Origin of the sequence: Lentzea waywayandensis (assembly GCF_900115955.1) — a bacterium.
In the GTDB taxonomy this organism is placed as follows: domain Bacteria; phylum Actinomycetota; class Actinomycetes; order Mycobacteriales; family Pseudonocardiaceae; genus Lentzea; species Lentzea waywayandensis.
In genome coordinates, this window is sequence record NZ_FOYL01000011.1 from 219,683 (window position 1) to 277,353 (window position 57,671).

At 70.0% G+C, this 57,671-nt stretch carries 48 protein-coding genes and 1 pseudogene (1 of these 49 cut by a window edge); 27 read left to right on the forward strand and 22 right to left on the reverse strand.

The window, feature by feature from the left end; all coding sequences use genetic code 11:
- Positions 1-32: 32 nt before the first annotated feature.
- A complete protein-coding gene (locus BM417_RS34590) occupies positions 33-905 on the reverse strand; it encodes a hypothetical protein (RefSeq protein WP_143138917.1) in 873 nt (290 codons plus the stop codon).
- Positions 902-1,249, reverse strand: a complete 348-nt coding sequence (locus BM417_RS34595) for a PadR family transcriptional regulator (RefSeq protein WP_322789008.1) — start codon at positions 1,247-1,249, stop codon at positions 902-904. The genes BM417_RS34590 and BM417_RS34595 overlap by 4 nt, the downstream gene beginning before the upstream one ends.
- Positions 1,250-1,768: 519 nt before the next feature.
- Here BM417_RS34595 and BM417_RS34600 point away from each other — a divergent pair.
- The gene (locus BM417_RS34600; protein ID WP_093603216.1) at positions 1,769-2,524 is read left to right on the forward strand and encodes a thymidine kinase; all 756 of its coding nucleotides are present in this window, start codon (positions 1,769-1,771) and stop codon (positions 2,522-2,524) included.
- Between the two features lie 238 nt (positions 2,525-2,762).
- Positions 2,763-3,107 (forward strand): RNA polymerase-binding protein RbpA, encoded by a 345-nt coding sequence (locus tag BM417_RS34605; protein ID WP_065919117.1) that lies wholly within the window; start codon positions 2,763-2,765, stop codon positions 3,105-3,107.
- Between the two features lie 81 nt (positions 3,108-3,188).
- Here BM417_RS34605 and BM417_RS34610 read toward each other — a convergent pair whose 3' ends face one another.
- Positions 3,189-3,830: a TVP38/TMEM64 family protein gene (locus tag BM417_RS34610; protein WP_143138918.1), complete on the reverse strand. Its 642-nt coding sequence runs from the start codon at positions 3,828-3,830 to the stop codon at positions 3,189-3,191.
- Positions 3,831-3,860: 30 nt separating this feature from the next.
- Here BM417_RS34610 and BM417_RS34615 point away from each other — a divergent pair, with 30 nt between their 5' ends.
- The 3 genes from BM417_RS34615 (at position 3,861) to BM417_RS34625 (ending at position 5,911) form a co-directional block, all read left to right on the forward strand.
- Entirely contained in the window at positions 3,861-4,685 is an 825-nt protein-coding gene (locus BM417_RS34615; protein WP_093603220.1) for an aldo/keto reductase, read from the forward strand.
- Positions 4,686-4,693: 8 nt separating this feature from the next.
- Positions 4,694-5,281, forward strand: a complete 588-nt coding sequence (locus BM417_RS34620) for an SMI1/KNR4 family protein (RefSeq protein WP_093603222.1) — start codon at positions 4,694-4,696, stop codon at positions 5,279-5,281.
- Positions 5,282-5,488: 207 nt separating this feature from the next.
- Positions 5,489-5,911, forward strand: a complete 423-nt coding sequence (locus tag BM417_RS34625) for an MgtC/SapB family protein (protein WP_093603224.1) — start codon at positions 5,489-5,491, stop codon at positions 5,909-5,911.
- Here BM417_RS34625 and BM417_RS34630 read toward each other — a convergent pair.
- From BM417_RS34630 to BM417_RS50385, 4 genes and pseudogenes are all read right to left on the reverse strand, one after another.
- Positions 5,908-6,216: a DUF1540 domain-containing protein gene (locus BM417_RS34630; protein ID WP_093603226.1), complete on the reverse strand. Its 309-nt coding sequence runs from the start codon at positions 6,214-6,216 to the stop codon at positions 5,908-5,910. The genes BM417_RS34625 and BM417_RS34630 overlap by 4 nt on opposite strands.
- Before the next feature lie 288 nt (positions 6,217-6,504).
- The gene (locus BM417_RS34635) at positions 6,505-7,272 is read right to left on the reverse strand and encodes an amino acid ABC transporter ATP-binding protein (RefSeq protein ID WP_093603228.1); all 768 of its coding nucleotides are present in this window, start codon (positions 7,270-7,272) and stop codon (positions 6,505-6,507) included.
- Positions 7,269-8,018, reverse strand: coding sequence for an amino acid ABC transporter permease (locus BM417_RS48150; protein ID WP_245822355.1), 750 nt, complete (start codon positions 8,016-8,018; stop codon positions 7,269-7,271). The genes BM417_RS34635 and BM417_RS48150 overlap by 4 nt, the downstream gene beginning before the upstream one ends.
- A 73-nt stretch (positions 8,019-8,091) precedes the next feature.
- Positions 8,092-8,808: pseudogene (locus BM417_RS50385) on the reverse strand (transporter substrate-binding domain-containing protein); the annotation flags it as partial.
- On the opposite strand from BM417_RS50385, the gene BM417_RS34645 reads away from it, so the two are divergent.
- Complete coding sequence (locus tag BM417_RS34645) at positions 8,807-9,586, forward strand: alpha/beta fold hydrolase (protein WP_177320750.1); 780 nt, start codon at positions 8,807-8,809, stop codon at positions 9,584-9,586. The pseudogene BM417_RS50385 and the gene BM417_RS34645 overlap by 2 nt on opposite strands.
- Here BM417_RS34645 and BM417_RS34650 read toward each other — a convergent pair.
- Positions 9,570-10,322 carry a class I SAM-dependent methyltransferase gene (locus BM417_RS34650; protein WP_245822359.1) on the reverse strand — a complete coding sequence of 251 codons (753 nt, stop codon included), beginning with the start codon at positions 10,320-10,322 and terminating at the stop codon, positions 9,570-9,572. The two genes, BM417_RS34645 and BM417_RS34650, sit on opposite strands and share 17 nt — an antisense overlap.
- 103 nt (positions 10,323-10,425) lie before the next feature.
- Between BM417_RS34650 and BM417_RS34655 the strand changes: the two genes are divergently transcribed.
- Both BM417_RS34655 and BM417_RS34660 read left to right on the forward strand, forming a co-directional pair.
- Positions 10,426-11,010 (forward strand): NADPH-dependent F420 reductase, encoded by a 585-nt coding sequence (locus tag BM417_RS34655; RefSeq protein ID WP_093603234.1) that lies wholly within the window; start codon positions 10,426-10,428, stop codon positions 11,008-11,010.
- Entirely contained in the window at positions 11,007-12,026 is a 1,020-nt protein-coding gene (locus tag BM417_RS34660; protein WP_093603236.1) for an LLM class flavin-dependent oxidoreductase, read from the forward strand. Before BM417_RS34655 ends, BM417_RS34660 begins: the two co-directional genes overlap by 4 nt.
- Before the next feature lie 31 nt (positions 12,027-12,057).
- Here the strand turns inward: BM417_RS34660 and BM417_RS34665 are convergent, their stop codons facing one another.
- Genes BM417_RS34665 through BM417_RS34680 form a run of 4 tightly spaced genes read right to left on the reverse strand, consistent with a single transcriptional unit; the run spans position 12,058 to position 15,593 of the window.
- Positions 12,058-12,594 (reverse strand): hypothetical protein, encoded by a 537-nt coding sequence (locus tag BM417_RS34665; protein WP_093603238.1) that lies wholly within the window; start codon positions 12,592-12,594, stop codon positions 12,058-12,060.
- A gap of 17 nt (positions 12,595-12,611) precedes the next feature.
- Entirely contained in the window at positions 12,612-13,781 is a 1,170-nt protein-coding gene (locus BM417_RS34670) for an ABC transporter permease (protein WP_093603242.1), read from the reverse strand.
- Positions 13,782-13,833: 52 nt separating this feature from the next.
- Positions 13,834-14,559: an ABC transporter ATP-binding protein gene (locus BM417_RS34675; protein ID WP_093603244.1), complete on the reverse strand. Its 726-nt coding sequence runs from the start codon at positions 14,557-14,559 to the stop codon at positions 13,834-13,836.
- Positions 14,556-15,593 (reverse strand): efflux RND transporter periplasmic adaptor subunit, encoded by a 1,038-nt coding sequence (locus BM417_RS34680; RefSeq protein ID WP_143138919.1) that lies wholly within the window; start codon positions 15,591-15,593, stop codon positions 14,556-14,558. The genes BM417_RS34675 and BM417_RS34680 overlap by 4 nt, the downstream gene beginning before the upstream one ends.
- 79 nt (positions 15,594-15,672) lie before the next feature.
- On the opposite strand from BM417_RS34680, the gene BM417_RS34685 reads away from it, so the two are divergent.
- From BM417_RS34685 to BM417_RS34705, 5 genes are all read left to right on the forward strand, one after another.
- Positions 15,673-16,368, forward strand: coding sequence for a response regulator transcription factor (locus BM417_RS34685; RefSeq protein WP_093603248.1), 696 nt, complete (start codon positions 15,673-15,675; stop codon positions 16,366-16,368).
- The gene (locus BM417_RS34690) at positions 16,358-18,055 is read left to right on the forward strand and encodes a sensor histidine kinase (RefSeq protein WP_093603250.1); all 1,698 of its coding nucleotides are present in this window, start codon (positions 16,358-16,360) and stop codon (positions 18,053-18,055) included. Before BM417_RS34685 ends, BM417_RS34690 begins: the two co-directional genes overlap by 11 nt.
- Before the next feature lie 34 nt (positions 18,056-18,089).
- Complete coding sequence (locus tag BM417_RS34695) at positions 18,090-18,881, forward strand: glycoside hydrolase family 20 zincin-like fold domain-containing protein (protein WP_281251387.1); 792 nt, start codon at positions 18,090-18,092, stop codon at positions 18,879-18,881.
- Positions 18,882-19,096: 215 nt separating this feature from the next.
- Positions 19,097-19,786 carry a response regulator transcription factor gene (locus BM417_RS34700; protein WP_245822365.1) on the forward strand — a complete coding sequence of 230 codons (690 nt, stop codon included), beginning with the start codon at positions 19,097-19,099 and terminating at the stop codon, positions 19,784-19,786.
- Entirely contained in the window at positions 19,783-21,027 is a 1,245-nt protein-coding gene (locus tag BM417_RS34705) for a sensor histidine kinase (RefSeq protein WP_218164653.1), read from the forward strand. Before BM417_RS34700 ends, BM417_RS34705 begins: the two co-directional genes overlap by 4 nt.
- 261 nt (positions 21,028-21,288) lie before the next feature.
- On the opposite strand, the gene BM417_RS34710 is transcribed toward BM417_RS34705, so the two are convergent.
- Positions 21,289-22,785: an aromatic amino acid ammonia-lyase gene (locus BM417_RS34710; protein WP_177320751.1), complete on the reverse strand. Its 1,497-nt coding sequence runs from the start codon at positions 22,783-22,785 to the stop codon at positions 21,289-21,291.
- Between the two features lie 63 nt (positions 22,786-22,848).
- On the opposite strand from BM417_RS34710, the gene BM417_RS34715 reads away from it, so the two are divergent.
- From BM417_RS34715 to BM417_RS34740, 6 genes are read left to right on the forward strand one after another with little or no spacing between them, the layout of a single operon-like run.
- The gene (locus BM417_RS34715) at positions 22,849-24,393 is read left to right on the forward strand and encodes an NAD(P)-binding domain-containing protein (RefSeq protein ID WP_093603254.1); all 1,545 of its coding nucleotides are present in this window, start codon (positions 22,849-22,851) and stop codon (positions 24,391-24,393) included.
- Positions 24,380-25,843 carry a class I adenylate-forming enzyme family protein gene (locus BM417_RS34720; protein WP_218164654.1) on the forward strand — a complete coding sequence of 488 codons (1,464 nt, stop codon included), beginning with the start codon at positions 24,380-24,382 and terminating at the stop codon, positions 25,841-25,843. The genes BM417_RS34715 and BM417_RS34720 overlap by 14 nt, the downstream gene beginning before the upstream one ends.
- A gap of 11 nt (positions 25,844-25,854) precedes the next feature.
- Positions 25,855-27,399, forward strand: a complete 1,545-nt coding sequence (locus BM417_RS34725) for an NAD(P)-binding domain-containing protein (protein WP_093603256.1) — start codon at positions 25,855-25,857, stop codon at positions 27,397-27,399.
- Positions 27,396-28,403: an alpha-hydroxy acid oxidase gene (locus BM417_RS34730; RefSeq protein ID WP_093603258.1), complete on the forward strand. Its 1,008-nt coding sequence runs from the start codon at positions 27,396-27,398 to the stop codon at positions 28,401-28,403. Before BM417_RS34725 ends, BM417_RS34730 begins: the two co-directional genes overlap by 4 nt.
- Positions 28,397-29,692 (forward strand): cytochrome P450, encoded by a 1,296-nt coding sequence (locus BM417_RS34735; RefSeq protein ID WP_093603260.1) that lies wholly within the window; start codon positions 28,397-28,399, stop codon positions 29,690-29,692. Before BM417_RS34730 ends, BM417_RS34735 begins: the two co-directional genes overlap by 7 nt.
- Before the next feature lie 16 nt (positions 29,693-29,708).
- Positions 29,709-30,983, forward strand: coding sequence for a cation:proton antiporter domain-containing protein (locus BM417_RS34740; protein WP_093603263.1), 1,275 nt, complete (start codon positions 29,709-29,711; stop codon positions 30,981-30,983).
- Here the strand turns inward: BM417_RS34740 and BM417_RS34745 are convergent.
- The gene (locus BM417_RS34745) at positions 30,958-32,073 is read right to left on the reverse strand and encodes a glycosyltransferase (protein WP_093603265.1); all 1,116 of its coding nucleotides are present in this window, start codon (positions 32,071-32,073) and stop codon (positions 30,958-30,960) included. The genes BM417_RS34740 and BM417_RS34745 overlap by 26 nt on opposite strands.
- A 262-nt stretch (positions 32,074-32,335) precedes the next feature.
- On the opposite strand from BM417_RS34745, the gene BM417_RS34750 reads away from it, so the two are divergent.
- From BM417_RS34750 to BM417_RS34765, 4 genes are all read left to right on the forward strand, one after another.
- Positions 32,336-39,388, forward strand: coding sequence for a type I polyketide synthase (locus BM417_RS34750; protein ID WP_093603267.1), 7,053 nt, complete (start codon positions 32,336-32,338; stop codon positions 39,386-39,388).
- Positions 39,388-40,833 (forward strand): phenylacetate--CoA ligase family protein, encoded by a 1,446-nt coding sequence (locus BM417_RS34755; RefSeq protein ID WP_245822366.1) that lies wholly within the window; start codon positions 39,388-39,390, stop codon positions 40,831-40,833. The genes BM417_RS34750 and BM417_RS34755 overlap by 1 nt, the downstream gene beginning before the upstream one ends.
- 131 nt (positions 40,834-40,964) lie before the next feature.
- On the forward strand, positions 40,965-41,390 hold the full coding sequence (locus tag BM417_RS34760) for a peptidase inhibitor family I36 protein (RefSeq protein ID WP_177320752.1): 426 nt from the start codon (positions 40,965-40,967) through the stop codon (positions 41,388-41,390).
- Positions 41,391-41,589: 199 nt separating this feature from the next.
- A complete protein-coding gene (locus BM417_RS34765) occupies positions 41,590-42,495 on the forward strand; it encodes an ArsR/SmtB family transcription factor (protein ID WP_245822368.1) in 906 nt (301 codons plus the stop codon).
- On the opposite strand, the gene lnt is transcribed toward BM417_RS34765, so the two are convergent.
- From lnt to BM417_RS34780, 3 genes are all read right to left on the reverse strand, one after another.
- Complete coding sequence (lnt, locus tag BM417_RS34770; protein WP_245822370.1) at positions 42,472-43,941, reverse strand: apolipoprotein N-acyltransferase; 1,470 nt, start codon at positions 43,939-43,941, stop codon at positions 42,472-42,474. The two genes, BM417_RS34765 and lnt, sit on opposite strands and share 24 nt — an antisense overlap.
- Positions 43,928-45,376 carry a polyprenol phosphomannose-dependent alpha 1,6 mannosyltransferase MptB gene (gene mptB / locus BM417_RS34775; RefSeq protein WP_245822373.1) on the reverse strand — a complete coding sequence of 483 codons (1,449 nt, stop codon included), beginning with the start codon at positions 45,374-45,376 and terminating at the stop codon, positions 43,928-43,930. The genes lnt and mptB overlap by 14 nt, the downstream gene beginning before the upstream one ends.
- 179 nt (positions 45,377-45,555) lie before the next feature.
- Positions 45,556-47,142, reverse strand: coding sequence for a sigma-70 family RNA polymerase sigma factor (locus tag BM417_RS34780; RefSeq protein WP_177320754.1), 1,587 nt, complete (start codon positions 47,140-47,142; stop codon positions 45,556-45,558).
- Positions 47,143-47,264: 122 nt separating this feature from the next.
- Between BM417_RS34780 and BM417_RS34785 the strand changes: the two genes are divergently transcribed.
- Complete coding sequence (locus tag BM417_RS34785) at positions 47,265-47,771, forward strand: IS5 family transposase (RefSeq protein ID WP_218164663.1); 507 nt, start codon at positions 47,265-47,267, stop codon at positions 47,769-47,771.
- Positions 47,772-47,914: 143 nt separating this feature from the next.
- On the opposite strand, the gene BM417_RS34790 is transcribed toward BM417_RS34785, so the two are convergent.
- Genes BM417_RS34790 through BM417_RS34805 form a run of 4 tightly spaced genes read right to left on the reverse strand, consistent with a single transcriptional unit; the run spans position 47,915 to position 52,136 of the window.
- Positions 47,915-48,598 carry a phosphatase PAP2 family protein gene (locus tag BM417_RS34790; RefSeq protein WP_093603281.1) on the reverse strand — a complete coding sequence of 228 codons (684 nt, stop codon included), beginning with the start codon at positions 48,596-48,598 and terminating at the stop codon, positions 47,915-47,917.
- A gap of 40 nt (positions 48,599-48,638) precedes the next feature.
- A complete protein-coding gene (locus BM417_RS34795; protein WP_093603283.1) occupies positions 48,639-49,967 on the reverse strand; it encodes a sensor histidine kinase in 1,329 nt (442 codons plus the stop codon).
- Positions 49,957-50,646, reverse strand: coding sequence for a response regulator transcription factor (locus BM417_RS34800; RefSeq protein WP_093603285.1), 690 nt, complete (start codon positions 50,644-50,646; stop codon positions 49,957-49,959). The genes BM417_RS34795 and BM417_RS34800 overlap by 11 nt, the downstream gene beginning before the upstream one ends.
- The gene (locus tag BM417_RS34805; protein WP_093603287.1) at positions 50,643-52,136 is read right to left on the reverse strand and encodes a BTAD domain-containing putative transcriptional regulator; all 1,494 of its coding nucleotides are present in this window, start codon (positions 52,134-52,136) and stop codon (positions 50,643-50,645) included. The genes BM417_RS34800 and BM417_RS34805 overlap by 4 nt, the downstream gene beginning before the upstream one ends.
- A gap of 207 nt (positions 52,137-52,343) precedes the next feature.
- Between BM417_RS34805 and BM417_RS34810 the strand changes: the two genes are divergently transcribed.
- Genes BM417_RS34810 through BM417_RS34820 form a run of 3 tightly spaced genes read left to right on the forward strand, consistent with a single transcriptional unit; the run spans position 52,344 to position 54,540 of the window.
- Positions 52,344-53,276 carry an ABC transporter ATP-binding protein gene (locus BM417_RS34810; RefSeq protein WP_093603289.1) on the forward strand — a complete coding sequence of 311 codons (933 nt, stop codon included), beginning with the start codon at positions 52,344-52,346 and terminating at the stop codon, positions 53,274-53,276.
- Positions 53,273-54,043, forward strand: a complete 771-nt coding sequence (locus BM417_RS34815) for an ABC transporter permease (protein WP_093603291.1) — start codon at positions 53,273-53,275, stop codon at positions 54,041-54,043. The genes BM417_RS34810 and BM417_RS34815 overlap by 4 nt, the downstream gene beginning before the upstream one ends.
- The gene (locus BM417_RS34820) at positions 54,040-54,540 is read left to right on the forward strand and encodes a hypothetical protein (RefSeq protein ID WP_093603293.1); all 501 of its coding nucleotides are present in this window, start codon (positions 54,040-54,042) and stop codon (positions 54,538-54,540) included. Before BM417_RS34815 ends, BM417_RS34820 begins: the two co-directional genes overlap by 4 nt.
- A gap of 48 nt (positions 54,541-54,588) precedes the next feature.
- Here the strand turns inward: BM417_RS34820 and BM417_RS34825 are convergent, their stop codons facing one another.
- Positions 54,589-57,671: the 3' portion of an efflux RND transporter permease subunit gene (locus BM417_RS34825; protein WP_093603295.1), read on the reverse strand. It continues 88 nt past the right edge of the window; only the last 3,083 of its 3,171 coding nucleotides appear in the window; its start codon lies beyond the right edge, outside the window — the gene reads right to left on this strand; its stop codon occupies positions 54,589-54,591.

A 57,671-nucleotide genomic window follows, 5' to 3' on the forward strand; every position in this document is an offset into this window, starting at 1 on the left:
CGGCGCCGCTTTCCCAGCAGCGCCGCCCTTTTTCACGCCCGGACCCGCTGCCGCACCGGCGCCACCGCGGCCAGGACGAGCAACAGCGCCAGCCCACCCGCGGGCACCAGGACCCCTCCCCCGGCGACGACCAGGAACAGCAACGGCACCAGCTGCAGCACCGCGAACAACGACAACGCCCGCCCCAGCACGAAGTCACCGCGCACGAACGCGACCACCCGCACGATCACGGTGATCAACCCGACGGACAGCAACCCCACCCCCGTGGCGAACCCGCCCACCACCCCGAGCAGCGCCGCTCCCCCACCCCACCAGAGCAACCTGCGCGCGGGCGGCGTAGGCGCCTCCCGATGAAAACCCAGACACAGGCACACGAACGTCACCAGCGACGGCAACTGGAACACACTCCACGTCAGCACGCTCCCCGGCTGCCCCAGCGTGATCATCGAGACCAGCACCGGCGCGGCCGCCGCCACCTTCGCGAGCGTCCGCCGCCCGTTCAGCAACGCGGCGAACGCCACGACCGGCCCCAGCTCCAGCACCCGCCACCACGGCTCGGGCGCCTGGTACGGACGACCGAACCCGACGACGACGCTCACGATCGCCGCCGTGGCGTAGAACAGCCCGAGCAACAACCCGAGCATCCCCAGCGCCCGCACGACCTCACCGCGCCACACGACCTTCGCCGGCACGCCCGTGAGTACCGCGCCCGCCGCGAGATGCGTGCGCACCGACAGCCCGAGGATCGCGCCCGTCTCCCCCCACCCCGGCCAGCTGTGCTCCAGGTCGAGATCGTCGTCCCGCTCGGCCAGGAAGATCCCGACCATCTCCTCCTCGCGGTCCTGCCGGTACCACCGGGGCAACACCTTCAGCAGCACCCGGTACCGCCGCTCCAGATTGCTCACGCCCGGCTCGCCCACGTCTGGACGCCCCTCCCCCTCAGCACCGCGCTCGCCGCCCGCACGTTCGCGCTCAGCCTCGCGACCTCCGCCTGCAACGCCCGCACACCGGAGTCGGTGAGCCTGTAGTAGCGCCGCAGCCGGCCCTGGTGCACCTCTTCACGGTCGCGCTCGGCGAGCCCGTCCGCCACCAACCGGTCCAGCACCCCGTACAGCGTGCCGACCCGCAACGTCATCCGCCCTTCGGACAGCTGCTCCACCGCCTGCACGATCGCGTAACCGTGCAGTGCCTCCTCCGCCAGCGCGGTGAGGACGAGGAACGTCTGCTCGGACATGACCCGACCACTCATGTCGCTGAATATATCGCGGCGCAAGCTATATCGGGAAGCGGAAGAACCAGTGAAAGCTGACTTCAGGCAACACTGAAGCAATAGAGCATGCCAAAGCGTGGCGTCGAGCCTTCGGCGGGTTGGGAGGTTCGCCGGCCGCGGGCACCGGCGCGCAGTTCCCGGCCACGAACACGGGCGCAGTACAGCGCCGTGACCGAAGCCCGGACACCCGCTCCCCTCCTCACCCGACGTCGCCAAGCCCCGCCGTCGGCTCCCGTCCCCCTCCCCCAGCGGAACCTCGCTTGCCCTCCCCTGCCGATGCGCTCTTGCTCGTTCGCCACGGCACGCCCTCCACCCCGGGCCTCACTTTGGTCAACACTGAAGCTATCGAGTGGTCCGAGTCGAGATGAGGTTTGGAACGCCCGCAAAGCGGCTATGCCGTCGCGAAATGGCTGGTCGCACTCGAATGACCCGACGCGGAAGAGGGGAGGACCGTGGGGATTCCTCATGATCGGGATCCAGGCACTAGGGTGACCCGCCGTGGACGCCCTTCCCGATCCGACAGACGCCCTCTCCGCTGTCCCTGTCGCTGGTTCCCGGCGCTCGACGCCGGTGGTCGGGCACCTCAAGTTCTTCTTCGGTCCCATGGACTGCGGCAAGTCGACGCTCGCGCTCCAGATCGACCACAACAACTCTCGTCAGGGCAGGCGCGGCCTGCTGCTGGTGCGGCACGACCGGTCGGGCAGGCCGCAGATCTCCAGTCGCATCGGCATCACGCGCGAGGCCGCGGAGATCCGCGACGACGACCTCCGCGCACTGGTGCGGGCGGAGTGGGCCGAGGGCCGGCGCGTGGACTACCTGATCGTGGACGAGGCGCAGTTCCTCTCCCCCGCTCAGGTCGGGCAGCTGGCGGAGCTCGCGGACGACGTCCAGGTCGACGTGTACTGCTTCGGGCTCGCCACGGACTTCCGCGGCGAGATGTTCCCCGGTTCGCAGCGGCTGTTCGAACTGGCCGACGAACTCAAGGCGATCCAGGTCGAGGTTCTGTGCTGGTGCGGGGTGCCTGGGCGGTTCAACGCACGGGTGCGGGCCGGCCGGGTGATTCGCGCCGGGGACACGGTTCTGGTCGCGGACACGGCTTCGGACACGGAACAGCACCGATCGGGTACAGAGAGCAACGGTGTAACCGATACCACGGAAACTACTATCCGTTACCAAGTGCTCTGTCGGCGTCACTTTAGGTTGGGCGACCTGGGCCCTGACGTCGCACAAAGTGGTCAACTTCGGTTGGCCTAGGCGACTACCCACAGGCCCTACTGGGCCATTAGAGTGATGCATGAGCGCAGGAGCTTGATAACGCGTCACGATCCTGTGGCGATCGCATCCATTAGTAGGAAGCCTTCGTTGACGAGTGAACGACGTCACTGTGGGCGACCATGAGAGCGAGCCGGAAACAAACGGAGCAATCCGGGCGTTGCACACGGTGAGCAAGAAGCCTGGGCCCCGGCCCTGAGCCGAGCGAAAGGACACCGCCATGGCCGACCGCGTTTTGCGTGGAAGCCGGCTCGGAGCAGTCAGCTACGAGACCGACCGCAACCACGATCTCGCTCCGCGCCGGGCAGCGCGGTACGCCTGCCCGAAGGGACACGACTTCGAGGTCCCGTTCTCCGACGACGCCGAGTTGCCGCCGACCTGGGAATGCCGTCTCCACGGCACCGAGTCGAAGATCATCGACGGCGTCGAGCCGGAGGTGAAGAAGATCAAGCCGCCGCGCACGCACTGGGACATGCTCCTGGAGCGCCGGTCGATCCCCGAGCTCGAGGAGTTGCTCGACGAGCGACTCGAAGAGCTGCGTGGACGCCGCACCCGCACGGCCTGATCCAGGCCAGCTAGGTCGCAGACGCTTCAAGCCGTCCCGGTCTCCCGCCGGGGCGGCTTTTTGCGTGCCTCTTCCGGGCGCCTAGGAGGCCCGTACGGCCGCAGTGATCAAGTTCCGGCCCCACCACACGCCCACGGCCGCCAGCACCGCCCAGATCGACAACGCGACGATCGAGCGCGGCGAGCCGAGATCGCTCAGCGCGTCCCCCAGCACGGCGGCGAGCACGGTCGAGGGCACCAGTCCCAGCGCCGTGCCGAGCGCGAAGTCCCGGCCCTTGACCGACGTGACGCCCGCGCCGTAGTTCGCCAGCGTGAACGGCAGGATCGGCAACAATCTGATCACGAGCGTCGCCTCGACTCCCCGGCGCGCGAAGACCCGTTCGAGCACCGCCAGCCGTTCCCCCAGCCAGCCCTTGACCGTGTCGCGGCCGAGCCCTCGGGCGATCGTGAACGCGATCATGGCGCCCGCCGTGAACCCCGCGACCGCGAGCGCGCTCCCCCACCCCACCCCGAACAGCAGTCCCGCCGCCGTCGCCAGAACCGGTTTCGGGAAGAACACCGCCGTGCCCAGCGCGCACACCGCCACGAACACGACCGGAGCCGCGCTCCCCGCGCCGTCCACCAGCGCACGAAGCCGCGTGCCGTCGGGCAGGTCCACGAGCTGCGCCGCGACCGCCAGCGCGACGACGAGCAGCACCAGGAGGATCAGGCCCGCACGTCGCATCAGCGCAACGTACCCGGCAAGCTGGAGCACATGACCGTGCTGCTCCCCTCCGGCGAGACCGTCCCCGCGCTCGGCATGGGCACCTGGATGATGGCCGAGGATCCCGGCAGGCGCGACGACGAGATCGCCGCGCTCCGCACCGGCCTCGACCTCGGCCTGAGCCTGATCGACACGGCCGAGATGTACGGCTCCGGCGCGTCCGAGACGCTCGTGGGCGAGGCGGTGGCCGGTCGGCGCGACGAGGTGTTCCTCGTGTCGAAGGTGCTGCCGTCCAACGCTTCGGCCGCGGGAACGGTGCGCGCCTGCGAAGCCAGCCTGCGCCGCCTGGGCACCGATCGGCTCGACCTGTACCTGCTGCACTGGCGCGGCAGCGTGCCGTTCGCCCAGACCCTGGACGGGTTCTCGGCGCTGATGGACGCGGGCAAGATCCGGTACTGGGGCGTCAGCAACCTCGACCTGGACGACATGCGCGAGCTGACGGCGTTGCCGGGCTTCTGCCAGACCAACCAGATCCTCTACAACCTCACCCGCCGCGGCCCCGAGCACGACCTGCTGCCGTGGCACGCCTCCACCGGCATCCCGATCATGGCCTACTCCCCCGTCGAACAGGGCAGGCTGCTCGACTCCCCCGCGCTCGCCTCAGTCGCCCGACGGCACGACGCCACTCCCGCCCAGGTCGCGCTGGCGTGGGTGCTGCGGCTGCCTCAGGTCTGCGCGATCCCCAAAGCCGGTTCGGCCTCGCACGTGCGGGAGAACGCGCGGGCGCTGGAACTCCGCCTGTCCCCCGAGGACCTCGCCGACCTCGACCGCGCCTTCCCTCCCCCTGCCGGGCCCGCGCCGCTCGCCATGCTTTAGTTCCGGCCGTGAGCTGGACCGACATCGAGACCTGGATCGGCGAGAACTCCCCGGCGCTGCATGCCGCGTTACTTCCGCCGTCGTCCGCTGTGGACATCGCGGACGCGGAGGAGACCATCGGCTACGCGCTGCCCGCCGAGCTCGTCGCGTGGTGGCGGCAGTTCGGTGGCATCGGCGAGACGTACACGCACTGGCCGCTCGTCCCTCCGATGTGGCAGCCGCACGGCCTCGACCACGCGCTGAACCTGCGGACGTTGATGACGCAGGCGATCAGCGGCATCGCGTTCCGCACGCTCGGCGAGGAGAAGGACTACGAGGCGGCCGCGTTGCGCGAACCGGCCGGCACGCCGTGCGTGGACATCTGGCTGCCCGCCTGGCTTCCCGTCGCCGCGGACGGTTCGGGGTACGAGCTGTTCGCAGACCTGCGCGGCGGGCCCCGGCACGGGTGTGTGATGGAGTGGGACAAGTACAGCGGCGCGGACCGCGATCCGTTGTGGCCCAACGTGACCGCGATGCTCGACGACGCGTTGGGTGCGCTGCGCGGCGAGACCGGCCATCGGCTGGCGTTCGAGCACAACGGCTTCCACTGGGAATGAGACGCGCGTCCCACTCTCACCCCGGGCTCACGTCCGGTTCGGTAACGTCACTCCTCGGTCTTACGAACCAGACACAGGAAGCGAGGTGAGCGACACATGCCAGGCGACAGTAGCCAGCGCGGGTCACTCCACCTCGCTGAACCCTTCTGGGCACGCTTCAGTTCTGGCGTGTGACGCACACCCCTGCACCACAAGGGGAGTCACACGATGCACGTCTTCGACATGACGCTGCGCATTGCCGAGAGCATGGGCCTCGGCGCGTTGATCGGTTTCGAGCGGCAGTACCGCTCGCGCATGGCGGGCCTGCGGACCAACGCCCTCGTGGCGGTGGGTGCCGCGTTGTTCGTTCTGCTGTCCGCACAAGGCTTTGACGGCCAGGGCGACCCCACGCGCGTCGCCGCACAGGTGGTGTCCGGCATCGGTTTCCTCGGCGCGGGCGTGATCCTGCGCGACGGGCTGTCGGTGCGGGGACTCAACACCGCGGCCACGCTGTGGTGCGCGGCCGCGGTGGGGTCACTGGCGGGCGCCGGGCTGCACGTCGTCGCGGCGGCCGGCACGGTGGCGATCATCGCGGTCAACGTCGGCCTGCGGGAACTGGGCCGCGCCGTCGACCGCAAAGAAGAGGACTAGCGCGGCTGGTAGGTCAGGCAGTTCGCGTGGTGGGAGCCTTCGCCCTGGCCCACCCGCACGCTCTGCGCCGTGCATTCGAGCGAGGCGTTGTGCGTGCAGTCGGTGCGGGAACAGGCACCCACCTGCGCGATGACCTTGTCCAGGCCGCCCTTCGTACCCAGCGGGATGAACGTGCCGCAGTCGGCGGCGCCGTTGTCCCCGCGCACGGTGATCGCGAAAGCGTGGCAGCCGTCGTGGTTGTAGGAGCAGTCGCTCACGGTGCAATCGTGGACGGCGGGCATCGCCGGGTTCTCGAGGGTGGTCATGTCCGCTCCTGCCGTGGTGGGAAAGGTTCGGTGATTCGGACGATGCCACCACGGCAGAAGGACCGCAATTCGAGAGGAATTAGGCGAGCCTATCCTTTCGGGATTCCGCCGCGCCTATTTCCGTCAGCCGCTCCAGCCCACGGATGTGCGGACCGGACACCGTCGTCGCGCAGCGCTGAGCTGGGGAAACGCTGCGTAGAGGTGGGCGTCGCAGCGAATTCGGCCGAGAGAACAACGGAACTCATCATTGTTCGACCCCAGTCGGGCCACACCAGTCCTCCGCCGTACTCACCCGTGGTCGAGGACGCGCCGCAGGAACCGTTGCGTGCGTTCCTCCCGCGGCTCCGCGATCACCTGCGCGGGCGGCCCGCTCTCCACGATCACGCCGCCGTCCAGGAACAGCACCTGGTCCGCGACCTTCTCGGCGAACCGGATCTCGTGCGTCACGATGACCGTCGTCCACCCCTGCGACGCCAGGTCCTTGATGACCGCCAGCACCTCCCCCACCAGCTCGGGGTCCAGCGCCGAAGTCGGCTCGTCGAACAGCACCACGCGCGGCTTCAACGCGAGTGCACGGGCGATGCCGACACGTTGCTGCTGGCCGCCGGAGAGCTGGTACGGGTAGGAGTCGGCCTTGTCCGCCAGTCCCACCTGGTCCAGCAAGACCCGCGCCTCCCCCATCACCTCGTCCACCGGGCGTTTCTGGGCGACGACTGGGCCTTCGGTGAGGTTCTCCAGGACCGTGCGGTGCGGGAAGAGGTTGTGCGACTGGAACACCATGCCGCTCTGCGCGCGCAGCCGTTGGCCCTCGGCGCGTCCTGCCTTGCCCGCGGGCAGTGCCGAGAAGTCGACCGACACGTCGTCGATGCGGACGATGCCGCTGTCCGGGGTGTCGAGGACGTTCAGTGAGCGCAGCAGGGTGGTCTTGCCGGAGCCGGACGGTCCCAGCAGGACGGTGGAGGTGCCGCGCGGGGTGGTGAAGTCGATGCCGCGCAGCACGTTCAGCTCGCCGAAGGACTTCCTGAGTCCGGTGACCTCGATGCGGATGTCGGTCATGCGATCACGTACCTGTTCAGCCTGGTCTCCAGTCGTTTCTGCCCGGCGGACAACGCCACGCAGATCACCCAGTAGTAGAGCCCCGCGAACGCGTAGAGGGCGAGGAACTCGTTGCTCTCGGCCGCGGCCAGCTGGGACTCGCGGAACAGCTCGGTCAGCAGCACGACCGAGCCGAGTGACGTGTCCTTCAGCAACGACAGCAGCGTGTTGGACAGTGGCGGTACAGCGGTGCGTGCGGCTTGCGGCAGCACGATGCGGCGCAACGTCTGCGCGTAGCCGAAGCCGATCGTGGCCGCCGCCTCGAACTGGCCGCGCGGCACGGACAGGATCGCCGAGCGGACCACTTCGGCCGCGTAGCCGGCGACGTTCAGCGAGAACGCCACCACGGCGGCGGTGAACGGCGGGAACTTCAGGCCTATCTGCGGCAGGCCGTAGAAGACGATGAACAGCTGGAGCAGCAGCGGGGTGCCGCGGATAACCGAGATGAACGCCCGCGCCAGGCCGGACAGCACGCGGTACGGCGAGATCCGGGCCAGAGCCACCAGCAAAGCGAGCGCGAGCCCGATGGCGAACGACAGCGCGGTCAGCGGGATGGTGACCTTGACCAGGCCCACGAACATCGGCCACGCCGTCGAGCGCAGGATGTCCCACGTGCCGCGCGGGCCTCGGCCCTGCGAGAGGTCCGCCGCGCCACCGTCCTCGACGGACACGTCGGCCTTGAAGTACTTCTGGGAGATGCCGCGCAACGTGCCGTCGGCCTTTCAGGGCGTCGATCGCGGAGTTCGCCTGGGTCAGCAACGCCGAGTCGGCCTGCCGCAGCGCCAGGACCTGTTCGCTGCCCGCCTGGCCGGCGTCGCCCGCGATCTCGACGTCCTTCGAGCCGGTGGTGGCGAGGTAGTCGAGGACGGCGATGTTGTCGTTGACGATCGCGTCGACCCGGCCCTGCTGGAGCAGCGCGGCAGCCTGGGCGAAGCCTTCGACGGCCTCCACGCGGGCGCCGGCGTCGCGGGCGACCTTGGCCCAGTTGCTGGTGCTGGACTGGGCGGTGGTCTTGCCGCTCAGGTCCGCGATCGACTTGATCCGGTCGTCGCCGGTGCGGCGGACGATCACGCCGCGCGAGTAGGTGTAGGTGCTGGAGAGACCGTATTTGGCGGCGCGTTCGGGGTTGCGCGACACCTGGTTCGCGATGAGGTCGATGCGGCCGGCGTCGAGCGCGGGGAAGATCGCGTCCCACTGCGTCTCGACGAACTCCAGCCGCCAGCCCGCCTTCGCGGCGATCGCCTTGACGACCTCGATGTCGTAGCCGGTCAGCTCCTGGGTCTGCGGATCGTGGAAGGAGAACGGCGGGTAGGTGCCCTCCGTGCCGACGCGGACCAGCGGTGGTTGCTCTTGTTGCGCGTACGCCGGTGCGGGGACGACGATCACCAGCAGCAGGAGCAGCACCGCGCCCCTGAACACTTGTCGCATTCGGGCAGGGTAGAGCGAACGGAGCAGTCGGTGCTGATGATCCACTATGCGGGACGAGGTGTACGGCATGGCTACGGTGACCACCGCCGACGGGCAGTTGGTGTCCTATGTGGACCACGGCGGTGACGGCCCCGCGGTCGTGCTGCTGCACAGCTTCCTGATGGACGCGACGATGTGGGCGCCGCAGGTCGAGGCCCTGGGCGAACGCTACCGGCTGATCGCGATCGACGAGCGCGGCCACGGTGACACGCCCGCCGCCGGGCCGTTCGACCACTGGGACGTCGCCCGCGACACCCTCGCCGTGCTCGACGAACTGGGCGTGAACGCCGCTGCCGTGGCCGGTACCAGTCAGGGCGGGTTCGTGGCGCTGCGGATGGCGTTGCTGGATCCGCGGCGGGTCACGGCGCTCGCGCTGCTGGGCACGTCCGGCGAGCCCGAGGACCAGCAGGTCTCCGACGCCTACCAGCAGCTCGCCGAGGTGTGGATCGCGCAGGGACCGGGGTCGGTGATCGAGGCCGTCGCGAAGATCTGCCTGGGCGACTACGACCCGTCCGAGTGGACGCCGAAGTGGAGCGAGGTCGAGCCCGAACGGCTGCGGCTGATCATGAACGCCCTGGTCGGCCGCGAAGGCGTGCTGGACCGGGCCGGGGAGATCGACGTGCCCGCGCTCGTGCTGCACGGCACCGCCGACCTCGCCTACCCGGTCGGGAAGGCCGAGGCCCTGGTCGCGGCACTGCCCAAGGCCGAGCCGCTGGTCCTCGTCGAGGGTGGCGCGCACTTCCTGAGCCTCACGCACGCCGCGGACGTGAACCCGCACCTGGAGCGGTTCCTCAGCGCGAACCTCTGACGGCCCAGGCCTTGGCGGTCAGCTCGATCGGGCCTTCCCCGGGCAGACGGGAGCGGAGCAGGTCGCGCACGGCGTCGAGCTGCTCCGGCGGCAGCGTCGCGGCGTAGGCGGGTGCCGCGCCCGTGCCGCCCAGGAACGGTTCCCAGAAGTCCGCGAAGTCGCGGAACACCGTGGGCACGACGATGCCGGTCACCTCGACGTCGCGCAGACCGGCCCCGGTCCACAACGCGCGCAACGGGTCTGCGCCGCTCACGTCGCTGAAGCGCAGTCCCTCGTCGTGCGAGGCGGCGGCGGGGTCGACGTCCTTCGCGGCGTCCCAGAACAGCCGCATCATCTGCATGCCGCTCGTGTAGTCCCACAGGTACGAGCCGACGTACGTCCCCGCGCGGGCGAACTCCGCCACGGCGTGTGCGGCGTCGGGCACGAACGTGAGCACGAGCCCGCTGACCACGACGTCGGCGGTGCGTCCGCCCAGGTCGGTGGCGTTGCCGACCTCGAACGTGGCGCCGGGAACGCGCTGCCGGGCGAGTTCGAGGAAGCCTTCCGACGGGTCGATGCCGGTGATCGCGGACGGACGGGCGTGTGCCAGCACGGTCTCGGTCAGCGCGCCCGTGCCGCAGCCGACGTCGAGCCACGTCCGGCCGGGCGGCACGTCCAGCCGGCGCAGGAACTCCACCGCGACAGGCCGGCTCCACCGGCCCACGTACCGCTCGTACGCGTCACCGAAACCCCACACGCGTCGAAAGTAGCCCAGCCGCCCCCGAACGCACCCCAGGGAATAACCGGGGGCTGGTCCGGTTAAGCTAGATGATACGTCAACTAGCGAGGTCGGGTGTGCTGTGAAGATCGCTGTTCTCGGTGCGGGCCACGTCGGTCCCGTCATCGCGCGCCTGGCCCTGGCGGCGGGCTACGAGGTGGGCATCGCGGGGTCCGGTGACCCCGCGCGGATCGAGATGATCACCGAGTTCCTCGCGCCGGGTGCCGTCGCGCAGTCCGCCTCCGACGCCGTCGCGGACGCCGGTCTCGTCGTGCTGGCGATCCCGTGGCACCGGTTCTCCACGCTCGATCCGCGGCTGTTCGCGGGCAAGGTCGTCATCGACTCGATGAACCACTGGCCGCCCGCCGCGGAGCCGTTGGGCACGAGCGAGGAGGTCGCGCGACGGCTGGTGGGCGCGCAGGTCGTCAAGACCCTCAACCACGTCGCCTACCAGGACATGGAACCCGCCGGTGGTCGCGCCGTCGGCCTGGCCGGTGACTCGCCGGCCGCGCTGGAGTCCGCAGCGGTGTTCCTGGAGCGCATCGGGTTCGACCCGGTGCCGGTGGGGTCCCTGGCCGCGGGACGGCTGCTGGAACCGGGCGGCCCGGTGTTCGGCGTCGCGGCAAGCAGGCAGGAATTCGAGAAGTTCACCAAGGAGCAGTCATGACCACGTTCGGACTCGACACGTTCGGCGACGTCACCCTCGACGCGTCCGGCACCCCGCTGTCGCACGCCCAGACCATTCGCAACCTGGTCGAGCAGGGCGTGCTGGCCGACCAGGTCGGCCTCGACTTCTTCGGCATCGGCGAGCACCACACCCCGGACATGCCGTTGTCGGCGGCCGACGTGGTGCTGGCCGCGATCGCCGCCCGCACCTCGAAGATCCACCTCGGTTCGGCCGTGACGGTGCTCAGCTCGGACGACCCGGTGCGCGTGTACCAGCGGTTCTCGACGTTGAACGCGCTGTCGGACGGCCGCGCGGAGGTCATCCTGGGCCGCGGGTCCAGTGTGGACTCGTTCCCGCTGTTCGGCTACGACCTCGCGGACTACGAGGACCTGTTCGAGGAGAAGACGCACCTGTTCGCCGAGCTGCTCAAGGGCGGCCCGATCACCTGGCAGGGCAAGACGCGGGCGGCGCTGCACGAGCAGGACGTCGTGCCGTTCACCGAGCCGTTCCCGACGTGGATCGGCGTCGGCGGCAGCCCGCAGTCCGTCGTGCGCGCGGCGTCGTACGGGTTCTCGCTGATGCTCGCGATCATCGGCGGCCACCCCGCCCGGTTCGCGCCGTTCTCGGAGCTCTACAAGCACGCGCTGGAGAAGTTCGGCCGCGACCCGTTGCCGATCGGGATCCACTCCCCCGGCCACGTGGCGCCGACCGACGAGCAGGCGCGGGAGGAGTTCTGGCCGCACTACCTCGACGTGATCAGCCGTCTTGGCAAGACGCGGGGGTTCTCCACGCCGACGCCGGAGTCGTACGCGCACGAGGTGGGGCCGCACGGCGCGCTGTTCGTCGGGTCGCCCGAGACGGTCGCCACGAAGATGGCGGCCACCATGAAGAAGCTGGACGCGAGCCGGTTCGACCTGAAGTACGGCATCGGCGGGCTGTCGCACGAGTCGCTGATGCGGACGATCGACCTGTACGGGACGAAGGTCGTGCCGCTGGTGCAGGACATGCTCGCGTGAGGTGAGGGGGCTGGGTTCCAGCCCCCTCGTGTCACTTCTTGGACGAGGCGATCTCGCACTCCTTGGCGTGCTCCAGGCCGAGCGAGATCGACGCGGCGTCGTTGTTGGGGCCGCCGAGCGCGTAGCTGACGATGGTCGAGCCCGGTTCGTTGAGCACCTCGACGTAGCGGACTCCCTTGCCGCGCAGGCATTGCACGACGCGGTTGGCGAAGTCGACGGCCTCGGGGTTGGTGACGTCCTTCTCCCACGGGGGCAGCGGCGACTTCGACTCGCACGCCTGGAGCGCCTTGTCGAGCTCTTCCTTGGTGGGTTCCGGGCGGCCGCTCCCCTCGGCGGAGCGTCCCTTCTTGTCCAGGCCGAACCCCGCCAGGCACTGGTCGTACGGCGCCTGGAGGGCTTCGAAGTCCTCCGGGGTCATGTCGAGGCGTTCGCGGGGCCGTTGTTCCTGGGCGGCCGACGTCGCGGCCGCGCTGCTCGGTGGCGTCGAGATCGAGGCGACCTGGGGCTGGGCCTCGGGCTTTCCGCACGCGGCCAGCAACAGCAGCAGGGCCAGGGTGGCCTTCTTCATCGGGGGATTTCCTTTCGTCACGCGGCGAGCGCCTGCGTCGGGGTGAGCCGGGCGGCGCGGATCGAGGGGTAGAGGCCTGCGGCGGCGCCCACGACGAACGCGGCGAGCACACCGGAGGCCAGGACTTCGAGGGGGATGACGAGCGGCCAGCGGTGCAGGGTCGCGTAGCCCGCGACCCCGAGCGCCCCCAAGGCGGTGCCCGCCAGTCCTCCGAGGCCGGAGAGCAGGACGGCTTCGGTGAGGAACTGCGCGCGGATGTGGCCGCGGGTGGCGCCGAGCGCGCGGCGCAGGCCGATCTCGCTGCGGCGTTCGAGCACGGAGATCACCATCGTGTTCGCCACGCCGACGCCGCCGACCAGCAGCGCGACGCCCGCGAGCCCCAGGAACAGCGCGCTGTAGGAGTTCTGGGTGGCGCGCTTGGCCGCCAGCGCGTCGGACGGGCGGCTCACCTGCACCAGGCCGGGAATCTCGCCGTAGAGCGTGGCGGGCAGGATCGCGCGAACGTCCTCAATGGACTCCTCACGTGCCTTCACGTACACGACCGTCGGATGGCCGTCGAACCCCAGCTGCGTGCGGGCGGCGTCCCAGCCGACCAGCACCGAGCGTTCGATGTCGGGTGCGAGCGGCATGGGGCCCAGGACTCCCGTCACCGTGAACCACTTCTCCCCCACGAACACCGCCGGGTGTTCGCCCACGGCCGGGATGCCCAGCCGGTGGGCGGCGACGTTGCCCAGGACGACGCTCGGGAAGTCCGGTCGTGGCAGGAAGTCTCCGCTCTGGACGTGGCCGTTCACGGTTTCCAGAAGATTGGGGGTGGCGGCCAGGACGGTGATGTCCGAGCTGTGGCCGGGGTCGAGCAGGTCGTTGCGGCGGACTCGGGTGTGGGTGTTGGCGACGGCCGCGGCGGCCGTGACCGGGCCGATGCGCTGGACCATCGCGACGGAGGACTCCGGCAGCAGCACCGGGTCGTCCTGGCGCTGGGACGGTTGGGCGCGCAGGAGGTTGGTGCCGAGGGCGGTCAGTTCGTCGAGCAGGGCCTGCTGGCTGGAGGCCGGGATGCCGGTGACGACCACGACGGTGGCTATGCCCAGGGCGATTCCCAGGGCGGAGAGGGCGGCTCGGAGGCGGCGGGTGCGCATGCCGAGCGAGCCGAGGGACAGGAGGTCGACGGGCGAGAGACGGGTCATCGCGCACGCTCCCCGAGCACGGACGGCGCGGTGAGCAGACGGCCCACGCGGCTCATCGGGCACTCCCGGTGTCGGGGCGCGGGAAGGTGACGGTGGCGGCGGTCTGGTCTGCGGTGTCCGCGATGATCCGCCCGTCCCGCAGTTCCACCCTGCGTGGCAACGAGGCGGCGATGTCCCGGTCGTGCGTGATCAGCGCGATGGTCGTGCCCTGCCGGTTCAGCTCGCGCAGCAGTTCCAGCACCGCGAGCCCGTTGGCGGTGTCGAGCGCGCCGGTCGGCTCGTCGGCCAGCACCAGGGCCGGGTTGTTCACCACGGCGCGGGCGATGGCGACGCGCTGGCGTTCGCCGCCGGAGAGTTCCGACGGGCGGTGGTCGGCGCGGTGCCCGAGGCCGACGCGGTTGAGCGCCTCCACGGCGAGCGGGCGGCGGTCCTTGCGCCGGACTCCGGCGTAGAGGAGTCCGGTGGCGACGTTCTCGGTGGCGGTCAGGCCGTCGGACAGGTGGAACTGCTGGAACACGAACCCCAGCCGGCTGCCGCGCAGTGCGGACAGGCGGCGGTCCGGCAGGCGGGAGACGTCCTGGCCGTCGATCTCGACGGTGCCGGACGAGGGCAGGTCCAGGGTGCCGACGAGGTGCAGCAGCGTGGACTTGCCGGAGCCGGACGGGCCCACGATCGCGAGCAGCTCGCCCGCGTCGACCTGCAACGACACGTCGTCGAGTGCCGTGACGCCGCCTGGGTAGCGCTTGGTCACCGAGCGCAGGGCGAGCACGGGGGTCATTGGGCGGTCACCACTTCCAGGCCGTCGGTGACGCCGTCGCCGGAGATCTCGACCTTGTCCTGCGAGTACAGGCCCGTTTGGACGGCCTTCAACCCGCCGGAGGGCAGCTGGACGGCGTAGCCGCCCTCCTTGAGCGCCACGAGGGCCGCCAGCGGAACGGTCAGCACGCCGGCGCGGCTTTCGGTCGTGATCGTGAGGCGGACGGGGGCGGTGTCCAGGTCCTCGACGTCCGCCGGGTTGTCCGGGGTGACGACGACGTCGGCCTTCGGGCCACCGCCGCCGTTCTCGGAGGTGGTGGCCACCTGCGTCACCGAGGTGACCTTGGCGGGGACGGAGCGGTTGTCCGGGCGCACGATCACGACCGGCAGGTCCGTCTTCAGCACGCCCGCCTCGGAGACCGGTACCTGCAGCGAGACGAGGCGGGTGGTGGGCGTAACCTCGAAGAGTTCCTCGGTGGCGGGCTCGCCGAGCTGGGCCTTCACGGTGCCGACGCGCATCGGGCGGTCCAGGACGAGCACCCGGCCGGGCGCCAGGACGCCGGTCTGCTCGACGCCGAGCGCCTTCTGCCACTTCTTCAGGGCGTCGACCACGCGCGGGGTGAGCTCGGCCTTCGTGGCGTCCTTGGGGCGGGTGCCGACCGAGTAGCCCAGGGCGGCGAGGTTGTCCATCACCACCGCGACGTCCGAGCCTTTGAGACCGGGGGCGTCCAGGGCGCGGAACAACGGGGTGGCGCCGAAGAACACGACGACGGGCTGGTCGTCGACGCGGTAGAGCTCCTTGCCCAGTTCGGTGGTCTGGCCGGTCGCCGGGAGCTTCGTGACGGTGCCGGCGGTGCCCTTGACGGGGCGGGCGGCGCCGAAGCCGAGCTGGGCCTGGAGCGTGCGGGTGTTCGTGAGGTCTCCCTTTCGCACGGTCGTGGTCTTCACCGCTGGTGGCGGGGCCGCGGCGGGCTCGGGTGGCCGGGCGCGCACCACCAGCACCGCGGCGATGACGACCACGACGAGCACGGTGGCCGCGATGACTGTCCTGCGCATGGTGTGGATCTTCGGAGGCACTTGTGAGGATCCTGTGTCGAACCGGTGATCGCGGTGAGGGCGTCCATATGATCGGCCGGTGAGCGCTCTCATCCTGGTCGCGGAGGACGACGAGAACCAGGCCGAGCTGGTGCGCCGGTACCTGGAGCAGGACCATCATCGTGTGCTCGTGGTCCACGACGGACGGGACGCGCTCGACGTGGTCCGCGATCGGCAGCCCGCGCTGGTGGTGCTCGACCTGATGCTGCCGGGACTGGGTGGGCTGGACGTGTGCCGGGCGTTGCGGGCCGGTTCGGACGTGCTGGTGCTGATGCTGACGGCGCGGTCCACTGAGGACGATCTGCTGCACGGGCTCGGGATCGGCGCGGACGACTACATGACCAAGCCGTTCAGCCCGCGTGAGCTGGTGGCGCGGGTGCGGACGCTGCTGCGGCGGGTGCCCGCGGAGAAGCCGAAGCCGGTGCTGGAGGTCGGGCCGATCGTGGTCGACCAGCTGCGGCACGAGGTGCGGGTGCGCGGCGAGCTGGTCGAGTGCACGCCGGGCGAGTTCGGGTTGCTGGAGGTGCTGGCGTCCGAAGTGGACCGGGTGTTCAGCCGCGAGCAGCTGCTGGAGCGGATGCACGGCATCGACAGCTTCCTGACCACGCGCACGATCGACACGCACGTGAAGAACCTGCGCCGCAAGATCGAGACCGACCCGCGCGTGCCCGCTCACCTCGTCACCGTCTACGGCATCGGTTACAAGCTCACGGCCGGACGCGCTGATGCGCCGTAGCGTCTTCACGCGGCTGCTCGTGGTCGTGGTGCTGATCGCTGTCTGCTCGATCGCCGCGACGGCGTGGCTGGCGACGCAGCTGACCAAGGCGTCGATCGCCCGTGAGCAGGGCCGTGAGCTGGCGTCGGACAACAGGATCTACACGACGTTGCTCACCTACGCGGCCGAGCACCGTGACTGGTCCGAAGTGGACGGCTACGTCGAGACGCTGATGACCGAGCACCCCGGCCGTCGTCTCGTGCTGGTCACCAAGGACGGCCGCACGGTCGCGGATCGCGGCGGGGACGGCGGCGAGCTGCCGGCCAAGGCCGCGGCCGTGGTGGATCCGCTGGCGGTCGACCCGGTGCTGGTGCCGGGCGCGCCCGCGGACCGGATCGACAAGCGCGTGCTCGGGCCGTTCCGCACGCCGATCGACTTCCGCGACCGCGAGGACCGCACGGGGTCGCTGTTCTGCCTGCGGCTGGTCAAGAAGGAGCAGGCGCGGCTGGACTGCCGGGAGCGGGATCTTCCGTTCGACACCGCGGCCGACTTCTACGCGTTGCTGGACCTGGAGGACCTGGTCGCCACCTGTCTGGCGCGCCGGTCGCTGCCGCCGGTGGACCTCGATCCCGACTTCACGCCGGCGCTCAAGCAGTCGACGGGCGTGCCGCCGCCGGACGAGCCCGCCGTCGCCGCCTGCGTGGCCGCGTCGCGGAAAGAGCAGCTCACGCCGTACGTGGCGCCGCCGGTCCTGCTGTACCTGACGAACCCCACGGGCACGCCGACGGCCGCGATCTCGTTGTCGGGCAACGGCTGGCAGGTCGTGGGGGCCGCAGCGGTGGTGTTGCTGGCGGCGATCGGGGTGGCGGCGTTCGCTGGGGCGCGGATCACGAGGCCGCTGCGGGCGTTGACGGCGGCCGCTCAGCACATGTCCGGCGGAAGCGAGATCCCGCCGGTGCCGGTGCGCGGGCAGGACGAGATCGCGGGGCTGACCAGGGCGTTCAACACGATGGCCGCGACCAGGGCGCAGGTCGAGCAGGCGCGCAAGGCCATGGTCAGCGACGTCGCCCATGAGCTGCGGACGCCGTTGAGCAACATCCGGGGCTGGCTGGAGGCGGCCGAGGACGGGGTGAGCGACCTCGATCCGGCGCTGATCACGTTGCTGCTCAAGGAGGCGCTGGTGTTGCAGCACGTCGTGGACGACCTGCAGGACCTCGCCGTGGCGGACGCCGGCTCCCTGCGCCTGACGCTCGAACGGGTGAACGTCGCGAGCGCGTTGGAGCAGGTCCAAGCGGCGCACGAGGTCCGTGCCACGCAGGCCGGCGTCACGCTGGCCGTGGCCGCGGACGCCTCGCTCACCGTGCGGGCCGATGCCCTGCGGTTGCGGCAGATCCTCGACAACCTCGTCGCGAACGCGCTGCGCTACGTGCCCGCCGGCGGTTCGGTGACGGTCGAGGCGACGGCACAGGACGGCGGGGTCGTGTTCACGGTGACCGACACCGGTTCGGGCATCTCCGCGGACGACCTCCCGCACGTGTTCGACCGGTTCTGGCGCGCGGACAAGTCGCGCAGCCGCACCACGGGCGGCAGCGGACTGGGCCTCGCGATCGTCCGCAAGCTCGTCGAGGCGCACGGCGGTATGGTCGGTGTGACCAGCACGACAGGGGCCGGAACCACGTTCCGCGTCCGATTGCCGGAACTCAGCTGATACACCCAGCGTTAGTTCGCTGGAGAGGAAACCGGTGATTGTTCCCATGCCCACGAGCGCGCCCCGTCGCACGGGCTCGTTCGTACTGACCGAAGACGTGACCGTCCGGGTGACCGGGCAGGCGCGCACCGCGGCCGCGATGCTGCGCGAGCACATCTTCCGGGAGACCGGCTACCTGCTGGCGGAGTCGCCCGACGGCATGCTGATGGTGTCGCACGACCCGGCGATGCGCGGGCTCGGCCCCGAGGGGTACGCGCTGCTCGTCAGCAACGACGCGGTGATGCTGCGCGCGGGCACCCAGGCCGGGCTGCGGCACGGCGTGCAGTCGTTCCGGCAGCTGATGACCCGGGACGCGACGGTCCGCGCGGCCGATCTGCGCGACTCCCCCAAGTTCGCGTGGCGCGGTGTGTCGAGCGCGCTGCTGCCGCCGGCCGAGATGCGCAAGGCCATCGACCGGATGGCCGCCTACAAGCTCAACGTCCTGCACGTCTTCCCTGACGGTGATCCGGACGCGTTGCGCGACCTCGTCGAGTACGGCCGTGATCACGGCATCATCGTCGTGCCGGAACTGAGCCCGGCGACGATCGAGTTGCTGGAGCTCTTCCCGAGCCGTTGGGTGCACATCGGTACCGCCAAGCTGACCACCAGGTTCGCCGGTTTGCTGGAACGCCACGGCAAACTGCCGGTGCGGTGGCACGACGGCGGCGCGGACGTCCTGGGCCCGCACGGCAAGCTCGCCGAAGGGGACGACGGGCTGCGCGCCGTCGCGACCGCGGGCTGGGCCGGCGGTCTGCGCACGACCTCCGCGGTGGCGCCCGCCTGGTAGCCGTTCACAGTCGTGGTGTGACCGCAGGTCAGGTGAGGCCCGCGGTTCACATGTTTAACTTTGACCTGCGGGCGTCCTGGGCGCACTGAAGTCGTGTGGCGGTAGAAATTCCGCTGCACCAGGCCTTGTGATCACATCCGTGAACATGTCCGTTCGCTGTTGCAGCACCACGATGACCTGGTTCGACGCTGTGAGCGCGTGCGATCGTGGTTGCCGTGCGGGCCTCTTCGAAGTTCCGGCCGATCCATCCCTTCCGGCTCCTGCTCATCGACGACGACCGAGAGCTGGTGGAGTTGCTCGCCGCGGTGCTGCGCGGCGAGGGATATGACGTCGACGTCGCTTTCGACGGGCAGCGCGGGCTGCATCTCGCGCTCACCCGCCCCTACGACGTGGTGGTGATCGACCGCGCCCTGCCGGTGATCGACGGCCTGGATCTGTTGTCCCGGTTGCGTTCCCGGTCCGTGCGGACGCAGGCGCTGATGCTCACCGCGATGGGCTCGGTGCACGACCGGATCGACGGCCTCGACGCGGGGGCGGACGACTACCTGGCGAAGCCGTTCGACCTGCGCGAGCTGACCGCGCGGCTGCGCGCGTTGTGCCGCCGGGCCGCGGAACTGGCCGCGGTGCTGCGCATCGGCGCCGGTCGACTGGAGCTCGAACAACACCAGGTCGTGCTGCCCGACGGCGAGAAGGTTCCGCTCACCACCAGGGAGTTCGCGCTGCTGCGGGTGCTCGCCACGCACCCCGAGACCGTGCACACGCGGTCGGCGTTGCGGCGCACGGTGTTCTGCGACGCCCCCTCCCAGTCCATTGTGGACACCTACGTGCACTACCTGCGTTCGAAGGTAGGACGTTCGGTTGTGCAGACGGTTCAGGGCATCGGCTACCGGTTGGGGGCTCTGTGAGGTCGTGGGCCGAGACAGAACGCGCGGAGGTCCGGCGGGCAAGGCTGCGGGTCAGCGTGCTGGTGGGCCTGGCGATCACGCTGATGATCACGTTCGTGGGCGCGATCGCGTACGTCGTCATGGCGCACGCGCAGGAAACCCAGGTGTCGCGCGAACTCCGCTACAACGCCCAGTACGGCGTCCCGGGCATCGCGCCCCGGTGCGCGTGGGTGTTCGTGCTGGAGGACGGCGTGCTGCATCTCGGCCCGCTGGAGGTACCGAACGGGTTCCCGCTGCGCTCGGACATCGATGCCGTGCACGCGTCCGGCGCGGCCGTGTCCCGTGACGTGACCGCCAACGACACCGAGTACATGGTGCTCACGGCCCCCGGCGCGAACGGCACGACGGTGCAGTCGGTGTTCGACCTGCGCTACCAGCTCTCCGACCGCTTGCATCTCGTGCAGGCACTGGCGATCGCGCTGATGGCCGGCCTGCTGGTCGCGGCACTGATCGGCCTGGGCGTCAGCCACCGCACCGTGGGCCCGTGGGCGGAGGCGCTGGCGAGGCAACGCCGGTTCGTCACCGACGCGAGCCACGAACTGCGCACCCCGATCGCCCGCGCCTACCTGCGCGCCCAACTCCTCGCGGCCGCCGCGGACCTGCCCGACGACCAGCGCACCAACCTCGACGCGCTGGCCCGGTCGATCCGCGGCCTCGCCGACGTGGTGGACGACCTGCTCGCGTCCGCGCAGCTCCACCAGCGGCTCGACGGCAGGCCCGTAGACCTGGCCGACGTCGCGGAGGCCGCGGTGGTGGGCGAGACCGAACGGGCCGCCGAACGGCGGATCACCCTGTCGCTGGACCATCCCGGGCATCCGGTGGTCGTGAGCGGGATCGAGACCGGGCTGCGGCGCGCCGTGGACGAGTTGCTGGCCAACGCCGTTCGGCACACGCCTGAGGGTGGGCGGATCTCGGTCCGTGTGGGGGTGGTCGCCGGGCAGGTGGAGCTGGTGGTGGAGGACGACGGCGAGGGGTTCGAGCCTGGTGAGGCGTCGCGGTTGTTCGACCGGTTCCACCGGGGGGCCGGTGAGGGGCGGTTCGGGCTGGGGCTGTCGTTGGTGCGGGAGATCGTGACCGGGCACGGCGGAACGGTGGAGGCTGTCGGGCGGCCGGGGCTGGGGGCTCGATTCACGCTGCGGATTCCGGCGGTGGGGCGGGAGACGGTGGCGGTGCGGGAACGGATCGCCACCGCCCGCCCGTGAGAGAGCGTCTGGGGGAAGGGCCGCGCGGCGATGGCTGGTGGCGTACCGGTGGCTGGTGGCGTGCTGGTGGCGGTGGCATGGCGATGGCTGGTGGCGGTGGCATGGCGATGGCTGGTGGCGGTGGCGCGGCGGTGGCTGGTGGCGGTGGCTGGTGGCGGTGGCGCGGCTGTGGTGCGGCGGCGGTGGCGTGGCGGTGGCCCTGCCAGCCGACAGCAGGCGGGAGCCACCATCCGGCCGGCCCTCACCACCGCTCGCGCCCCCTCACCACTCCCCCGTGATCACCACCTCGGCCGCCACCCGGACGTCCTCGTCCAGCGGACGGTCCGGATCCACCGGCTCGATGGCCACCGCCAGGGCGTCCAGCAGGGCGGCGCATCGGCGCGCGGTCGGTCGGCGGCCTCCCACGTGCACGGCTTGGCGCAGTCCCAGCGCGAGCGAGCCGCACAGCAGTCGCAGCAACTCCGCGAGGTCGTAGGCGCGCAGGGCGGCCTGGGTGCCGAACGGGACCACGTCCTGGTTGTGCAGGTTGGTCGGCAGGCTCTGCGTGCTGGCGGGCAGGACTCCGCGCCGGATCTCGGCGATGAACGCCGTCGTCGCCAGTTGGACGCCTTGCAGTCCGTGCTGCTGACCGGGTCCGGCGGCGAGCATCGGGGGCAGGCCGGTGTTGCGGGCCGGGTCGACGAGGAGGTCGAGCTGGCGTTCGGCCAGGTTGCCCAGTGAGGCGGTGACCATGGCCAGGACGTCGGCGGCGAAGGCGGCCGGCTGGCCGAAGAAGTTACCGCCGTGGGCGACCAGGTCGTCGCCGGGGAAGAACAGCGGGTTGTCGCTGACGCCGCCGAGGTCCGCCGCCACGATGCCGTCCACGTAGCGCAGGGCGTCCTCGGCCGCGCCGAGGAGTTGGGGTGAGCAGCGGATGCTGTACGGCTCCTGCAACGCACGCAGGCCCGTGGGTGTGGTGCCGTCCAGCATGGAGCGCATCCACGACGCCACCGTCACGGCGCCGGTGTGGCCGAAGGCGGAGATCAGGCGCGGGTCGGTGAAGCCGGGGTCGGCGCCGAGGACGTCCACCAGCAGGCAGGTCAGGTCGGCCAGCGCGCGGTGGGAGGAGCGGACCGACGACTGGGCCAGCGCCAGGGCGGCGGTGGTGACGGAGGTGCCGTTGACCAGGGCCAGCGCGTCGCGGCCGTCCAGTTGCAAGGCCGACAGTCCGGCCGAGGCCAACGCTTCGGCGGCGGGCAGGCGGACGCCGTCCAGGTAGGCGTGGCCGCGGCCGCGCAGGGCCTGGGCCGCGTAGGCGAGCGGGATGAGGTCTCCGCTGGCGCCAACGGATCCGTAGCGCGGGACCGCCGGGACGAACGTCGTCGCGAACATCGCGGACAGACCCGAGACGACGTGCGCGGACACGCCTGACAGGCCCTGCGCCAGCGACCAGGTCCGCACGAGCAGCGCGGCTCGGGCGATGTCCTGGGGCAGGTCGGGGCCTTGGCCCGCACCCAGGTGTGCGAGGGTGTTGTCGCACTGGTCGGCTTCCGAGGAACGGCCCGCGAAGCCCACCAGGGCGCCGAATCCGGTCTTGGCGCCGTACACCGGGCGCTCGTCGTCGGCCAGCACCGTGCGCAGGTAGGCGCGGCCGCGGTCCACCCGGTCGCGGACGTCGGTTCCGACGAGCACGTCCAGTGGTGCGGTGGCGCGCAGCAGGTGCGCAGGAGTCAGGGGCGAACCCAGGTCCACGGACGTGTCTGAAGCGGTCGTGGTCACCGCACGGACGGTAGGCAGCCGATCTCAGAAAGTTCTGAGATCGCGTGGGTAGCTTCCCCGTCCATGGCTCACGACTACCTGATCATCGGCGCGGGACCGGCCGGTTTGCAGCTCGCCGCTCTGCTCGAGCGGGACGGTCGCGACTACGCGGTCCTCGAACGCGGAAGCGGGGCCGGCACGTTCTTCACCCGTTTCCCGAGGCATCGCAAGCTCATCTCCATCAACAAGGTCCACACCGGGTTCACCGACCCGGAGCAGCGGATGCGGATGGACTGGAACTCGCTGCTGCTCGACGACCCCGAGCTGCTGTTCACCCGCTACACGCCCCGGTACTTCCCGGACGCCGACGACCTCGTCCGCTACCTCCAGGACTGCGCCGCCGGGCTCAACGTGCACTACGACATCGATGTCACGCGGATCTCCCGCGACGACAACGGTTTCACCGTCGCAGACCACAGTGGACAGACCTGGCACGCCAGGAACCTCGTGATGGCCACCGGGGTCTCCCGGCTGCACGTGCCACCGATCCCCGGCATCGAGCACGCCGAGCGCTACGACACCTTCGACACCGACCCCGAGTCGTTCACCGACCAGCGGGTGCTCGTGATCGGCAAGGGCAACTCGGGCTTCGAGACCGCCGACGCGCTGGTCGAGACCGCTGCAGTCATCCACGTCGCCGGGCCGCACTCGGTGAAGCTCGCGTGGCAGACGCACTACGTCGGGCACCTGCGCGCGGTGAACAACAACTTCCTCGACACCTACCAGCTCAAGAGTGAGAACGCGGTCATCGACGGCTCCATCGAACGCATCGAGCCGAAGCCCGAAGGCGGGTTCCGGATCCAGTTCCGGTACGCGCGCACGGTCGAGAGGGTGCGGGAACTGGAGTACGACCGGATCATCGCGTGCACCGGGTTCCGGTTCGACGCCTCGATCTTCGCGGAGGTCTGCCGCCCGGCGCTGATCATCAAGGACCGGTTCCCGCAGCTGACGTCGGCGTTCGAGTCGACGACCGTGCCCGGCCTGTACTTCGCGGGCACGATCACGCAGTCGCGTGACTTCAAGAAGTCGACCAGCGGGTTCATCCACGGCTTCCGCTACGGCGCCCGCGCGCTGCACCGCGTCCTGAGCGCCCGCAACCACGGCACCCCCTGGCAGGGCACGGACCTGGAGCCCTCGCCGGAGGCGATCAGCGACGCGGTCATCGCCAGGGTGAACAGGTCTTCCTGTCTGTGGCAGCAGTTCGCGGTCATGGGCGACGTCGTGACAGCGGACGGGGCGTCCGCGCGGTACACCGAGGAGGTGCCGGTCGCGTTCGTGGCGGACGGCGGTCTGGGCCCGGCCGAGCACCGGTTCGTCGCGACGCTGGAGTACGGGCCCGACCACGACACCGTGGACCCGTTCGACATCACCGTTCCGCGCGTCGCCGAGAACGACCCGGCCAACGCGGCCGACGCGAGCTACCTGCACCCGGTGGTCCGCTACTACCGCCACGGCGTGCTCGCCGCGACCCACCACCTGGCCGAGAACCTGGAGAACCACTGGGACATGCCGGAGGTGCACCAGCAGCCGCTGGTGGTGTTCGTGAAGGAATGCCTTGCCGGCGCGTGAGGAGCCGTTCCCGCGCGCCGTGCTCGACGTGCTCGGCGCCGCCGCGGACCGGCCGGTGTTCGAGCATGGCACCCGCGTGGTGACCGGCACCGAGATGCTCGACCTGATCGCACGGATCGCGACCGGGTTGCGTGCCAACGGGATCGGGCCCGGCGACGGCCTCGCGCTGCTGCTCGGGGTGAACGCGGAGGCGTTCGCGGCGATCCTGGCCGGGCACGTGGTGGGTGCGCGGGTGGTGGGAGTGCGGCCGGGGCTGACGGAGGCCCAGGTGCGGCACCTGCTCGGGCTCGACATCGCGGCGGTGGTGACGGACGCGGGTGGCGTGGCGGAAGGGGCGCCCGTCCGGCTCACCGTCCCCGACCTGCTCACCCACTCCCCAGAGCCGTTGGTCCGCGTCGGCGACGACCTCGCCTCCCCTCCCGCCGAACCGCTGCGCTGCCAGGGAAGACCCGGCGACATCGCCCGGCTGATCCACACCAGCGGCAGCACCGGCGCTCCCAAGGCGTGCGCGCAGACCTACGCGTCGATGACCAACGCCTGGACCGCCCGGCCCGACGCCTGGCCTCCCGCGATCCGGGAGCTGGCGACGAGACTCGACCGCTACCTCGTGTTCGGGTCGCTGTCGAGCCAGGTGATGTTCGAGTACGCGGTGCTGACGCTGACCGCCGGAGGCACGATCGTCGTCGCCGGCGACCCGGCCGACGCGATCACTCGGCTGAAAGCCACCGCGCGCGTGATCACCGTGCCGGGACTGGCCAAGCTCGTCGCCGCGCAGAAACGCGAGCCCGCCGATGTGTCGACGTTGAAGGCCCTGCTGGTCTCCGGCTCTCCCCTGACTCCCGAACGGCACCGCGAGGCCCTGGAGATCCTGGGGCCGGTGCTCTTCCACGGCTACGGCCAGTCCGAGACCGGCATGATCTCGATGGCCATGCCGTCCGATCCTCCTGGCACGGTGGGAAAGCCGCCGGTGGACGTGGAGGTCCGCGACGGTGAGCTCTTCGTCCGCACGCCGGGGCAGGCGAGCGGCTACTGGGCGAATCCCGGGGAGTCCGCCGAGGTGTTCGTGGACGGCTGGGTCCGCACACGCGACCTCGGCCGGTTCGACGCCTTCGGCTACCTGCGCCTGACCGGCCGAGTCAGGGACGTCGTGATCGTCAACGCGAACCTGCACTACATCGGCCCGATCGAGCAGGTGATCGCCGAGCACCCGGACGTCGCCGAGGCCTACGTCGTCGCGGTGCCGGACGACGAGACCGGCGAGGCCGTGCACGCCTTCGTGGTTCCCAAGGCCGATCGCGTTCCCGAACTCGACGAACTGCGCGCGCTCGTGACCGAACGGCTGGGCGCGGCCTGTGCCCCCGCCGAAGTCACCGCGATCTCAGAACCTCCCGTCGCACCGAGCGGCAAGCCCGACAAGCGTCAGTTAGCCAAAATGATCAACTCCGCGTAGAGGAGAACGTCGTGTCCAGCGAGGTTTCGACCGAGTATCTCGTGATCGGCGCCGGTCCGGCGGGACTGCAGGCGTCTTACCTGCTCAAACAGGCCGGACGCGAGCACCTGGTGCTGGAGGCCGGTGAGGCGCCGGGAACGTTCTTCACCCGTTTCCCGCGGCACCGGCAGCTGATCTCCATCAACAAGATCTACACGGGCTGGGACGACCCGGAGCTGAACCTGCGCGTCGACTGGAACTCGTTGCTGTCCGACGATCCCGCGCTGCTGTTCACCGGTTACACCCCGCGCTACTTCCCCAACGCCGACGACATGGTCCGCTACCTCGGGGACTTCGCGGTCAAGAACGACCTGCCCGTGCGCTACGACACCAGGGCCGTGGAGGTGACGCGGCCGGACGACTTCGTGGTGCGCGACCAGCACGGTGTCGCCTACCGGGCGAAGCGGATCATCGTGGCGACGGGGGTCTCGCAGAAGTACGTGCCGGACATCGAGGGGGTCGAGCACGCCGAGCACTACTACGACGTCTCCGTCGAGCCGCAGGAGTTCGCGAACAAGAAGGTGCTGATCATCGGGCGCGGCAACTCCGCGTTCGAGACCGCCGACGCGCTCATCGAGACCGCCTCGGTCATCCACGTCGCCGGGCCCGGTTCGCTGAAACTGGCGTGGCAGACGCACTTCGTCGGGCACCTGCGGGCGGTGAACAACAACTTCCTCGACACCTACCAGCTCAAGTCGCAGAACGCCGTGCTGGACGGACACATCGCCGGCATCCACCGCGACGGCGACGGCTACCTGGTGAAGGTCAGCTTCCAGCGGGTCGACGAGGTGATCAAGGAGATCCGCTACGACCGGGTGATCCTCGCGACCGGGTTCCGGTTCGACGCCTCGATCTTCGCGCCGGAGTGCCGGCCGCGGCTCACGATCAACTCGCGGTTCCCGGACCAGACGGCGGCGTGGGAGTCGGTGAACGTGCCGGACCTGTTCTTCGCGGGCACGATCACGCAGGCCAGGGACTTCAAGAAGTCGACCAGCGGGTTCATCCACGGCTTCCGCTACGGCGTCCGCGCGCTGCACCGGATCGCCGAACAGCGCTACCACGGCGTGGACTGGCCCAGCCGTTCCGTTGCTCCCGGGGACGTCACCGACGCGATCATCGAGCGGGTCAACCGGACTTCCGCGCTGTGGCAGCTGTTCGCGTTCATGTCGGACGCGGTGCTGACGTCGCGGGACGGCACGGCCCGCTACGTGGAGGAGGTGCCGGTCGCGCACCTGCACGAGGCCGTGGAACGCGGCGAGTTCGGCGACGTCGAGTCGTACCTGACGGTGACGCTGGAGTACGGCGCGGACCACGACAAGGTCAACCCCTTCGACATCACCGCCGGCCGCAACTCCCAGGACGACACCAGCGGTCTCGACGGCCGCTACCTGCACCCGGTCGTGCGGCGGTTCCGCGCCGGCGAACTGCTCGACGAGCACCACATCACCGAGAACCTCGAGAACGAGTGGGACAGCGAGACCGTCCACAAGGCACCGTTGCGGGAGTACCTGCGGTGAACCCTGTGCTCGCGGAACTGCACGACAAGGCACGCGCGGTGCTCGACTCCGTCCACTACGACTTCTTCGCGGGCGGGGTCGGGGACGAGGTCGTGCTCGCGGAGAACGAGGCCGCGTTCCGGCGCCTCGCCCTGCTGCCCAGGGTGTTGCGGGGCAACGAGATCAGCACCGACTTCCCGGTGATGGTCGCGCCGACCGCGTTCCACCGGCTCGCCCATCCCGACGGTGAGCTGGCGACGGCGCGGGCACTGGCCGGGACGACTCTGGTGTCGAGCATGGCCTCGACGGTGCCGATCGCCGACGTCGTGGCGGCCGCGACCGGACCGGTGTGGTTCCAGCTCTACGTGCAGCCCGACATGGACGTCACGGAAGCGCTGGTACGACGGGCGGAACGGGCTGGATGCGCGGCGTTGGTCATCACGGTCGACTCCCCCGTGTTCGGGCGGCATCGGCGGGACATCGCGCACGGCTTCCACGACCTGCCCGCCGGGCTGACGGCGGAGAACATGCGCGGCCTGGCCGGAGAGGCTCTGCGGAACATCGAGATGTCGACGACGATCTCGTGGAAGCACGTCGACCGGATCCGGGAGATGACCGCGCTTCCGTTGTGGGTCAAGGGGGTTCTGCACCCGAAGGACGCCGTGATCGCGGTGGGGCACGGGGTGGCGGGGATCGTCGTGTCCAACCACGGTGGTCGTCAGCTCGACCTCGTGCCGGCGGCGCTCGACGCGTTGCCCGCCGTGGTCGACGCGGTGGCCGGACGGGTGCCGGTCGTGCTCGACGGCGGCGTCCGCGGCGGAGGGGACATCGCACTGGCGCTGGCACTGGGAGCGTCGGCGGCCGGGATCGGCAGGCCCGTGCTGTGGGGGCTGGCTGCGGACGGCGAGCAGGGCGTGCGGCGCGTGCTCGACGTGCTGCGCGACGAGTTCCTGCACGTCCTGACGATGTGCGGCGGCGAACTGGCCCGCGACATGGTCGTCGTGCGAGGGGTGGCCGGATGCTGAGCTGGTTGCCCGCACGGGTGGTCGCGTTGCGCGCCAAGGTGTTCGAGAAGGTCAACGGGGACAACGCCATCACGTTCCCGAACGACCGGGTCGGCCCCGACCGCTTCCAGGAGCTCTACAGCCACCCCGCCGCGAACGGCCGCAGCCGGGGCGCCGGGCTGTCGGACCTGTTCTGGTACTGGCTCTCCCCCGGCCCCGAGGTGCACCAGGAGCACCTGGAGGCCGGGCCGCGCTACGACGACGTGGCCCGCGCGACCCGCACCTTCCTCGCGGGATCGAGCGACGCGCTGTCGGCGGCGGCGACGCGATGCACGGCGAAGGTGCTGGACGAGGTTCTCGGCGGCCGCGTCACCGCCGTGCGGTTGCGCGACCTGATGATGCCGGTGTGGGCCGAGTACTTCTACGAGCTGGTGTTCGGCGAACCGTGTCCCCGCCTCGCGCGTGACCTGATCGTCGGACACGCCACCGATGTCGTGAACTCGTTGAAGTGCACCAGCCTGCGTCACCCCGCCCGCCGTGACCGTCTCACCCGCTACCTCAAGGTGCGGCTCGCGGACGTCCGGCATCCGATGCCCGAGACGTTGTCGGAGGCCGAACAGGTGCACTACCTGCAGGGCACCTACTTCAACACGGCCGTCGTGCAGATGGCCGAGGCGATGGCGCACCTGCTGCTCGCGCTGGCACAACATCCCGAAGCGGCGCAGCGAGTCGACGACGACCGGTACTTCGCCCACGTGCTCGACGAGACCTTCCGCCTCTACCCGTTGTTCGGCATCGCCCACCGCATCACGACCGCCGACATCGAACTGGACGAACAGACGTCGTTTCCAGCGGGGTCGGTGCTGTGCTTCAGCTATCCCGCCTACCACGCCACCGGCTACGACAACCCGCACGAGTTCGACCCAGGCCGCTGGGAGAACACCGCGGCACGCAACGAGCACCACATCCCGTTCGGCGTCGCCGCCAACCGCCCCTGCCCGGCGTGGCGGCTCTCCCCCATCGTGATGCGCGCCTGCGCCCGGGAGGTGCTGCACCGCGTCGCACTGCACTCCTCGGTGACGCACACCCGGTCGCTGCCCAGCCGAGGACCGTGCCTGCTCGTCCGCAACGGCCCGGTGCCACGAAAGCGCCTGGCGCTGATGCGCGTGCGCGACCGCTGGGAGGACGTCTGGCGCAGCGTCGTCCAGCTCGTGCTCGGCACCGCGATGGTGCTGCACGCCCACCGGCTCCGGCCGGCCGGGCGCTATTTCGACACGCACGACACGCAGGGTTGCCCGGTCCGGCACTGACCACAGGAGATGCCCGGTGAACCAGATCCACTTCGCGTTGCAGGTCTTCGCCGCGCTGGCGCTCGTGCTCGCCGCGACCACGCTGTGCGGGCGGCTCGCCATGCTGATCAAACAACCCAGGGTCGTCGGCGAGATGGTCGCCGGCGTGCTGCTCGGTCCCGCACTGTTCGGCGCCATCGCACCCGGCGTGCAGGCCCAGATCTTCCCCGCCGACGTCAAGAGCACCCTGTACGTGCTCAGCACGATCGGGCTCACCTTCTACATGTTCCTCGTCGGGTCCTCTTTGGACCACGGCCTCACCACGGGTGCCAACGCGCGCAAGGCGACGATCCTCGCCGTGTCCGGCATCGTGCCCACGTTCCTGCTCGGCGCGGGCACGGCGGTCCTCTTCTTCGACTCGCTGAGCCCCGAGGGATCGCAGCTGTGGGTGTTCATGCTGTTCGTCGGCGGCGCCCTGTCGATCACCGCCTTCCCGATGCTCGCGCGGATCCTGCAGGAACGCGGCATCGCGAACACCCCGATCGGCGGCCTCACCCTGGTCGCCGCCGCGATCGACGACGCGGTGGCGTGGGGGTTCCTCGCGCTGATCATCGCGGTCGGCACGTCCGGCAGCCCGTCCGGCGCGTTGCGCACGATCCTGGGCGCGGCGATCTTCGCGGTCCTGATGCTCACGCTGGGCCGCAAGTGGCTCGCCAAGCTCGGGGAACGCGCCGAACGCGACGGCAAGCTCAGCCGCGACATGGTGGCCGTGATCCTGCTGATCGTCCTGCTGGCGGGCTGGTTCACCGACCTCATCGGCGTGTTCTCGGTGTTCGGCGGCTTCATCACCGGCCTCGCGATGCCCAAGTCGAAGGTCGTGCGCCAGGAACTCGAAGCCAAGCTCTCCGACCTGAACTCGATCCTGCTGCTGCCGGTGTTCTTCGCGTTCAGCGGCCTCAACACGCGCGTCGACGGCTTCGGCTCGGGCGGCGCGCTCTGGTTCCCGCTCGCGGTGATCATGCTGGCCGCGTTCGCCGGCAAGTACCTCGGCTGCGGCCTGGTGGTCCGCGCCCAGGGCTACTCGTGGCGCTACGCCTCCGCGGTCGGCGGCCTGATGAACGCCCGCGGCCTGATGATCCTGATCTTCATCAACATCGGCCTGGCCTACGACCTGGTGACACCGGAGATGTTCGCGATCCTCGTCGCCGTCGCGATCGTCACCACCGCCGCGGCCATGCCGATCTACCGCGCGTCCCTGCCCGACCACCTGGAGGCGCAGGCCGACGTCAGGACCCCGTCACCAGTTCGCTGAGCCGCGCGACCACGGCGGCCGGGACCGGCATGTCCGCGATCTCGGCCGCCACCTTCCCCGCGACCTCCCGCGCGGCCGGGTCATCGAGCAGATGGCCCGCCGCCGCGGTGATCGCGTCGGCGGTGATCTCCTGGCCGACGAGCTTCGCACCAGCACCGGTCTCCGCCAGCACGTCGGCGTTCACGAACTGGTCGGCTCCCTGCGGCAGCACCAGTTGCGGCAGACCGGCCGCGAGCGCGCCGAGGACCGTGCCCGTTCCACCGTGGTGCACCACGAGATCGGCCCGCCGGAGCACCTTCGCCTGCGGCACGAACCCCGCGACGCGCACGTTCGCCGGCACGTCGCCCAGGAGCGCGGAATCACCGGGACCGGTCGCCACCAGGACGGTGACCGGGAGCCGGGCGAGGCCGTCGATCGCCTGCCGCAGAACGTCCGTCGCGCTGAACGACACCGTGCCGAGCGTCAGGTACACCAGCGGTTTCGTAGTTTCGAGCTCTGGCATCGGCACGTCCGGATCGAACGCCGTCGGCCGCTGCCGCAGCACCGTGGGCAGCGCCGCGACCACCGGATCACGCACGGTGTCCGGCCACAGGTCGATCGCGACGTCCCCCATCATCAGGTCGGCGGGCGCGGCGCCGTCCCACATCCACGCCATCTCCCCCGCCGCCATCTGCTGGATCGCGGGCGGCATGGACCGGCCGATCACGTGCGAGACGAACGGGATCCCGGCGTCGCGGGCGGCCTTCGCGGCACCGGTGTCGCTCTGCTCGTAGACGACCAGGTCGGGCTTGATCCGCGGCAGGAGGGCGCCGAGATCCTTGACCGTCGCCCGCGGCAGCACGTCCGCGAACATCGTGATCAACAGCCGTGGCACCTCGGCGTCGCCGTGCCGCCTGCGAGCCTCGGTTTCGGCCTCTGCGACCGAGATGCCCGAGGCGTACGCCTCGAAACCCAGCTCACGCGCCTTCTCCACGAAGCTCGGGCCGATCGCGAACACGACCTCGTGGCCTGCCTGCTGCGCCGCGCGGGCCAGCGGGACCAGTGGAAACAGGTGCCCGTAGGCGGGACGGCACGAGAAGAGGATGCGCACCCCGTCCAGACTAGTGATCTTTCAGTGCTGGAGACGGGTTCGAGGCTGCAGCCGTCCGGGTCGAGGACGTTCGCGGCGTCCAGGCGGGATACCGCGCCAGCTCGGCCGGGGACGGCAGGACCGTCAACAGCCGCAGTAGTCGGGACGACGTGGTGAGCACCGGTCCATTGTGGCGGGAATGGCCGACTTCAGTTAGCACTGAAGCTATAGACACCCTCAACAACTCCGCCGTCGCTACGGTCGGCTTCGGGGAGGTACCGGGGTGAAGCCGATTTCTGAGTTGCTTGTGGACAACGCTCGTGAGAGCGGTTCCAGGGACGCCTACAGCGATGACCGGCGGACCGTCACGTGGTCCGCGCTGGCCGATCGCACCGGCCGTCTCGCGGCGGGGCTGGGGGTCGAACGCGGGGCTCGGGTGGCGGTGCTGCTCGACGACGGCGTCGACCTGGTCGAGGCGGTGCTGGCCGTGGCTCGGGCGGCCGCCGTCTGCGTGCTGCTGAGTCCGCACGCGACCGAGGCCGAGCTGCGGGTGCTGCTGGCCGACTGCGCGCCGTCGCTGGTGATCACCGGGCCGGGTCAGCTCGCGAAGCTTCCCGGCTCGCTGCGCGTGATGGTCGCCGGAGAGGAGTTCGAGGCGCTCGCCACCGGGGAGAACGGCGCGCCGCGCGACGATCTCGGGCTCGACGAGCCGGCCTGGATGCTCTACACGTCGGGCACGACCGGGGCGCCGAAGGGTGCGGTGTCGACGCAGCGAGCCGGGTTGTGGTCGCCGCTGACGTGCTACGGGCCGGTGCTCGGGATGTCCGCGGAGGACCGGCTGCTGTGGCCGTTGCCGATGTCGCACAGCTGGGCGCACACGATGTGCCTGCTGGCGGTGCTCACGCTGGGCGCGCAGGCCCGCATCTGCGGACGGGTCGAGCCCGCCGTGCTGAAGCGGCTGATCAGCGAGTACGAGCCGACCGTGCTCGCCGGGGTGCCCACGACGTACCGGATGCTGCTGGAGACCTCGCCCGTTCCGGTGCCGTCGTTGCGCTTCTGCCTGACGGCCGGGGCGCCCAGCGATGCCCGGTTGCTGTCCGACGTGGGTGACGCGCTCGGTGCTCCCCTGCTCGACCTGTACGGCACCACCGAGACCTGTGGCGCGATCAGCGTCGGGCCGCCGGTCGCCGGGGTGTCCGTGCAGATCGTCCAAGGTGAGATCCAGGTCAGCAGTCCCGGACTGTTCACCGAGTACCACGGCCGGCCCGACGAGACCGCGAAGGCGTTGCGGGACGGGTGGTATCGGACCGGTGACCTCGGACGGTTCGCCGAGGACGGCACGCTTCTCGTCACCGGACGGGTCGGCGACCTGATCATCCGGGGCGGGCAGAACGTCGACCCGGTGGAGGTCGAGGCCGTCCTGCTCGGGCTTCCCGGCGTGCGGGACGCGGCGGTCGTGGCCCGGCCGGACTCGGTGCTGGGCGAGGTGCCGGCGGCGTTCGTCGTCGGGCAGGCGGACGAGGCTTCGGTGCTTCGGGCGTGCGCGGAGGTGTTGTCGGCGCACAAGGTTCCGGTGGAGGTGCGGTTCGTGGACGCCGTACCGCGCACCGGGTCGGGCAAGGCCAAGCGGAACCTGCTGCGGGAGATGCTCGTGCCGGCGCCGCGGACCGGGTCGCTGGAGCAGCTCGTGCTGGACGAGGTCGCGGCCATGCGCGGTGCGCCGATCAATGCCACCACCGCCTTCGCCGACACCGGTATGACGTCGTTGGACGGCACCACGCTCCGGCACCGGCTGAGCGTGCTGACCGGGCTTTCGCTGCCCGCGACGCTGGTGTGGGACCACCCGACGCCGGCCGCGGTCGCCGCGCATCTGTCGTCACTGCTGCACGGGTCGGCGCCGGAACCCGTTGCCCCGCAACCGTCCGAGGCCGAGCCGATCGCGATCGTCGCCGTGGGATGCCGCTTTCCGGGTGGGGTTTCGTCGCCGGAGGACCTGTGGCGGCTGGTCGCCGACGGTGTCGACGCGACCAGCGAGTTCCCGGTGAACCGCGACTGGGACGTGGACTCGCTCTACGACCCCGCTCCGGACCAGGCGGGCAGGACCTACGTCCGGCGCGGTGGGTTCCTGCACGACGCGGCCGACTTCGACGCCGGGTTCTTCGGCATCTCGCCGCGCGAAGCCGTCGCGATGGACCCGCAGCAACGGCTGCTGCTGGAGGTCGCGTGGGAGACCGTCGAACGGGGCGGGATCGCGCCGACTTCGTTGCACGGCAGCGATACCGCGGTGTTCGTCGGGCTGATGCACAACGACCACGCTTCGCGCGTGGACGGGCACGGCATCGAGTCGCATCTCGCGCTGGGGTCGACCGGGAGTGTCGCGTCCGGGCGGATCTCGTACGTGCTCGGGCTGCGCGGCCCGTCGCTGACGATCGACACGGCCTGCTCTTCGTCGCTCGTCGCGATGCACCTGGCCGCTCGCTCGCTGCGGTCCGGGGAGTGTTCGCTGGCGCTGGCGGGCGGGGTGACGGTGATGGCGACGCCGGGGCCGTTCGTCGCGTTCAGCCAGCAGCGGGCGCTCTCACCGGACGGGCGGTGCCGTTCGTTCGCCGCCGGTGCCGACGGCACGGGCTGGGCGGAGGGCGCCGGGTTGGTGCTGCTGGAACGGCTTTCGGACGCCCAGCGGCACGGTCACCCGGTGCTGGGCGTGCTGCGCGGGTCGGCGGTGAACTCCGATGGAGCCTCGAACGGCCTGACCGCGCCGAACGGACCGGCACAGCAGGACGTGATCCGGCGGGCGCTGGCCGACGCCGGGCTGCGCGGGTCCGATGTGGACGTCGTGGAGGGGCACGGGACCGGGACGGCGCTCGGGGATCCGATCGAGGCGTCCGCGCTGGTCGCGACCTACGGGGCCGGGCGGGAGCGTCCGCTGTGGCTCGGATCGGTCAAGTCGAACATCGGGCACACACAGGCGGCGGCGGGGATCGCGGCGCTGATCAAGGTGCTGTGGGCGATGCGGCACCGGGTGCTGCCCCGGTCGCTGTACGCGGACGAGCCCTCTCCGCACGTCGAGTGGTCCGGGGTCCGGCTGCTGGCCGACTCCGTTGCCTGGCCTGGCAAACGGCCTCGGCGGGCGGGGATCTCGTCGTTCGGGATCAGCGGGACCAACGCGCACGTCATCGTGGAGGAGCCGCCCGTCCGTGAGGTGGAGCCTGGTGGCGTGGGTGTAGCGCCCTGGTTGGTCAGCGGTGACGACGAGGAAGGGCTGCGGGCGCACGCCGCCGCGCTTGCGGACGCGCTGACCGACGAGTCCTCAGTGGACGTTGGCTGGTCGCTGGTCTCGTCGAGGGCTCAGCTGAGCCGCAGAGCGGCTGTTCTTCCCGGTGGCGACATGATCGCCGGGTTGCGGGACCTGGCGCGTGGCGTGCCGAACCCCGCGGTGCTGGTCGCCACCGCGCAACGGTCCCCGAAGCCTGCTTTCCTGTTCACCGGGCAGGGTTCGCAACGTCCCGGGATGGGTCTGGAGCTTGCCGCGGAGTTTCCTGCCTTCCGCGAGGCCTTCTTCGCGGTGTGCGCGGAGTTCGGGATTCCGGTGGAGGTGCTCACCGGGCCGTTGGTCGAGCGCACCGAGTACGCGCAGCCCGCGCTGTTCGCCTACGAGGTGGCGATGTGCGCGTTGCTCGGGTCGCAGGGCGTGCGGCCCAGCGCTGTCGTGGGGCACTCCATCGGCGAACTGGCCGCCGCGCACGTCGCGGGTGTGTTGTCGTTGCCGGACGCCGTCCGGCTGGTGACGGCTCGTGGCCGCGCAATGGCCGCGATGCCTCCGGGTGCGATGGTCGCCGTCCGCTGTGCCGCCGACGAGGCGCGGCGGATCGCCGCCGAGTTCGGGGTGTCGGTCGCGGCCATCAACGGACCCGAGTCGGTCGTGCTGTCCGGTGCTCCTGAGGCCGTGGACGCGATCGGTGGACGTCGGCTCGGCTCGTACGCGTTCCACTCCGCGCTGCTCGACGGGGTGCTGGACGAGTTCCGTGAGGTCGCGGAGTCCATCACCTACCGCCGTCCGGAGGTGTCGTTCTTCTCGACGCTGACCGGACGGCAGGAGTCCGAGGCGCTCACCTCGCCGTCGTACTGGGTTCGGCAGGCTCGGGAGACCGTGCTGTTCGCCGACGCCGTGCGGAGTCTCGGCGCCACGGTGTTCGCCGAGGTCGGACCGTCCGCGACGCTCACGGCGCTGGGGCAGGAGTCGGTGGACGGGGCGTTCGTGCCGATGGCGCGTGGCGTGCTGGACGGACTGGCGGCGTTGCACGTGCAGGGCGTGGACGTCGACTGGACCACCGTGTACGCGGGCACCGGGGCGCGGCGTCGCGACCTGCCCGTGTATCCGTTCCAACGGGAGCGCTACTGGTTGAGGTCCGGTAGCTCGTCGTCCGAGCCGGTCATCTCGGTGTCGCGCTGGCCGTGGCTCGCGGACCACCGCATCGGCGACGACGTCATCGTGCCCGCGACGGTGTTCGTGGAGATGGCGTGGCAGGCGACCGGTGATCGGCTCGAGGACCTCGTCGTGCACGAACCGTTGGTGCTCAAGGAGGACGTGCGGGTTCAGGTTCTCGTCGACCAGGAGCGGACCGTCACCGTCTGGTCCCGTGCCGCCTCCAGTGGGCCGTGGACTCGCCACGTCTCCGCTTCCGCCGTGTCTGGTCGCGGGTTCCCGGACTCCCCTGCTGTGGTGCCTTCCGACGCGTTGCCCGTCGCCGTCGACTACGCGGGCCTTGCGGCGCGGGGGTATCACTACGGGCCGGCGTTCCGGGGCGTGACGGCGTTGTGGCGGCTCGGTGATGAGCTGTTCGCCGACATCGACCTGCCTTCTGGTGCGATGCCGTGCGTGCTCGATGCGGCGTTGCACGCCGCGTTGCTGGCGGAACCCGGTGGCGCGGTCAAGGTTCCGTTCGCGTTCAACGGTGTCGAGATCTACCGGACCGATGTCACGGCCGTGCGTGCGCATCTCACGCGTATCGGGCCGGATGAGGTGCGCGTGCTGCTCACCGACCACGCCGGGCGTCCGGTGGCGCTCATCGAGTCGTTGGTGACGCGGCCGTTGAAGGTCCACGACGTGCTGAAGCAGGTGCGCTGGGTCCCGGTGACGCCGTCGCCGGTGGTCGGTGAGGTCTTCGAGGCCTCGGACGTCGTGTCCACTCTGGACCGGTTGCACCGCTGGCTCGCGGCGCCGTCGGAACGGCTGGTGGTGGTCACGCGCAACGCCACCGGCGACGACCCGGATCTCGCGGCCGCCGCGGTGTGGGGACTCGTCAGCAGCGCCCAGGCCGAGCATCCCGAACTGGGTCTGGTCGACCTGCGCTCCGCCGGAGACACTGCGATCGTTTCCAGTGAACCGCGCATCGCCGTGGACGGCTCGCTCGTGCTCGCGCCCCAGCTCGTGCCGGCCTCGGAGCCTTCCGGCGCACTGCCCTCGTTCGACGGCACCGTGCTGATCACCGGCGGCACCAGTGCGCTCGCCGAACCGTTGGCCCGCTACCTCGCTCCTCGTGCGCGGCACCTGGTGCTGGCGAGTCGCAGCGGCGGAAAGCCCGACTGGGCAACGGAACTCGCCTGTCCGGTGACCGTCGTGGCGTGCGACGTCAGCGATCGGGCGGCGGTCGAGGAGCTGGTGGCGTCGTGTGCGCCGTTGCGGGCGGTCTTCCACCTGGCCGGCGTGCTGGACGACGGACTGCTCGGCACGATGACTTCGGAGCGGTTGCGTCACGTCTTCGCGCCCAAGGCTGACGGGGCGTTGAACCTCCACGAGGCGACCGCGCACCTCTCGCTTTCCGCGTTCGTCCTGTACTCCTCGGCTTCCGGAGTGCTGGGCAGGCCGGGACAGTCGAACTACGCGGCCGCGAACGCGTTCCTCGACGCTCTCGCCCGGCACCGGGTGGCGCGCGGGTTGCCGGGCCTGTCGCTGGCCTGGGGGTTGTGGGACACCGACTCCGGGATGGGCGCGGACCTGCCGTCCGACGGCGTGGTCGCGATGAGCGCGGAGACCGGGATCGCGGCGCTCGATCGGGCGTTGCGAACGCGGGAGCCCGTGCTGGTGCCGATCCAGCTGGCGCCTGTTGCCGCGGCTCGGGACGCGGGCTGGCGCGATGTCGGGCAGGGAGTTCGTGGTGTGCTCGCGTCGGTGCTCGGCTACCCCGATCCGGCTTCGCTGCCCGCGGACAGGGACTTCACCGAGCTCGGGTTCGACTCGCTGACGGCGTTGCAGGTGCGCAACCGGATCAACGCGGCTACCGGGTTGAAGCTGGGCGCGGCGGTCGTGTTCGACCATCCGACGCTGCCTCGGCTCACAGCCCACGTGCAGGCGGCGCTCGACGCCGCCGTGCCAGGCCAGGCAGCCCTCGACGCCGCCGTGCCAGGCCAGCCGATCGGAATCGATTCGGACTCGCAGGCCCCCAGGGGGGATCGGGTCCCCACTCCTATCGTCTCAAAGAGGTCTGACAGTTCTGGGCCGCTCGTCTCAAAGAGGTCTGACAGTTCCGGGCCGCGTCCGGCGGGGTTCGCGGCGCTCTACCACCGCGTGCTCCACCAGAAGGGCCCGTTGGAGGCCATGACCCTGCGCTTCCTGGCGTCCTACGCGCTCCCCGCCGCCACTCCGGACCCGGTCACACCTCAGCGGCTCACCGCAGGAAGCCGGAGCCCGGTCCTGGTGTACGTGCCCAGCTACCTCACCCCGGGAGACCGGACACCGCTGCGCCTGGCGCGGCAGTTCGACCACGACGTGTTCCTGCTCCCCTACCCCGGATTCGGCGAGGACCCGGCAATCCCCGCGGACGTCGAAGTCCTGGTCCAGGCACACGCCGACGCGGTGCGGAAGCTCGCCGCGGACAGGCCGGTGGTCCTCCTAGGACACTGCCTCGGCGGCGCGGTCGCCCACGCCGTCGCCCAGCGGGTCGACGCGGCCGGAGTGGTCCTCATCGAGACCGACGAAGGCGTGCTGGCCAGAGACGACGAACGGGCCCTGGCACTGGTGGCCGGTGAGGCAAGGCTTCCCGCGCGGCACTACGAGAGCAGCGTCAGCGATGCGGCGCTCCTCGCCGGTGGCGGGTACGTGCGGATCTTCGACGGCTGGCGGCCCGAGCCGTCGGCCGTGCCGTCGCTGTTGCTGCGGGCGGGGCCGACGCCCGAGATGCTCGCCGCCGACCCCGCGCGGGACTGGCGGCCGCGTTGGCCTGCCCACGACACCGCGAGCGTGATCGGTGACCACGACTCCGTGCTCACCGATCACGCCGCGTCCACCGCGCAAGCGATCAAGGACTGGCTCGGCCGGATCGATACGCTCGCCTGATGGACAGCAGCCGGCAGACCCGTGTGCGCCACGCGTTCGACGACTTCTTCGCTCCCGCCGAGCCCAAGTCCGGGAGCTGGGTGCTCGACCTGTTCCAGCACACCGCCGCGACCGTGCCCGCGTACCAGAAGCTCCTGCGGGAGAACGGGATCGAGCCCGCGAGCATCGAGACGTTCGCGGACTTCCAGCGGCTGCCGTTGCTCGACAAGGCGAGCTACCACGAGCGGCATCCGCTGCCCGAGCTGTGCCGCGACGGACGGTTGGAGAACTGCGACATGATCGCCGTGTCGTCGGGATCCAGTGGCAGGCCGACGATCTGGCCGCGGACGCTGGAGGACGAGCTGCACGTGGCGCGGCGGTTCGAGCAGGTGCTGGTGGACGGATTCCACGCGGACGAGCGCAGGACGCTGGCCGTGGTGTGCTTTCCGCTCGGCACGTGGGTCGGCGGGCTCTTCACCCAGGCCTGCGTGCGGCATCTCGCGGCCAAGGGCTGCCCGATCACGGTCGTGGCGCCGGGGAACAACAAGGCCGAGATCCTGCGGGTGCTGCCGGAACTCGCACCGCACTTCGAGCAGGTCGTGCTGCTGGGCTACCCGCCGTTCGTGAAGGACGTCGTCGACACCGGACTCGCGCAGGGCGTCGACTGGCCCGCGTACCGGATCAAGCTCGTGCTCGCGGGCGAGGTGTTCAGCGAGCAGTGGCGCGACCTGGTTTCGCAGCGGGCCGGAATCGCGGATCCGCTCAGCGACATCGCTTCTCTTTACGGCACAGCGGATTCCGGTGTGCTGGGCAACGAGACAGCGCTTTCCGCGGGCATCCGCAGGTTCTTCGCCGACCACCCGGAGAAGGCTCGGGAGGTCTTTGGCGACTCACGGCTGCCCACGCTCGTGCAGTACGACCCGGCGAGCCGGTTCTTCGAGGTGCACGACGGCACGCTGGTGTTCACCGCGGACGGTGGGATCCCGCTGATCCGCTACCGGATCGCCGACGAGGGCGGGATCCTGGAGCACGCCGGCCTGCTGACCTACTGCGCCCGCAACGGCTTCACTCCCCCGCCGGGCCCGGACCTGCCGTTCGTCTACCTGTTCGGGCGGTCGCTCTTCACCGTGTCGTTCTTCGGCGCGAACGTCTATCCGGAGAACGTGACCGTCGGATTGGAGCAGCCTGGCATCAGCGCGACGGTGACGGGAAAGTTCGTGATCGAGTCCGTCGAGAACGAGGATCGCGATCGGCTGTTGCGGATCACCGTCGAGACCGCGCCGGGCGCGACAGCGGACGCGGCGGTGATCGCGGAGGCGGTGCGGACCCAGCTGCTGCGGCTCAACAGCGAGTTCGCGCACTACGTCCCGGCCGAACGCCAGCTGCCCGAGGTCGTGCTGCGACCGGCCGGAGATCCGGAGTACTTCCCGGCCGGCGTGAAACACAGGTACACCCGACGACCCTGAAATGTGCTTTTGCGCCGTGCGGCAATAGCTTTTCTCCCGATCCTCTCTCTGCCTAAGGTGACGTCGCACGAATTCATTTTGGGTCAGGGAGGAATCCTTTGAGTTCCGTTCGCCGTATTTTGATGGCGTTGATGCCGCTCGCCATGCTCTTCACTGTCGCGTTCGCTGCCCCGAGTGCGCAGGCGGAGGCTCCGGAAGCGCAGGCCGCCGCTGTGGGCGCGGCGTTCGACTCCGAGACCGGCCAGGCTCTCGCCGCCTGGGACTGCAACACCGGCAACATCTGCTTCTGGGACGACTTCGGCGGCAAGGGTCGCCGCTGCATGTGGGACGTAGCGGACCCGGACTGGACCTCGGGAACCTACAAGTGTTCCTGGGCCACGGACCGCGAGGTCAAGTCGGTCTACAACCGCGGGACGTCCTCCGCCAAGGGCGTCAGGTTCTACCGCAACACCGGGTACAACGGCTCGATCGGTTGTACGAAGCAAGGCCAGAAGGGTGACCTCGCCGGCACCTACCAGGTCCGTTCGCACCAGTGGGTCAGCACCAGCTGCGGCTGATCCGACCAGTTAGCACAGAACCGGTCTCGGGGCCCTGGTCCCGAGACCGGTTTTCGTTGCGCAATTCGGCGGAGTGACACGCCCAGTATTGTTGTGCGCGGTGACCTGGCCTGGGGAGGTTGCTGTGTTGCGCATCCATTTTTCGCCTGGCGATCTGGATCGTACGCAGGTAGCGGAAAGGGTGGATCCACTCTGGGAAATGGTGTTCAGCTGGCTTCGGCTGACCGAACTGGACAGCGGGTTGTTGTTGCAGCCGTGGCTGCGTCACATCCGCCGCAACGGCGACCGGCAGGTGATCACGTCCGGCGTCCGAACGCTGTCCGTGCTCGCTCCGCTGGGGCCGTACTTCCCTGACTTCCTCACGCCGCCGGAGGGCGCGCAAGGCCTGGGGAGCGCGCTGGCCGCGATCCGGTCCACGCCGCGGCACCGGTTGCGAGAGGAGTTCGGGCTGCTGGAGGACGTGCGCCCCACACCGGAATGGACACGTCCGCTGGCGGCGGGCGACGGTGAGTCCCTTCTGGAGCTCACCGAGGCGTTCGCCCGCTATCACCGCGCGGTCATCGCGCCGTACACCGATCTGATCGAGGAGGCGGTCGAGACCGATCGTGTGCACCGCAACGGCGTCGCGGGGTCCATCGAGGGACTGCTGCGAGGCATGTGGCCGTTGATGAACTGGCGGCCGCCGGTGCTGGAGGTCCAGTACGCGCACGACCGCGACCTGCACCTCAACGGGCGTGGGCTGCGGCTGGTGCCGTCGTACTTCTGCCGCCGCACACCCGTCGCGTTCGCCGACCCGGGGCTCCCTCCGACCGTGGTGTACCCGTTGCACCACGACTGGACCTGGCAGCGGCAGCTCGACAGCGGACGACGTGAGCAGGGCGCGCTCGCGGCGTTGCTCGGCAGCACCCGGTCAGCGGTGCTGGCGGCGGTCGGTGCCGGGGCGACGACGACCGAACTGGCGGAACGCCTCGGGGCGTCACCGTCCTCGGTCAGCCGGCACACGACCGTGCTGCGGGAGGCGGGATTGCTGACGACGGAGAGACAGGGGTTGTCCGTGCTGCACCAGCGAACGCTGCTGGGGTCAGCCCTGCTCGGCAAGAACTGAGGCGCGGCGGCGCCTCCACAGCCCGATCACGCACGCGGCCAGCGCCGCACCCGTGAGCAGGACGTGGATCGCGCCGCCGAACCTCGTCGCGAACGTCAGGTCCGTGCGCAACGGCACGGTGTCCACCATCAGGTCGTCGGTGAACATCCCGGTCGACCGCACCACGCTGCCGTCCGGGCGCACCACCGCGCTCACGCCGCTGATCGCCGCGACGACGACCGCGCGGCCGTGTTCGATGGCACGCAGCCGGGCCATCCCGAGCTGCTGGTAGGTCATCTCGCCGCGGCCGTACCAGGCGTTGTTCGTCGGCACCACCAGCAACTGCGCACCGTCGGCCGCACTCTCGCGCAGGACGTAGTCGTAGGCGACCTCGTAACAGATGCCGACACCCACGCGCGTGCCCGCGATGTCGAGCACGCCGGGTTCGGTGCCCGCGTCGAGGTCGGGCTGGTCGGCGAACGGCGTGAAGACGCGGGCGAGCGGACGCAGCGGGATGTGCTCGGCGAACGGGACGAGCTCCTGTTTCGCGTACGACTTCCCCGCCCCGGTCGTCGGGTCCCACGCGATGACCGAGTTCTGCCCGTGGCGCAACGCACTCACCAGGGTCGGCACGCCGAGGTCGGCGATGGCGCCGTCGAGCACCTGGTCGCGGTCTCCGGTCCTGGTCGCGCTCTCCGGCCACACCACGAGGTCCGGCTTCGGCAGCGCGCCGCCGCGGACCAGCGCGGCCAGTTCGGCGGTCTTGCGCAGGTGGTTGGCGCGCAGGGTGGCGCCCTCGGTGAGCAGACCGAGACCGACGTCGGGGGCGTTGCCCTGCACGACGCCGACGGTCCGTTGCCCGGTCTGGGCCTCGATCGAGATCAACGGGCTCACCGCGAGCGAGGCGACGATCGGCACCAACGCCCAGGCGCGGGTCCACCTGGGGAACCAGGCGGCCAGGCCGAACCCGGTGAAGACCACCGCGAACGTCACGAGCGGCGCGCCACCGATGACGGCGAGCCGGGCGAACGGGCCGTCGACCTGGCCGAACGCGACGCGGCCCCACGGGAAGCCGTTGAACGGGATCAGACCGCGCGCGGTCTCCTGGAGCACGAACAGCAGCGCGGCCCACACCGGTGCGGCGGGCAGCCGGGAGACCAGCGGGAACAGCGCGCAGACACCGCAGATGAACAGCGCCATCAACGCGCTGAGCACCAGCCACGGCCATGGCCCGAAGTCGTCGCCGAGGAAGTGCTGGATCCACCACAGGTGCGGCAGGAAGAACGTCATCCCGAACACGAACCCGAGGCCCGCGCTGCGACGGGCGCCCGCGCCTTTGAGCGCCAGCCAGAGCACCACGAACGCGGGTACGGCGAGCCACCAGAGCGTGCGCGGCGGGAAGCTCAGGGCCAGCGCGCCGCCGGCCAGCGCCGCCGTGCCGTAGCGGAGGAAGTCAGGCTTGCGCAACGGACACCCTCGCCCGGCGCAGGACGAGGTACGCGCCACCGACCAGCGCGATCCCGAGGACGTAGGCACCGATCAGCTCGGGTACGCGGCCCGCGAAGTTGCCCGCGAGTGGCGGTACCAGCAGCGCGAAGATCCCGGCGAGCACGGCGACCCTGGTCCGCCACTTCCCCACCGGCAGGCTCGCGGCCAGCGGCAGCACCGCCCACAGCAGGTACCACGGCTGGATCACCGGCCCCAGCACCACGATCAGGCTCATCATCATCCCCAGCGCCGTCACCTCGGAGACCCTGCCGCGCAGCTGCCGGTCGATCACCACCGCCACCCCGCACAGGATCAGCACGAGCCCCGCGATCCGTGCCGAGGAAATCATCGCCTGACCGCTTTCCGGCCCGAACACCGCACCCGCCAGATAGCCCGGCCAGTTGGTCGGAGCCATCCAGCTGTTGACCTTCGACGGCGTGCCGAGCGCCTGCACCCAGCCGAAACCGGACATGCCCGCGAGCGACGTCACGACAGACACCACCACGGCGGCCGCGACCATGCCGAGGCCTGCGGCGACGAACCGGACCCAGCCGCCGCCCAGCCTGCGGGCCAGCGCGGTGCCGACCACGGCGAGCGCGACCAGTGCCGGCAGCTTGACCTGAGCGCCCAGTCCGATGAGCACGACACCGGCCGTGTACGGCCACCACTTCAGTTCGGGCAGTGCGTGCAACGCGATGACGGTGCCCGACAGCATGAGGCCGAGCATCAACGCGTCGTTGTGGACGCCACCGATGAGATGCCACAGCACCAACGGGTTCATGACGCCTAGCCACAGCGCCGTACGTTCCTGCACGCCCGTCATGGCCGCGAGTTTCGGTACGGCCCACACGACGAGCAGCAGTCCCAGCACGGCGACGAGGCGGTACGCCACGATGCCCGCGACCGGATCCCCGCCGGTGACCTGGGTGATCGAGCGTTCGACCGTGGTGAACAGCGGCCCGTACGGCGACGGCGTCTCGCGCCAGTAGACGCCGACACGGGCCACCGCCTCCGCGCTCGCCCCGACCGCCGGGCTGACGACGTTCGGGTCGAGGCCGTTCGCCGCGACCTCGCCCTGGGCCAGGTAGCTGAAGACGTCCCCGCTGAACAACGGTGGCGCCACCAGCAGCGGTCCGCACCACCACGCGAGCGTCCGGCGCAGCCACTGGGCGTCCGGCCTGGTGCGGCCGAGCAGCGTCCACGTCAGCACGACCAGCCCGGCGCCCGCGATCGCGACACCCAGCGCCAGTCCCCCTGCTCTGGCGCTCACGGCCCACGCCCCGGCGGTGAGCAGGAGCGCACCGCCGAAACCCGTCCAGCGCAACAGTTCCGGGGTATCGGTGGTGACCGCGGTCGGCCAGCGGTAGGTGACGGTCTGCACGGGAGAGACAGTGCTTTCCGGACGGATCGTCACGCGTCCGACTGTGGTCGCGTTCCCACGTACGACTTCAGGATGATCTTTTGCGTGCTGCGGGCTGAAATTGGCCGGGTCGGTTCGCGGTCAGACGGGCGAATCGCGGTGCCGCGAGGCGTCCTGCTGAGCGTGAACCGGCTCGCACAATTTCAGCCCGCAGCACGCATGTGGGTTGCGGATCAACTTCCGGCGAAGTCGTGCGTCATCCACACGGTTCCCTTGGCGTCGCGGATCACGACGATGCCGATGCGCGTGGAGGACTTGCTCAGGATGTTCTTGCGGTGGCCGTCGTTCGGCGGCTTCTCGTCGATCATGCTCTGGGTGAGGCCGAGCGCCATCTTGGAGATCGCCTCGACGTTGTCCTTGACCGGGCCGCCCATGCCGACGTTCTCCGCGACGGAGCTCCACTTCACGCCCGCCGCCGTGCTGCGCTCGCCGAGGCCGCTCTCGCCGGGGCACTGGTGCGACAGGCCGCAGCCGTTGCTCATCATCGCCCTGGTGTGGCGGTCGGCCGCGGTGACCAGCGCCGGGTCGACCGTCAGCGCGGGCAGTCCGCCCTTCGCCCTGGTCTCGTTGATCAGCGCCAGGACTCGCTCCTCCGGCGTGGGAACGCGAGGGGGCTCGGGTGGCGCGGTCGTCGTGGTGGTGGTCGTTGTCGTGCTGGTCGTGGACGACGGCGCGCTCGACGTCGATTCCGCCGCCTGCGACGAGGACGTGGTGAGAGCGAGCGCCTGGGTGGTGTTCGGTCCGGCCACGGCGGCAGGCGGGTCGGACGGCAGCAGCACCAGCGTGCCGGCCACGCCGACGAGCGCGCACACGGCTGCCGCGCCGGCTACCGCGAGGACGGGCTTGCCGCCGGCGATGCCCGCGAGCTTGCCGAACACGCCGGCGGGTTCCGCGAGGTGAGCGGCGTGGGTGGGGTCGGGTCCGAGGTCGGTCCCGTACGCGACGGCCTCCGGAGTGACGTCCCGGAGGCTCTCCAGCAGTCGCGGCAGGTAGGCGGCCGGGACCACGAGCAGCGCGGCACCGGTCAGGATGCGCTCGACCGGCATCGCGTCGTCCACGCCGCGCCGGCAGCGGCCGCACTCGTCGACGTGCCGCAGGAGCCGCTTGCGCCACAACGGGTTCGGCTCGCCGTTCCACCCCTGCGCGGCCCGGTCGAGCCCGGCGCAGCGCGGTTCCATCGACAACGCGCGCACCAGGTGCCGGATGGTCTCCAGGCGGCCCTTCAACCTGCTGACCCGCACCGTGACGGTGTGCGCGCCGAGGTCGAGCGCGTCCGTCACCTCGGCCCTGGTCAGCTGCCCGACGCGTTCGAGCGTCCACAGCGCCAGCAGTTCGCGATCAGCCGGGTCCAGCCACCGCGCGGCCTCGTCGACCTCACGGCGTTGCTGGGCGAAGTGCAGCCGCGACAACGCCACCTCGACGAACTCGGCCCCCGGATCGGCCCGGTCGTACTCCTCCAGCGGGGCGGGGGCCAGGTCGCGGCGTCGGTAATGCTCGCGGACCTGGTTGATCGTGACGGCCACCAGCCAGGACCGGAACCGGTCGGGCTCCCGCAGCGCGTCGATGCCGCGGATGACGCGGACCATCGTCTCCTGGACCACGTCGTCGACGTCGGCGTCGGCGTGCAGCGCCCGACCGGCGACGTTGTAGACCAGCGGCAGGCAACCCGCGACCACGGCGTCGAGCGCCGCCCGATCACCGGCCCGCGCGGACTCCACCTGCTCCGCGTCCACCTGCCCCAGCCACTCCCGACCCGTCACTTCCGCACCCTTCGCCGACTGTTCCTGCACGCCATGGGAGACCGGCGAGTCTCACCTCAGGTCACAGAAACCGGGCCCATAAGTGACCCAGGTCACTTCCGCAGGGGGCTCAGGCAGCCGAGATCGAGGCACTCACGGTCGCCGGGCAAGGACTCGGCTGGTCCCGCGGCGGCCTGAGCACCAAGATCCACCTCGCGGTCGACGGACGCGGTCTGCCGATGCGTGTGCTGCTCACCGCCGGACAGGCAGGAGACAACCCGCAACTGCTGCCACTGCTCGACGGCATCCGTGTCCGGCGCGACGGGCCGGGACGTCCGCGATCACGACCCGATGTCGTGATCGCGGACAAGGCCTACTCGCATCCCTCGACACGACAAGCCTCACGACGGCGCGGGATCACGTTCGTCAGCCCGGAACGCACCGACCAGATCGCTGGGCGCGCGGCCAAAGGCGCACGAGGCGGGCGACCACCAGCGTTCGACACCGAGTTGTACAAGCAGCGCAACGTGGTCGAGCGATGCTTCAACCGGCTCAAACAGTTCCGCGACCTCGCCACCCGCTACGCCAAGCGCGTCGCCTACTACCAGGCCGAACTCACCATCGCCGCCATCGTCCTCTGGCTCCGATGACTTACAGGACGGGCGCTAGCCACACCCCAACGAGACCGAACGATCCGGCCGCCGTAAGCGCAGCCAGAGGTTGAAGCGGCCCAGCTCACCGAGATCGCGGCGCCGCCAGAAATGGCCCAGCGTCGAGGCCACAGGGTCATCGTTCAGCGAACCCTCGGGCGGAGCTCCCGACGCCAGGAGCCGAACACCGCGAACATCGCGACCACCCAGGCCAGGCCGAGGACGTACCCCGCGAGCACATCGGAGACGTAGTGCACCGACAAGGCGACTCGGGACAAGCCGATGCCCAGCACCATCACCGTCGCGACGGTCACAGCGACTCGCCGCCACACGGATCGCATCGCAGACCAGAAGAGCAACAACAGCGTCGTGTACGTGACCACGGCTGACTGGGCGTGGCCGCTGGGAAAGCTCAGGCCGGTAGCGGTGGTCAGCGGGTCGGCCACCACCGGGCGGGCTCGCTGAACGGCCCTCTTGACCACCGCGTTGAGCACGGCACTGCCTGCCACGGTCACCACCGCGAACGCCGCGGGCCTCGGGTGTCGCCGGTACAGCAGCCACACCGCCACGAGGGCGAACACCGTGAGATAGACCGGTGCGGAACCGACCGTGCTCATCGCCTTCATGGTCATGGCGAATGCGGGGTGCTCGACGGTGTAGCGGTACAACCCGTCACGAACGCCGTCGTCCACGGACATCAGCGGCGTCCACCTGACCCGCACCAGGAACAAGAGCAGGCCGAACGGGACGGTCACGATCGTCAACGCCACCAGCCCCGGCACGGATCGGATGCCGAACGTGACATCGGTCGACGCGCGGAATCTCACCTCACCACAGTGCGGCCGGTTGATTAGAGGATCGTGAAGATCAGGCCGAAGGCTCCACGGCCAGGGGAAGTCGAACGTGGAAGCACGCACCCTCGGCCGAGTCCGCCAGCCACACCAGGCCGCCGTGCCGCTCGGTCACCTCGCGCACGATCGCCAGGCCCAGGCCGGCGCCACCGGAGTCACGTTCACGGGCACGTTGCGAGCGGAAGAACCGTTCGAACACCTTCGTGCGGTCCGAGTCAGGGACTCCGGGGCCGTCGTCGGCGACGACCAGCTCCGCGAACCGTTCCGCCGACCACAGCCCGACTGTGATCCGATGCCGGGCGTGGTGTTCGGCGTTGTCCAGCAGGTTGCGCACCACGCGGCTCAGCTCGCCCGCCCGGCCCCGCATCCGGGCCGCGGAGAACGGGGACAGCTCGACGTCCACCACGCCGCGGGTGCGGACCGCGTCGATCTCGGCCAGCACCACCTCGTCCAGGTCCACCCACCCGACCGGCTCGGTGACGCCGTCCGCCAGCGCCAGCACGATCAGCTCGTCGGTCAGGTCGCCCAGGCGGACCGCCTCGCGGTGCAGGTCGCCCGCGAGGCGCACCCAGTCCGTGCCGGACGAGTGCGCGAGGCCGATCTCCAGCCGGGTGCGCAGGCTCGCCAAGGGGCTGCGCAGCTCGTGTGCGGCATCGGCGGCGAAACGGCGCTGCCGGTCGTGCACCTCTTCGAGGCGGGCCAGCATCTCGTTCATCGTGCGGGCAAGCCTGCCCACCTCGTCGTCGGCCGGCGGTTCGGGCACCCGGCGGCTGAGCTGGCTCGCGGTGATCTCGGTGACACGTTCCCGGATCGCCTCCACCGGACGCAACGCACGGCCCACCACCAGCCACGAGGTGCCACCGACCGCGACCAGCAGGATCGGCACGATGATCGACAACGCCGTCGTGGCCGCCTCCACACCCTCTTCGGCATGTTCCAGCGACACGGCCGCGAACACGGCGACGGGCTGACCGCCCATCGAGGCCAGTACCCCGGCGACGGCGTGGTGCTCGCCATCGGGCAACCGCGAAGTCCCTTTCACCGCACCGCCGTCCGGCCACAGCGCGAGCAGCCGGGTGTGTGCGAGCTCGGAGCTCGCGCCGAGCACTGTGCCGTCCCGTGCGACGACCTGGACAAGTGGCGGCAGGACCGAAGGCAGGCCGCCGGAAATCATCGGGGCGAACGACTCGGCCTGGCGACGGGCCTCCGCCTCGGCATTGCCGGTGAGCTGGTCGCGCACCAGCGTCAGCGCCACCGCGCCGCCCGCGACCAGCCCCAGTCCCACGACCAGGACCGCCAGCGCGGTCAACCGGACGCGAACACCCGCCCCGCGCCTAACCGCCATCGGCGGCCAGCCGGTAGCCGGCCCCGCGGACGGTCTCGACGGCGTGCCGGCCGAACGGCAGGTCGATCTTGCGTCGCAGATAGGCGACGTAGACCTCCAGCACGTTCGACTGGACCGGGATGGCGGAGTCCCACACCTCCTCCAAGGCGAACCGCTTGGACACCACCTGGCCCGGTCGCGACATGAGCAACTCCAGCAACGCGAACTCGCGTGGCGTCAGTTCGATCGCCGTCTCGCCGCGACGGCAGCGCCGGGCCACCCGGTCCAGCGCGAGATCACCCGCGGTCAGCACGTCGGCCAGACGCAGCCCCGACCGCCGCAGCAGTGCGTGCAGACGGGCCAGCAACACCCGGTAGGAGAAGGGTTTCGTGAGGAAGTCGTCCGCGCCGATGCGCAACGCCCGCAGCTGGTCCAGCTCGCCGTCGCGGGCGGTCAGCACGAGCACCGGCACCCGGACTCCCGCGCGGCGCAGCTGCGCGCACAGGTCGAGACCGGGCAGGCCCGGCAGCATCAGGTCGAGCACGATCGCGTCGAACGCTCGGGTGAGCCCGGCGTCCAGGCCGAGCAGGCCGTCGGCCACCGTCTCCACCTCGAACCCGTCCAGGCGCAGACCTTCCGCGAGCCCGTCCGCGAGCGACGTCTCGTCCTCGATCACCAGCACCCGACTCACCGGGGTCATGTCGTCATCACCTGACCGGACGCCAGCTTGCCTCGTTCCAGTATCAGCACACCGGTGCAGATCCGCTCAACCTCGGGCGCCGCGTGTGCGGACAGCAACATCGTGATTCCACGTGCCTCGGCAATCGTTCGCACCAGGGTGAGGATGTCCCGCTGACCGGATGGATCGAGGCCGGTCGCAGGTTCGTCGAGCAGCACGACAGCCGGGTCGTTCACCAAAGCCCGCGCGATACCAAGGCGTTGCCGCATACCGCGGCTGTAGGTCGCGATGCGGGCGCCGCCGCAGTTGCCGAGCCCGACCTGGCCGAGCAACCGGACGGCGCGTTCGCGTGCCTCGGAGCGAGGCAGGCCGAAGAGCCTTCCGTGGTAGGTCAGGAACTCCAAACCCGTTTGATGGCCGGGATGTCCCGCGTTCTGCGGCAGCACGCCGATGAGCTTCCGGATCTCGTTGTGCCGCGTGCCCGGCACGCCGGCGACGGAGATCTCGCCGCGGGTCGGAGTGACCACAGTGGACAGCATGCGCAGCGTCGTGGTCTTGCCGGCGCCGTACGGACCGAGCAGGCCGAGCACTTCGCCTTTGCGCGCGGTGAAGCTGATGCCGTCCACCGCCCATGAGGTGCCGTAGCGCTTCGACAAGTCGCGCACGTCCACGGCAACCTCGTCGGACAACGGGTCGGTACGAGCGAAAGACCAGATCTCGTGGGGCAACTGCGTTCTCGGAGGATGCCGCACGAGCGGCCCTTCGAGTGCCGGGTCTGCGCACAGAATCGCGTGCTGCAGCTCGCTGAGCCGCGACTCGGGTTCGAGCGCCTGCTCGTCGGCGAGCCGGATGCGTGCCGCGCGGTAGGCGTCGAGCGCGTCGGTCACCCGGCCGCAGCGGTACAGCGCCAGCATCAGCTGTGCCTGAAACCGTTGCCGGTGTGGGTGTTGCGCCACGAGGTCGGTCAGTTCGTCGACTACCGCGGCGTGCCTGCCGAGGCGCAGTTCGGCGTCCAGGCACTCTTCGAGCGCGGCCAGCCGTGCCGCTTCGAGTCCCTGGCACAGCACGGCGGCGGCGTCTGGCGTGGCCACGTCCGCGAGCGGTGGGCCGTGCCACATCGACAGCGCGTGCCGCAACAACGACACCTTGACCGAGTCGTCGATCTCCTGCCTGGCGCCCGTGACCACCGCGCGGAACCGATGCACGTCGATGGACAGCGGGTTGACCTTCAGCATGTACGCCGACCCACGCGTGATGATGTTCGCGTCGTCCTGGCCGCCCCTCCCGTCGGCGATCGCCCGGCGCAGCCGCGACACCCGGACGTGGATCGCATGCTGCGCGGTGCGCGGCGGCTGCGATGGCCACGTCAGGTCGACCAGCCGCTCCACGGACACGAGCTGGTTCGGGTGCAGCGCCAGTACTGCGAATGCGAAACGCTGTTTGCGCGGTCCGAGATCAAGTTGAAGCCTCTGTTCCCAAGCCTCCACCGCGCCCAGCAGGCGAAAATCCACCGCGCCCCCTTACTTGCGTTCCTCCCTATAAGTGAATCGTTTGGGTCGGACATTTCGTTTTACTCCATTGGAGTGAGTGACTGGCAGCGCGCGTGCCATCACTGCAGGCCGAAGCCCATTCGGCTCAATTGCGATTGCGGCTCTCATCGTTCTCTCATCCCCATCGGATCCACTAATGGCAATTACTTCGAATGGAGAGGAGACGTGATGCCGGGTGTGACTCTCGAAGTTCGCGAGTTGTCCAAGTGGTTCGGTTCCCGGACGGCTGTCGACTCGGTGAGCTTCACCGTGCACGAGGGCGAGGTGGTTGGTCTTCTCGGCCCCAACGGGGCGGGAAAGACCACGACCATCCGGATGCTCTCGACCGTCCTGACGCCGACCGGCGGCGACTTCGCCGTCGCGGGTGTGCCGTCGTCCCGGCCAGCGGACATCCGGGCGCGTATCGGCGTGCTGCCGGAGAGCGCGGGCTATCCCCTGCACCAGACGGGATTGGAATATCTGATGTACCACGGGAGGCTCTTCGGGTTGGCCCGTGACGAGGCCAGGCAGACCGCCGTGCGTCTGCTCGGCCAGGTGGGACTGGCAGACCGCGCGCAGACCCGCATCGCGACCTACAGCCGCGGTATGCGCCAACGCCTCGGCATCGCGCGGGCGCTGGTGAACAACCCTTCCGTGGTGTTCCTCGACGAACCGACGCTGGGCCTGGATCCCGCCGGGCAGCGGGAGATTCTCACCCTGGTGCGGACGATCGCCGAGGCACGCGGCACGACAGTGGTGGTGTCGACGCACACGCTGCCCGAGGTAGAGCAGGCGTGTTCCTCGGTGCTGATCATGAACAGGGGCAAGGTCGTGGTGTCCGGCAGCGTGGCGGAGGTGACGAACGCGGAGGCCGCCGGCCGCCAGTCCGGCCACCTGCGTGTCCCGCCGGACCAGGTGGCGCGGGCGTCCGAGGTGCTGCAACGCGTGCCCGGTGTGTCGGTCGAGGTGTCGAAGGACGTCGTGACGGTCACGTCGGCGGACGGCATGAACACGGTGTTGTCCGCTGTGCTCGACGCCGGGATCACCCTGCTGTCGTTCGAGGTCGACGGCGCGCGGCTGAGCGACGCCTTCCTGGCGATGACGCGGGGTGGTTCGTCGTGAGCGCGCGGATCATCGCCGGCCAGGAGTGCCGCGACCTGTGGCTGAGCGGCCGTGGTCCGGTGCTGACGTTCGCCTACGCCGTACTGCTCAGTGCGGTGACCTACCTGGCCGCCACCAACCAGATCCTGAACTTCCTGGAACAGCGGGAGTCGGTGAACCTGGTGCTGCAGATCGCCGTCGCGGTCGGGGTGTTGCTGACGCTGGTCGTCGCCGCGGACGCGATCAGCGGCGAACGCGAGCGGGGCACCCTCGAAAGCCTGCTGCTGACGCCGGTGTCCCGCGGCTCGATCGTGCTCGGCAAGCTGGTGGCCGCGATGTCGTTGTGGGGCATGGTCTTCGTGGTCGCGGTGCCCTACCTGTGGGTGCTCGGCAAGGGCGTCGCGGTGGTGGGTGAGGCACTGCTGCTCGGCCTGGTCGTCGGGACCCTGCTGGCGCTGTCGATGGCCGCGATCGGCCTGTTGATCAGCGCCCGGTCCTCGACCAACAAAGTGAGCCTCGCCGCGTCCCTGTTCCTGTTGCTCGCCTTGTTCGCGCCCACGCAGTTGCCCGCGATGCCGACGTCGTCGGTGGGTGACCTGCTGGTGCGGATCAACCCGGTGACGGCCGGGATGCACTACATCGGACTGGTCCTGCTCAAGGGACACACGTGGACCCAGGACCTGTCGTACCTGATCTCACCGGTGGTGACTGTGGTGGCCACCGCCGTGGCACTGGTCGTGTTGGGGCCGCGCATCGTCCGGCTCACGGGAGGGGTTGGTTCGGGATGAGACTGCTGCTCGCCGCACTGTTACTGGCGCTGTTCCCCGCCACGGCGTCGGCGACCGTCGAGGTGACGGTGTCGGAGTCCCGCATCACCGGCACCGTCGGTCAGTACCTGAACATCAGATCGACGATCACCAACACCGGGTCGTCGCCCACCGGGAAGCTGATCGCACACCTGAACGTGGCTTCGTTGAACGACGTGTACGTGGACCTGGAGGACTGGACGGCCGCGCCGACGCAGTCCCTGCCGCCGCTGGGGCCGGGGCAGCGCGCCGAGGTGTCGTGGGACATCCAGGCCGTGAACGCCGGGGTGTTCAACGTGTACGCCGTCGTGCTGCCCAGCGGTTCCGAGTCGTTGGCCGTCAGTCCGCCCATCCACGTGGAGGTGGCCGGGCGGCGCACGCTCAGCGCCGGTGGTGCTCTGCCGATCGCGCTGATCGTGCCGATCCTGCTGGGGATCGCGGTCTACGCGGTTCGCCGCCGTCTCCGCGACACCGCGTGAAAGCGTGAAGGGCACCCTCGCTGGAGGGTGCCCTTCACCGCGTCTCGGCTAAGCCGGAACCGGTGCGGGTTCTGGCTCAGGTTCGGGATCCGCCTCTTGGCGACGCGGCCCGGCGAACCGCAGGTACAGCGACGGAGTCACGAAGAGGTTCAGCAGGGTCGAGGTGAACAGGCCGCCGATGATGACGATCGCCATCGGGTGCTCGATCTCGTGACCCGGCAGGTCACCCGCGATGGCCAGCGGTACCAGGGCGAGACCGGCGGCCAGTGAGGTCATCAGGATCGGCGCGAGACGTTCACGGGCACCGCGCAGCACGAGGTCCCGGCCGAACGGCTCACCTTCCTCCCGTTCCAGGTGCTGGAAGTGGTTGATCATCAGGATCCCGTTGCGGGCCGCGATGCCGAGCACCGTGAAGAACCCGACCAGCGACCCGAGCGACAGCAGACCACCGGTCAGCCACGCCCCGAGCACACCACCGACCAGTGCCATCGGCAACGTCAGCAGCACCAGCACGGCCAGCCGCCAGCTGCCGAACGCGGTCACCAGGATGAGCAGGATCGCGATCAACGCCCCGCCGGCGAAGAGCAGCAACCGGTTCTGCGCCGCGGTGGCCTCCTTGTACTCGCCCAGCAGTTCGGCGTGGAACCCGGCGGGCATGCTCACCTGAGCCAGCCGCCGCTCGACCTCCCCCGCCACGTCGCCGAGCGCGAAACCCTCGGCCACGTTGGCACCCACGTCGATCCGGCGCGACCCGTTCTCCCTCAGGATCTGGTTCGGCGCGGACACGACCTTCACCGAGGCGAGGTCACCGATGGGCACCTTCCGGCCGTCCGGCGCGTCCATCAGCAACTGGCGCACCGACTCCACGCTGTACCGGGCCTTGGGCTGCGACCACACGTGCACCTCGGTGTTCTTGCCGTTGCGCCAGATGTCGCCCGCCTCCTCCGAGGAGATGAACGCCGAGGCCGTCCGCCGCACCTCACCGGGCGAGATCCCGTACTGCGACGCCTTCTGCAGATCGACCTCCACAGCCACCTGCGGGATGTTCGTCTGCAGTGTCACGTGTTCCTCGATGATGCCGTCTATTCCGGCGATGAGCTCCTTCACCTCGTTGGCTTTCTGCCGGATACCGTCGAGGTCGTCGCCGTAGATGCGGACCGTGATCGCGTCGCTCGATCCAGTCAGCACCTCCTTCGTGCGTTCCTTCAGATACGTCTGCACGTCGCGTTGCAGACCTGGATAGCCGTCGACGACTTTCTGGACGGCGGCAACGGTTTTCTTGTAGTCGACGTCCTTGTCGATGCTGATCCAGTTCTCGGTGAAGTTCATGCCGACGACCTCGTCGGCGAGCGTGCCCTGGCCGATGTGCGCGCCGAAGTTGCGCACACCCGGAATCGCGCGCAGCTCCTTGCTGGCCTGCTGGGTGATGCGGACCATCTCCTCGCGCGACGTGCCCGGCTGGGCGACCCAGTGCATCAGGAAGTCTCGCTCCTTGAACGCCGGGAACAGGTTCTGACCGAGGAACGGCACGATCGCGATGCCCGCGACCATCACCACGGCCACGCTCGAGTACGCCACGCCGGGCCGCGGCACGATCCGCGTCAGCAACGCCGTGTAGCCGCGTTGCAACCACCGCACCAACGGCGACTCGCGGTGTTCGATCGGCGCGTTGCGGAGCATGATCAGCGCCAGCGCGGGGATCACCGTCAACGCCACCAGCAGTGACGCCAGGATCGACAACCCGTACGCGAACGCCAGCGGGCGGAAGAACGCGCCCGTCAGTCCACTGAGGAGGAACACCGGCGCCGTCGACGCCAGGATGATCAGTGTCGCGTGCACGATCGGGCCGCGGACCTCGATCGAGGCCTCCAGGATGATCGACGCGGTGGATCTGGCACTGCCCTCGCGCCGATGCTGCCGTATTCGGCGCACGATGTTCTCGATGTCGATGATCGCGTCGTCCACCAGGACGCCGAGCGCGATGACCAGGCCCGCCAGGATCATCACGTTGATCGTCGCGCCGGTCGCGTTCAGCACGAGCCCCGCGGCCACCAGTGACAAGGGGATGGTGATCGCGCTGATCAACGCCACTCGCCACTCGAACAGGAAGAAGATCAGAATCAGCACCACCAGGCCGAACCCGATCAGCATCGCGCGGCCCAGGTTGTTCACCGACGTCTCGATGAACGTCGCCGGCCGGAAGATCTCGGTGTCGACCTGCAGGCCCACCATGCCCGGCTGGAAGTCCTTGATCACCTGCTCGACGCCGCGCGTGACCTCCAACGTGTTGGCCCACGGCAGCTTCTCGATGATGATCATGACGCCGAGTCCGTCGTTGATGACGGCGTCGCCGGTGAGCAGCGACGGCGGCATGACGTCGTCGCGGATCTCGGCGACGTCCTTGAGATAGACCTTCGGCGCGCCGGGTTTCGTCTCGATCGGGATCTCGGCGAGCTGCTGGCCGGAGAGCTGGGGAAGCTGGTGCTGCACCGGGAACCGGTTGTTGGCCGTGTCGACGTACCCGCCGGTGCCGATCTCGAAGCCGCCCTTGAACTTCAGCTGCCCGACGTCGACCGCGTTGCCCGCGGAGTCGAGCACCTGCTGCATCGTGACGTTGTGCTTCTTCATCAGATCCGGGTCGACCAGCGCCTGCTTGACGTGCCACCGGTCGCCCCAGATCGCCGCGTTCGCGACGCCGGGCACGCGCATCAGCCGCGGCCTCAGCGACCAGTAGGTCAGCAGTGCCATGTCGATGTGGGCCTGATCGGACTTGTCCGCCTGCGATATACCGATCTTCATGGCGCGGCTGGTCGACGACAACGGCTGGATCATGAACGGCGGGTTCGCCCACCGCGGCAGCCGTGGTGTGATCGCGTTGACGCGTTCCTGGATCAACAGCCTCGCCTTCATCAGGTCGGTGCCCGGCTCGAAGATCATCACGATCGACGACAGCTGGGACACGGACTTCGACCGCATCGCGGTCAGTCCCTCGATGCCGTTGAGCCCCTGCTCCATCGGCACCGAGACGAGCTCTTCGACGTCCTTTGCGGACAGTCCGATGCAGATGGTCTGGATTTCCACGCGGGGCGGCGCGAACTCGGGGAACGCGTCGATGGACATGTCCTTGATCT

Excerpts from the sequence above, each read along its gene's own strand:
- BM417_RS34715 (WP_093603254.1), top strand. The coding sequence starts at position 22,849 with ATGGCTCACGACTACCTGATCATCGGCGCGGGACCGGCCGGTTTGCAG.
- BM417_RS34795 (WP_093603283.1), bottom strand. The coding sequence starts at position 49,967 with ATGGCGGTTAGGCGCGGGGCGGGTGTTCGCGTCCGGTTGACCGCGCTG.
- BM417_RS34645 (WP_177320750.1), top strand. The coding sequence starts at position 8,807 with ATGGCTACGGTGACCACCGCCGACGGGCAGTTGGTGTCCTATGTGGAC.
- BM417_RS34690 (WP_093603250.1), top strand. The coding sequence starts at position 16,358 with ATGCGCCGTAGCGTCTTCACGCGGCTGCTCGTGGTCGTGGTGCTGATC.
- BM417_RS34755 (WP_245822366.1), top strand. The coding sequence starts at position 39,388 with ATGGACAGCAGCCGGCAGACCCGTGTGCGCCACGCGTTCGACGACTTC.
- BM417_RS34765 (WP_245822368.1), top strand. The coding sequence starts at position 41,590 with ATGGTGTTCAGCTGGCTTCGGCTGACCGAACTGGACAGCGGGTTGTTG.
- BM417_RS34595 (WP_322789008.1), bottom strand. The coding sequence starts at position 1,249 with ATGAGTGGTCGGGTCATGTCCGAGCAGACGTTCCTCGTCCTCACCGCG.
- BM417_RS34660 (WP_093603236.1), top strand. The coding sequence starts at position 11,007 with ATGACCACGTTCGGACTCGACACGTTCGGCGACGTCACCCTCGACGCG.
- BM417_RS34820 (WP_093603293.1), top strand. The coding sequence starts at position 54,040 with ATGAGACTGCTGCTCGCCGCACTGTTACTGGCGCTGTTCCCCGCCACG.
- BM417_RS34665 (WP_093603238.1), bottom strand. The coding sequence starts at position 12,594 with ATGAAGAAGGCCACCCTGGCCCTGCTGCTGTTGCTGGCCGCGTGCGGA.
- BM417_RS34800 (WP_093603285.1), bottom strand. The coding sequence starts at position 50,646 with ATGACCCCGGTGAGTCGGGTGCTGGTGATCGAGGACGAGACGTCGCTC.
- BM417_RS34625 (WP_093603224.1), top strand. The coding sequence starts at position 5,489 with ATGCACGTCTTCGACATGACGCTGCGCATTGCCGAGAGCATGGGCCTC.
- BM417_RS34670 (WP_093603242.1), bottom strand. The coding sequence starts at position 13,781 with ATGACCCGTCTCTCGCCCGTCGACCTCCTGTCCCTCGGCTCGCTCGGC.
- BM417_RS34615 (WP_093603220.1), top strand. The coding sequence starts at position 3,861 with ATGACCGTGCTGCTCCCCTCCGGCGAGACCGTCCCCGCGCTCGGCATG.
- BM417_RS34675 (WP_093603244.1), bottom strand. The coding sequence starts at position 14,559 with ATGACCCCCGTGCTCGCCCTGCGCTCGGTGACCAAGCGCTACCCAGGC.
- BM417_RS34680 (WP_143138919.1), bottom strand. The coding sequence starts at position 15,593 with ATGCGCAGGACAGTCATCGCGGCCACCGTGCTCGTCGTGGTCGTCATC.
- BM417_RS34735 (WP_093603260.1), top strand. The coding sequence starts at position 28,397 with ATGCTGAGCTGGTTGCCCGCACGGGTGGTCGCGTTGCGCGCCAAGGTG.
- BM417_RS34760 (WP_177320752.1), top strand. The coding sequence starts at position 40,965 with ATGCCGCTCGCCATGCTCTTCACTGTCGCGTTCGCTGCCCCGAGTGCG.
- BM417_RS34610 (WP_143138918.1), bottom strand. The coding sequence starts at position 3,830 with ATGCGACGTGCGGGCCTGATCCTCCTGGTGCTGCTCGTCGTCGCGCTG.
- BM417_RS34810 (WP_093603289.1), top strand. The coding sequence starts at position 52,344 with ATGCCGGGTGTGACTCTCGAAGTTCGCGAGTTGTCCAAGTGGTTCGGT.
- BM417_RS34605 (WP_065919117.1), top strand. The coding sequence starts at position 2,763 with ATGGCCGACCGCGTTTTGCGTGGAAGCCGGCTCGGAGCAGTCAGCTAC.
- BM417_RS34630 (WP_093603226.1), bottom strand. The coding sequence starts at position 6,216 with ATGACCACCCTCGAGAACCCGGCGATGCCCGCCGTCCACGATTGCACC.
- BM417_RS34635 (WP_093603228.1), bottom strand. The coding sequence starts at position 7,272 with ATGACCGACATCCGCATCGAGGTCACCGGACTCAGGAAGTCCTTCGGC.